At 36.6% G+C, this 57,671-nt stretch carries 55 protein-coding genes and 1 tRNA gene (2 of these 56 only partly in view); 27 read left to right on the top strand and 29 right to left on the bottom strand.

The window, feature by feature from the left end:
• The 3 genes in view from FHR29_RS26400 to FHR29_RS26915 are tightly spaced (at most 32 nt apart) and all read left to right on the top strand, a layout consistent with a single transcriptional unit that may run on beyond the window.
• Nucleotides 1-238, top strand: the 3' end of a protein-coding gene (locus FHR29_RS26400) for an RNA polymerase sigma factor (protein WP_183918372.1). The gene continues 263 nt to the left of window position 1, outside the view; 238 of the gene's 501 nt are visible here — the last part of the coding sequence; its start codon lies off the left edge, out of view; the stop codon is at nucleotides 236-238.
• Entirely contained in the window at nucleotides 238-852 is a 615-nt protein-coding gene (locus FHR29_RS26395; protein ID WP_183918370.1) for a hypothetical protein, read from the top strand. The genes FHR29_RS26400 and FHR29_RS26395 overlap by 1 nt, the downstream gene beginning before the upstream one ends.
• Before the next feature lie 32 nt (nucleotides 853-884).
• Nucleotides 885-1,163, top strand: coding sequence for a DUF1294 domain-containing protein (locus tag FHR29_RS26915; RefSeq protein WP_183918368.1), 279 nt, complete (start codon nucleotides 885-887; stop codon nucleotides 1,161-1,163).
• Here the strand turns inward: FHR29_RS26915 and FHR29_RS26385 are convergent.
• Together FHR29_RS26385 and FHR29_RS26380 are read right to left on the bottom strand one after the other, a co-directional pair.
• Nucleotides 1,160-2,317 carry a dipeptidase gene (locus FHR29_RS26385; protein ID WP_183918366.1) on the bottom strand — a complete coding sequence of 386 codons (1,158 nt, stop codon included), beginning with the start codon at nucleotides 2,315-2,317 and terminating at the stop codon, nucleotides 1,160-1,162. The two genes, FHR29_RS26915 and FHR29_RS26385, sit on opposite strands and share 4 nt — an antisense overlap.
• A 5-nt stretch (nucleotides 2,318-2,322) precedes the next feature.
• Nucleotides 2,323-4,092: a serine hydrolase gene (locus tag FHR29_RS26380; protein ID WP_260293161.1), complete on the bottom strand. Its 1,770-nt coding sequence runs from the start codon at nucleotides 4,090-4,092 to the stop codon at nucleotides 2,323-2,325.
• Between the two features lie 105 nt (nucleotides 4,093-4,197).
• Between FHR29_RS26380 and xseA the strand changes: the two genes are divergently transcribed.
• The gene (gene xseA / locus FHR29_RS26375) at nucleotides 4,198-5,466 is read left to right on the top strand and encodes an exodeoxyribonuclease VII large subunit (protein ID WP_183918364.1); all 1,269 of its coding nucleotides are present in this window, start codon (nucleotides 4,198-4,200) and stop codon (nucleotides 5,464-5,466) included.
• Nucleotides 5,456-5,671 (top strand): exodeoxyribonuclease VII small subunit, encoded by a 216-nt coding sequence (gene xseB / locus FHR29_RS26370; RefSeq protein ID WP_132771700.1) that lies wholly within the window; start codon nucleotides 5,456-5,458, stop codon nucleotides 5,669-5,671. The genes xseA and xseB overlap by 11 nt, the downstream gene beginning before the upstream one ends.
• Here xseB and FHR29_RS26365 read toward each other — a convergent pair whose 3' ends face one another.
• On the bottom strand, nucleotides 5,672-6,367 hold the full coding sequence (locus FHR29_RS26365) for a FadR/GntR family transcriptional regulator (protein WP_183918362.1): 696 nt from the start codon (nucleotides 6,365-6,367) through the stop codon (nucleotides 5,672-5,674).
• A gap of 302 nt (nucleotides 6,368-6,669) precedes the next feature.
• Here FHR29_RS26365 and FHR29_RS26360 point away from each other — a divergent pair, with 302 nt between their 5' ends.
• The 7 genes from FHR29_RS26360 to FHR29_RS26330 are packed head-to-tail and all read left to right on the top strand — an operon-like array spanning nucleotide 6,670 to nucleotide 16,331.
• Nucleotides 6,670-7,593 (top strand): dihydrodipicolinate synthase family protein, encoded by a 924-nt coding sequence (locus FHR29_RS26360; RefSeq protein WP_183918360.1) that lies wholly within the window; start codon nucleotides 6,670-6,672, stop codon nucleotides 7,591-7,593.
• A 1-nt stretch (nucleotide 7,594) separates the two neighbouring features.
• Entirely contained in the window at nucleotides 7,595-8,710 is a 1,116-nt protein-coding gene (locus FHR29_RS26355) for a kelch repeat-containing protein (protein ID WP_183918358.1), read from the top strand.
• Between the two features lie 21 nt (nucleotides 8,711-8,731).
• Nucleotides 8,732-9,961: an MFS transporter gene (locus tag FHR29_RS26350; protein ID WP_221197955.1), complete on the top strand. Its 1,230-nt coding sequence runs from the start codon at nucleotides 8,732-8,734 to the stop codon at nucleotides 9,959-9,961.
• Nucleotides 9,945-12,017 carry a GDSL-type esterase/lipase family protein gene (locus FHR29_RS26345; RefSeq protein ID WP_183918356.1) on the top strand — a complete coding sequence of 691 codons (2,073 nt, stop codon included), beginning with the start codon at nucleotides 9,945-9,947 and terminating at the stop codon, nucleotides 12,015-12,017. Before FHR29_RS26350 ends, FHR29_RS26345 begins: the two co-directional genes overlap by 17 nt.
• Before the next feature lie 5 nt (nucleotides 12,018-12,022).
• Nucleotides 12,023-13,216, top strand: coding sequence for an AGE family epimerase/isomerase (locus tag FHR29_RS26340; RefSeq protein ID WP_183918354.1), 1,194 nt, complete (start codon nucleotides 12,023-12,025; stop codon nucleotides 13,214-13,216).
• Nucleotides 13,206-15,155: a family 20 glycosylhydrolase gene (locus FHR29_RS26335; protein WP_183918351.1), complete on the top strand. Its 1,950-nt coding sequence runs from the start codon at nucleotides 13,206-13,208 to the stop codon at nucleotides 15,153-15,155. Before FHR29_RS26340 ends, FHR29_RS26335 begins: the two co-directional genes overlap by 11 nt.
• Nucleotides 15,156-15,173: 18 nt before the next feature.
• A complete protein-coding gene (locus FHR29_RS26330; protein WP_183918349.1) occupies nucleotides 15,174-16,331 on the top strand; it encodes an exo-alpha-sialidase in 1,158 nt (385 codons plus the stop codon).
• 78 nt (nucleotides 16,332-16,409) lie between these two features.
• On the opposite strand, the gene FHR29_RS26325 is transcribed toward FHR29_RS26330, so the two are convergent.
• The 4 genes from FHR29_RS26325 to purD all read right to left on the bottom strand — a co-directional run bounded on the left by FHR29_RS26325 (nucleotide 16,410) and on the right by purD (nucleotide 19,891).
• The gene (locus tag FHR29_RS26325) at nucleotides 16,410-17,123 is read right to left on the bottom strand and encodes a pirin family protein (RefSeq protein WP_183918347.1); all 714 of its coding nucleotides are present in this window, start codon (nucleotides 17,121-17,123) and stop codon (nucleotides 16,410-16,412) included.
• Nucleotides 17,124-17,276: 153 nt separating this feature from the next.
• Nucleotides 17,277-18,017, bottom strand: coding sequence for an aspartate/glutamate racemase family protein (locus tag FHR29_RS26320; RefSeq protein WP_021189373.1), 741 nt, complete (start codon nucleotides 18,015-18,017; stop codon nucleotides 17,277-17,279).
• Nucleotides 18,018-18,455: 438 nt separating this feature from the next.
• Nucleotides 18,456-18,527, bottom strand: a tRNA-Glu gene (locus FHR29_RS26315).
• Nucleotides 18,528-18,616: 89 nt separating this feature from the next.
• A complete protein-coding gene (gene purD, locus FHR29_RS26310) occupies nucleotides 18,617-19,891 on the bottom strand; it encodes a phosphoribosylamine--glycine ligase (RefSeq protein ID WP_183918345.1) in 1,275 nt (424 codons plus the stop codon).
• A gap of 174 nt (nucleotides 19,892-20,065) precedes the next feature.
• Here purD and FHR29_RS26305 point away from each other — a divergent pair, with 174 nt between their 5' ends.
• The 6 genes from FHR29_RS26305 (at nucleotide 20,066) to FHR29_RS26280 (ending at nucleotide 28,175) form a co-directional block, all read left to right on the top strand.
• A complete protein-coding gene (locus FHR29_RS26305; protein WP_183918343.1) occupies nucleotides 20,066-22,681 on the top strand; it encodes a carboxypeptidase-like regulatory domain-containing protein in 2,616 nt (871 codons plus the stop codon).
• Nucleotides 22,682-22,792: 111 nt separating this feature from the next.
• Complete coding sequence (locus FHR29_RS26300) at nucleotides 22,793-23,560, top strand: enoyl-CoA hydratase/isomerase family protein (RefSeq protein WP_183918341.1); 768 nt, start codon at nucleotides 22,793-22,795, stop codon at nucleotides 23,558-23,560.
• A gap of 110 nt (nucleotides 23,561-23,670) precedes the next feature.
• Nucleotides 23,671-24,354 carry a hypothetical protein gene (locus FHR29_RS26295; RefSeq protein WP_183918339.1) on the top strand — a complete coding sequence of 228 codons (684 nt, stop codon included), beginning with the start codon at nucleotides 23,671-23,673 and terminating at the stop codon, nucleotides 24,352-24,354.
• 78 nt (nucleotides 24,355-24,432) lie between these two features.
• Nucleotides 24,433-26,166 carry a phospho-sugar mutase gene (locus FHR29_RS26290; protein ID WP_183918337.1) on the top strand — a complete coding sequence of 578 codons (1,734 nt, stop codon included), beginning with the start codon at nucleotides 24,433-24,435 and terminating at the stop codon, nucleotides 26,164-26,166.
• Between the two features lie 8 nt (nucleotides 26,167-26,174).
• On the top strand, nucleotides 26,175-26,717 hold the full coding sequence (locus tag FHR29_RS26285; protein ID WP_021189368.1) for an NUDIX hydrolase: 543 nt from the start codon (nucleotides 26,175-26,177) through the stop codon (nucleotides 26,715-26,717).
• Between the two features lie 144 nt (nucleotides 26,718-26,861).
• The gene (locus tag FHR29_RS26280) at nucleotides 26,862-28,175 is read left to right on the top strand and encodes a hypothetical protein (RefSeq protein ID WP_021189151.1); all 1,314 of its coding nucleotides are present in this window, start codon (nucleotides 26,862-26,864) and stop codon (nucleotides 28,173-28,175) included.
• A 47-nt stretch (nucleotides 28,176-28,222) separates the two neighbouring features.
• Here the strand turns inward: FHR29_RS26280 and FHR29_RS26275 are convergent, their stop codons facing one another.
• The 9 genes from FHR29_RS26275 to rpmB form a co-directional block, all read right to left on the bottom strand.
• Nucleotides 28,223-29,053, bottom strand: a complete 831-nt coding sequence (locus FHR29_RS26275; RefSeq protein WP_021189152.1) for an N-acetylmuramoyl-L-alanine amidase — start codon at nucleotides 29,051-29,053, stop codon at nucleotides 28,223-28,225.
• Nucleotides 29,054-29,475: 422 nt separating this feature from the next.
• Nucleotides 29,476-32,349 carry an aminomethyl-transferring glycine dehydrogenase gene (gene gcvP / locus FHR29_RS26270; RefSeq protein ID WP_183918335.1) on the bottom strand — a complete coding sequence of 958 codons (2,874 nt, stop codon included), beginning with the start codon at nucleotides 32,347-32,349 and terminating at the stop codon, nucleotides 29,476-29,478.
• A gap of 365 nt (nucleotides 32,350-32,714) precedes the next feature.
• Nucleotides 32,715-35,897, bottom strand: a complete 3,183-nt coding sequence (locus FHR29_RS26265; protein ID WP_183918333.1) for a TonB-dependent receptor — start codon at nucleotides 35,895-35,897, stop codon at nucleotides 32,715-32,717.
• Between the two features lie 110 nt (nucleotides 35,898-36,007).
• Entirely contained in the window at nucleotides 36,008-37,597 is a 1,590-nt protein-coding gene (bshC, locus tag FHR29_RS26260) for a bacillithiol biosynthesis cysteine-adding enzyme BshC (protein ID WP_183918330.1), read from the bottom strand.
• 122 nt (nucleotides 37,598-37,719) lie between these two features.
• Nucleotides 37,720-39,054 (bottom strand): 30S ribosomal protein S12 methylthiotransferase RimO, encoded by a 1,335-nt coding sequence (rimO, locus tag FHR29_RS26255; protein WP_021189157.1) that lies wholly within the window; start codon nucleotides 39,052-39,054, stop codon nucleotides 37,720-37,722.
• Between the two features lie 14 nt (nucleotides 39,055-39,068).
• A complete protein-coding gene (gene ftsY / locus FHR29_RS26250; protein WP_021189158.1) occupies nucleotides 39,069-40,031 on the bottom strand; it encodes a signal recognition particle-docking protein FtsY in 963 nt (320 codons plus the stop codon).
• Between the two features lie 170 nt (nucleotides 40,032-40,201).
• Nucleotides 40,202-40,369 (bottom strand): DUF4295 domain-containing protein, encoded by a 168-nt coding sequence (locus FHR29_RS26245; RefSeq protein WP_021189159.1) that lies wholly within the window; start codon nucleotides 40,367-40,369, stop codon nucleotides 40,202-40,204.
• 47 nt (nucleotides 40,370-40,416) lie between these two features.
• The gene (gene rpmG / locus FHR29_RS26240) at nucleotides 40,417-40,599 is read right to left on the bottom strand and encodes a 50S ribosomal protein L33 (protein ID WP_002998409.1); all 183 of its coding nucleotides are present in this window, start codon (nucleotides 40,597-40,599) and stop codon (nucleotides 40,417-40,419) included.
• A gap of 81 nt (nucleotides 40,600-40,680) precedes the next feature.
• Nucleotides 40,681-40,914: a 50S ribosomal protein L28 gene (gene rpmB / locus FHR29_RS26235; protein WP_021189160.1), complete on the bottom strand. Its 234-nt coding sequence runs from the start codon at nucleotides 40,912-40,914 to the stop codon at nucleotides 40,681-40,683.
• 216 nt (nucleotides 40,915-41,130) lie between these two features.
• Between rpmB and FHR29_RS26230 the strand changes: the two genes are divergently transcribed.
• The gene (locus FHR29_RS26230) at nucleotides 41,131-41,355 is read left to right on the top strand and encodes a signal peptidase (protein ID WP_183918328.1); all 225 of its coding nucleotides are present in this window, start codon (nucleotides 41,131-41,133) and stop codon (nucleotides 41,353-41,355) included.
• Nucleotides 41,356-41,357: 2 nt separating this feature from the next.
• Nucleotides 41,358-42,080: a DNA repair protein RecO gene (gene recO, locus FHR29_RS26225; protein WP_183918326.1), complete on the top strand. Its 723-nt coding sequence runs from the start codon at nucleotides 41,358-41,360 to the stop codon at nucleotides 42,078-42,080.
• Between the two features lie 33 nt (nucleotides 42,081-42,113).
• On the opposite strand, the gene FHR29_RS26220 is transcribed toward recO, so the two are convergent.
• The 3 genes from FHR29_RS26220 to FHR29_RS26210 all read right to left on the bottom strand — a co-directional run bounded on the left by FHR29_RS26220 (nucleotide 42,114) and on the right by FHR29_RS26210 (nucleotide 42,941).
• On the bottom strand, nucleotides 42,114-42,362 hold the full coding sequence (locus FHR29_RS26220; RefSeq protein ID WP_132771720.1) for a hypothetical protein: 249 nt from the start codon (nucleotides 42,360-42,362) through the stop codon (nucleotides 42,114-42,116).
• On the bottom strand, nucleotides 42,359-42,673 hold the full coding sequence (locus FHR29_RS26215) for a DUF2752 domain-containing protein (RefSeq protein WP_132771721.1): 315 nt from the start codon (nucleotides 42,671-42,673) through the stop codon (nucleotides 42,359-42,361). The genes FHR29_RS26220 and FHR29_RS26215 overlap by 4 nt, the downstream gene beginning before the upstream one ends.
• A gap of 76 nt (nucleotides 42,674-42,749) precedes the next feature.
• Nucleotides 42,750-42,941 (bottom strand): cold-shock protein, encoded by a 192-nt coding sequence (locus FHR29_RS26210; RefSeq protein WP_038695072.1) that lies wholly within the window; start codon nucleotides 42,939-42,941, stop codon nucleotides 42,750-42,752.
• A 161-nt stretch (nucleotides 42,942-43,102) separates the two neighbouring features.
• Here FHR29_RS26210 and FHR29_RS26205 point away from each other — a divergent pair, with 161 nt between their 5' ends.
• The 6 genes from FHR29_RS26205 to gcvT all read left to right on the top strand — a co-directional run bounded on the left by FHR29_RS26205 (nucleotide 43,103) and on the right by gcvT (nucleotide 47,413).
• Nucleotides 43,103-43,807 (top strand): SIMPL domain-containing protein, encoded by a 705-nt coding sequence (locus FHR29_RS26205; RefSeq protein ID WP_021189166.1) that lies wholly within the window; start codon nucleotides 43,103-43,105, stop codon nucleotides 43,805-43,807.
• On the top strand, nucleotides 43,807-44,292 hold the full coding sequence (locus FHR29_RS26200) for a DUF4112 domain-containing protein (protein ID WP_021189167.1): 486 nt from the start codon (nucleotides 43,807-43,809) through the stop codon (nucleotides 44,290-44,292). Before FHR29_RS26205 ends, FHR29_RS26200 begins: the two co-directional genes overlap by 1 nt.
• Before the next feature lie 77 nt (nucleotides 44,293-44,369).
• Nucleotides 44,370-44,738 carry a DUF4359 domain-containing protein gene (locus tag FHR29_RS26195; protein ID WP_021189168.1) on the top strand — a complete coding sequence of 123 codons (369 nt, stop codon included), beginning with the start codon at nucleotides 44,370-44,372 and terminating at the stop codon, nucleotides 44,736-44,738.
• Between the two features lie 6 nt (nucleotides 44,739-44,744).
• Nucleotides 44,745-45,434 carry a pseudouridine synthase gene (locus FHR29_RS26190; RefSeq protein ID WP_183918324.1) on the top strand — a complete coding sequence of 230 codons (690 nt, stop codon included), beginning with the start codon at nucleotides 44,745-44,747 and terminating at the stop codon, nucleotides 45,432-45,434.
• Nucleotides 45,431-46,249, top strand: a complete 819-nt coding sequence (locus FHR29_RS26185) for a DUF6929 family protein (protein WP_132771723.1) — start codon at nucleotides 45,431-45,433, stop codon at nucleotides 46,247-46,249. The genes FHR29_RS26190 and FHR29_RS26185 overlap by 4 nt, the downstream gene beginning before the upstream one ends.
• Before the next feature lie 84 nt (nucleotides 46,250-46,333).
• Nucleotides 46,334-47,413 (top strand): glycine cleavage system aminomethyltransferase GcvT, encoded by a 1,080-nt coding sequence (gene gcvT / locus FHR29_RS26180; RefSeq protein WP_183918386.1) that lies wholly within the window; start codon nucleotides 46,334-46,336, stop codon nucleotides 47,411-47,413.
• Between the two features lie 37 nt (nucleotides 47,414-47,450).
• On the opposite strand, the gene FHR29_RS26175 is transcribed toward gcvT, so the two are convergent.
• The 10 genes from FHR29_RS26175 to surE form a co-directional block, all read right to left on the bottom strand.
• Complete coding sequence (locus tag FHR29_RS26175; protein WP_132771725.1) at nucleotides 47,451-47,672, bottom strand: DUF6358 family protein; 222 nt, start codon at nucleotides 47,670-47,672, stop codon at nucleotides 47,451-47,453.
• 371 nt (nucleotides 47,673-48,043) lie between these two features.
• Entirely contained in the window at nucleotides 48,044-48,358 is a 315-nt protein-coding gene (locus tag FHR29_RS26170) for a rhodanese-like domain-containing protein (protein ID WP_021189171.1), read from the bottom strand.
• 50 nt (nucleotides 48,359-48,408) lie between these two features.
• On the bottom strand, nucleotides 48,409-48,906 hold the full coding sequence (locus FHR29_RS26165) for a GNAT family N-acetyltransferase (protein ID WP_183918322.1): 498 nt from the start codon (nucleotides 48,904-48,906) through the stop codon (nucleotides 48,409-48,411).
• A complete protein-coding gene (locus tag FHR29_RS26160) occupies nucleotides 48,903-49,472 on the bottom strand; it encodes a thiamine diphosphokinase (protein ID WP_132771727.1) in 570 nt (189 codons plus the stop codon). The genes FHR29_RS26165 and FHR29_RS26160 overlap by 4 nt, the downstream gene beginning before the upstream one ends.
• Nucleotides 49,473-49,477: 5 nt before the next feature.
• Nucleotides 49,478-50,668 carry a M20 family metallopeptidase gene (locus tag FHR29_RS26155; protein ID WP_183918320.1) on the bottom strand — a complete coding sequence of 397 codons (1,191 nt, stop codon included), beginning with the start codon at nucleotides 50,666-50,668 and terminating at the stop codon, nucleotides 49,478-49,480.
• Nucleotides 50,669-50,678: 10 nt separating this feature from the next.
• The gene (locus FHR29_RS26150; protein WP_021189175.1) at nucleotides 50,679-51,137 is read right to left on the bottom strand and encodes an SPOR domain-containing protein; all 459 of its coding nucleotides are present in this window, start codon (nucleotides 51,135-51,137) and stop codon (nucleotides 50,679-50,681) included.
• Between the two features lie 24 nt (nucleotides 51,138-51,161).
• Nucleotides 51,162-54,458, bottom strand: a complete 3,297-nt coding sequence (gene secA, locus FHR29_RS26145; protein WP_132771729.1) for a preprotein translocase subunit SecA — start codon at nucleotides 54,456-54,458, stop codon at nucleotides 51,162-51,164.
• A gap of 141 nt (nucleotides 54,459-54,599) precedes the next feature.
• Complete coding sequence (locus FHR29_RS26140) at nucleotides 54,600-55,472, bottom strand: menaquinone biosynthesis family protein (protein WP_183918318.1); 873 nt, start codon at nucleotides 55,470-55,472, stop codon at nucleotides 54,600-54,602.
• Nucleotides 55,469-55,729 (bottom strand): hypothetical protein, encoded by a 261-nt coding sequence (locus FHR29_RS26135; RefSeq protein ID WP_132771731.1) that lies wholly within the window; start codon nucleotides 55,727-55,729, stop codon nucleotides 55,469-55,471. Before FHR29_RS26135 ends, FHR29_RS26140 begins: the two co-directional genes overlap by 4 nt.
• A gap of 1 nt (nucleotide 55,730) precedes the next feature.
• Nucleotides 55,731-56,501: a 5'/3'-nucleotidase SurE gene (gene surE, locus FHR29_RS26130; RefSeq protein ID WP_021189178.1), complete on the bottom strand. Its 771-nt coding sequence runs from the start codon at nucleotides 56,499-56,501 to the stop codon at nucleotides 55,731-55,733.
• A 396-nt stretch (nucleotides 56,502-56,897) separates the two neighbouring features.
• Between surE and FHR29_RS26125 the strand changes: the two genes are divergently transcribed.
• Nucleotides 56,898-57,671, top strand: partial view of an AEC family transporter gene (locus FHR29_RS26125; protein WP_183918316.1) — the 5' portion only. The gene runs 138 nt beyond the window's last position; only the first 774 of its 912 coding nucleotides appear in the window; the start codon lies at nucleotides 56,898-56,900; its stop codon lies beyond the right edge, outside the window.

Below are 57,671 nucleotides of genomic sequence, written 5' to 3'. Positions count from 1 at the left end.
AGAAAAAATATCATACGAGGAATACGATCCAGAAAAAGATGATCAGCTCCAATATTTATATGAAGCGATCCACCATTTGAATGATATTGAAAAAGCACTCATATACCTTTATCTGGAAGATAGGGATTATACAGAAATCGCTGAAACACTTGGCATCAGCGAAGTGAATGCTCGCGTGAAAATGAACAGAACAAAAACAAAATTGAAAGAGATTTTAAAAAAGAAAGGGGCTTTGTAATGGATGAGTTAGATCAATTTAAAAAACAGTGGAAGGAAAACGAAAATTTCATGAAACTCAATCAATCTGAAATCAAAGCTATTCTACATAAGAGTTCTACATCCATTGTTAAATGGATATTTATTATCTGTTGTCTCGAACTCTTACTGGGAATCTCACTTTCATTTATACTTCCATCTGAAAAGGAAGAGTTTCTTGCTTTCGAATTATTGAACTGGACATATGAGATTATATCCTATATCGCCATCTTCTACTTTATATATATCTTTTTCAAACTTTTAAAAAAAATCAAAAATACCAATAATACAAAATCCTTAATGGAAGCAATATTGGCCGTTCGAAAAAATGCAGATCACTACATTAAGTTTAATTTATGGTGTATAAATTATGTTATCATAATTTCTCTACTACATAATATAGTAGCTGAATTTTATGAAAGTCATAGTTGGTCCATGGTATTATTTATTCTAATATTGGGATCAATTCTATCTTTTACATTTGGTTATGTCTTCATAAAATTAGCAAAAGGCTATTATCATCTCATCTATGGCAAATTGCTCAAAAAATTGAATCATAACTACGAAGAGTTAACACGCTTAGAAGAGGAATCTTAGAAAAAAGAAATCTATTATTACCTTTACAAACTATGCAGCAGAGTATTATTTTCTATCTTGTATTCGTTAATCTTCTTACTTTTTTACTTTTTTATCTAGATAAACGAAAAGCGATAAATAAAACCAATAGAATCTCGGAGAAAACACTGCTAAGTTTTTGTGCCATTGGGGGTAGTTTAGGAGGATTTCTCGGCATGCAGTTATTTCGCCATAAAACAAAAAAGAGAAGCTTTCTGCTTCCCTTTTTTATTATTGTTATTCTACAGGTAGGGAGTGTCTATGGATATGCAAACTACCATCATGTCATCTAGTTTTCATTTTCTTTTAGAATTCTTAAAAAATTTAATCCCATAAGCTTTTCAAGGTCCGACTGATTATAGCCCCTTTTCAGTAAAGCCTTTGTCAAATTCGGTAATTTACTTACATCTTCTAATCCTCGAGGGGCCGACTCTATACCGTCATAGTCAGATCCGATGGCAACATGATCAATACCAATTTTTTGCACCAGATAATCAATATGATCCAAGAGTAAAGACAACGGCACATCAGCAATATGTTTATTTTCCACAGACAATATCCCATATTGATCAGAAGCAGAGAGGGTATAATCGCCTTGAAGACCAAATTGCTTCTTGTACAATTTTTTGACACGCTTTTCATAATTTTTATCCAGAAAACCAGAGTAAAAATTAACACCTACCACTCCCCCATTTTTCTTCAGAGCTTCCAACTGGGCATCTTTTAAATTTCGGAAATGAGGAGTTAATTTGTAAGCATTACTGTGCGACACCAGTACCGGTTTGGTCGCGACATCCAATACATCATAAAAAGTCTTTTCACCAGCATGAGATAAATCTACCATCATGCCCAGTTTATTCATTTTTCTAACAATATCCTTACCTAAGGATGATAAACCTTTACCATCCTGTGATATCTTTTTGGACTCTTGAGCGGCCGCAGTAGCCCAAGATAAATTATAATTCCAAGTGAGTGTCATGTACCGGGCCCCTCGATGATAAAGAGCTTCTAAATAATCAATATTAGCCTCTATCATATTTCCACCTTCTATACCGATAAGCGCTGCTACTTTTTCATTTTTTGTAATACGCTCAATGTCATCACTATTTTTAGCAAGCTCAATCTTATCGGGGTTTCTGTTCAGCACTTTTTCAAGAGCATCAATTTGATCATTAGCATGTTTAAATGCTCCCGATTTCCATTTTTTATCATCCGACCATACCGCAAAAACCTGTACATCGATACCACCTTCAATCAATCTTGGAATATCAGTATGGTTTACCGTTAACCGCTGACTGATATCAAGACCGGGTAAGACCGATGTAATAATCACATCATTATGGCCGTCAACAACGATCATCTTTCGATGAATAGTTTCATAATCCTGTGCCTTCACAATTTCAATCCCTGATAACACGATTGCCAATGGTAAAATGTAATTTTTCATTAGAACTATTTTTTACCTGCTGCTATAGCTTCATAAATAGCGTCTTGAATCCTGCTTCTGATATTGAGGTTAAGTAATTTAGTCGAAACCTGAGGGTGAACACGATTTGACAGAAATATATAGACCAGCTGATTAGCAGGATCAATCCAAATACAAGTACCTGTATAGCCCGTATGTCCATAAACAGTTGCATTTGAAAGTTTTGACGGATACTCATTTTTCAGATTCGGATCCCAACGGTCAAAACCTAAACCTCTCCGACTTGTTAAGGATTGTTTTGATGTGAACAGATCCACTGTCTTTGTCTCAAAATAACGTTCTCCGCCATATTCACCTCTATTTAATAGCAGCTGTCCGTAAATCGCCAAATCATTTGCAGTAGCAAATAGACCAGCATGCCCCGCCACTCCCCCGGCCATTGCCGCTCCTTGATCATGAACATATCCCTCCAAAAGCACTTTTCTAAAGGAAGTATCCTGCTCCGTCGGAATAATGTCCTGTTTTGCAAAACGATCCCTTGGGTTATAACCAGCTGTCTTCATACCTAATGGGCGATAGAAATTATCCTGCACATACTTTTGCATCGGTATAGCAGTTTGATGCTCCGCAACCTCTTTCATCACGTACATACTGATATCACTATAAACATAATTTCCTACAGGTTTCACCTCTGAATGTAACATCTCAGGCCACATGACATCCTGGTAATAATTATTGACCAGATAACAGCTATCAGCCACTTTTACATGATGAGTCGGTGAATCATAAGATTGTAAATCGCCAGGTTTCAAATTTCTATAAAAAGGAATAAAAGGCGTAAATCCGGCTTCATGTAACATCACACTCTTTAATCGGATATCCTTTTTATTTGTAGCCTTAGCCTGCCAAAGGTAGTCCCCGATAGGCTTATCTAAGTCAACAATCCCCTGTTCGGTCAAACGCATAATTACAGGAGTAGTACCTGCAATTTTACTTACTGAAGCCAAGTCAAAGATATTATGAATAGTTGTTGGTTCTTTTTTACTATAAGTATGATATCCGTAGCCTTTTTCAAATATTACCTGACCATTCTTAATGACCATGACCACAGCACCAGGTGTTGCCTTTTCAGCGATTGCTTCCGCTGCTATTTCATCAATTTTTTTACTTAATCGATCGATGTTGATCTCATCATTAGCGTGCACTCCATATTGGATACGAGTCTGACTAGTCGCTTCACCCATACCTTTCATAAAACTGCTGGAATAAGTTTTCTGTAGTTTATTAAAAGCAGATAGCCCCCCGAAAATTGTCATAGCTGCATTATTCTGCGTTTCGCGAGAAAAATGATCATTCCACAAAATTGGGACTTTCACATTATTCAGCAAAGACAATACATCCCCCTTTCCAAACACAGCAAGAATAATCTTCTTATTATTCATTTTTGCTTGAACAAGCTCTTCTATAAATGGAAATGTTAATGCTTCAGACTTAACAGCCACAATAACAAGGTTGCTATATTTAACTTGTTCATCAAAACTCCCCAAACCTGCATAAGTTACAGCAGCATAACGGGATATCTGATCATTAAAATCACGGAATAAGTTAGAATCCTGTGTACAAACAGTAATCGTATACTTGTCCAATTTACCTAAAGGAAGTACAGCGTCGATATTATTAAAAAGAACGGTTTCATTTTTAATAGTCGATTTATATTGTGCACTTACACGATTCATTTGGAGAAATCCTACCGCAAAAATCCCTGCAATTAGAAGTTTTATTCTACTTATCATCATCTGTTTAAAAAGGGTTTATATGTAAATGTACAAATAAAAGAAATACAATCATGCACAAAAACGCATGATCAAAATATTTACATTTAATAATCTTATCTTTGATATATGCCGGAGGTAGTAGAAAATAGAACCATTTTTTCATTGTTAGAGGTAACGCGTAGCATCCAAAAAACTATTGCTGAGCGTTATAAGAGTTTGTATTGGATCAAAGCAGAAATGAATAAACTCAATCATTACTCTCATTCTGGACACTGCTACCCGGAGCTTGTCGAAAAGACAGAAGGAAAGATTGTGGCCGAGATCCGATCCATTTTATGGAAAGCAGACTACCAAAGAATCAACACGCAGTTTCTCAAAATTGCGCAGGAACCTTTGCGAGAAGGAATTACCATGTTATTTCAAGCTAGTATTTCTTATGATCCGATGTATGGTTTAAGTTTACGAATTGTCGATATCGATCCCACTTTCACTTTAGGAGAACTAGAAAAAGAAAGAATAAATAGTATCAATAAACTAAAAGAAGATGGGGTTTTTGATTTAAATAGAAATCTACCTTTTCCCACTTTACCCAAGCGGCTAGCAATTATTTCTGTCGAAACTAGTAAGGGTTTATCCGATTTCTATAAAATTATCAATCAAAACCCTTGGGGATATAAAATAGAACAAACCCTTTATCCCGCCTTATTACAGGGGGACAAGTCCGTTCCGTCAATCATCAAACAATTATCAGTCATTGCAGAGCGCTCCGATGCTTACGATGCGGTTGCCATTATTCGTGGTGGCGGAGGGGAAGTTGGCCTTTCCAGCTACAATAACTATCTATTGGCTAAAGCGATTGCAATCTTTCCACTTCCCGTTTTAACTGGCATCGGCCATTCTACCAATCTAACTGTGAGCGAGATGGTTGCTTATAAAAACGCCATCACACCAAGTGAATTAGCTGATTTTCTAATTCAAAAATTTCATAATTTCGCCATTCCTTTAGATCAACTGACAACGCGGATACTGCAAAACACCACAACGATTTTTAAAGGTGAAAATGAAAAATTAAAATCGCTTGCATCAGATATTAAATGGTCTTCACAGCGATCAATTCAGCAATCGAAAGTCGATTTAAACTCATTTGAAAAGGATTTAAAAATAAATATTGCCTACATCTTCCGTCAAAAATTTACCACCCTGGATCATCTTGAAAAAATGATCCAATTGGCAGATCCAGTCAGACTTCTAAAAAAAGGATATTCCATTACACAGGTGAATGGAGAACTTCTTGTATCAGTCGATCAGATTAAAGATAACGATATATTGACAACGCAGGTTTGGGATGGTGAGATTATCAGTGTAACTCAAAAAATTAACAAAAATGGAAAATAAATATACATATACCGACGCATTTGAAGAATTAGAAAAAATCGTCCAGGAAATTGAAACAGGTAATACAAATATTGATGCGCTTTCCGAAAAAATTAAAAGAGCATCAATATTGATTCAAATTTGTAGAGCACAGTTAACATCCACTGAAGAAGAGGTCAATCTTTTATTAAAGAACCTGACGCCTATCGAAAATGAAGAAGAATAACTAGTGTTTCAATAAGCGATGATAATGATTATCGAGATGTTTTCGCATCCCATCTCTAAAGGAGGAAACATCTCCTTCTTTCAGCAATACAATCAATTGCTTATGCGAAATAAAATCATTGGAAAAAAATTGTTGATTCAATAAACCACCATCGTGCACGTATTGAAAAATTGGCAGTAACATCTCCTGGAATTCCATGAGCATCTTATTGCCTGAAATCTTATACAGCTTTCCATGAAAAGCGACTTCTTCCTGTATAAGGAATGATCGTCCGTCACTATTTTTCATCTCCATTTCAACAATTTCTTCCAGCTCAGCAATATCAGTTGCCGTTACTCTGTCAAAAATTAATTCCGCCATTCCGACCTCCAAAGCGAGCCGCATTTCAAAAATATCTTTCAACGTATCATCATCCAGCATAGCCGGATGAAAAACTTTTTTTAAAGGAGTCAATAAGTTAGGATTCGTCAAAACTGCTCCCTTATTTTTTCGTGACTCAATTAACCCCATCATACGTAACCGTAAAAGAGCCTCTCTAATAACAGTTCTAGATACACCAAAACTTTCAGAAAGCTCCAATTCCTTTGGCAATGACTCTCCAATCTGAATATTACGAGCTCTAATTAAATCAATAATATGATTTTCTACTTTGTCTACTAAACTTGAAGTATCAATGCTCTCAAATTTCTCTAACATCGGACTTTTTATTATAATTTCTCACCATCTATCTTAGTCTGTACAAATGTTACACTTTTTTTTATCATTTACTTGCTATAGTAGAGATAAAAGAATAATTTTAATCATTCAAATGTATGACATAATGCTTTATGATGTTTTTAATCAAAATAGTATATGTTGCTAACAACATCAAGAGTAACAATATCGTGCGCAAACTCATAAATAAATTAAAATACGTTATTAATTGAGCCTATGGAATATGTCACACAAATGATAAAAGGAAATAATTTAAAGACCAATTATAAAAAATATTTACACTCATGAATAATCACAAATTACAGGGCTTAATTGCGGCGCCTTTCACACCAATGCTGGCAAATGGTGATTTAAATCTTGAATCTATCCCTGCTTATTATCAGTTACTGAAACAAAATCAGGTAGCTGGTGCATTTATCTGTGGGTCAACGGGCGAAGGTGTTTCATTAACCTTTGATGAAAGGGTAGCTATTATGCAAGCTTGGGCAAAAGCAACTGCCAGTGATAAAGAGTTTAAAGTAATTACACTAGTAGGTGGAACAAATATTAGAGAATGTTGTTTACTTGCCACAAAAGCTGAACAGATCGGTTTGTTTGGCATTTCATTTACTTCACCTTTCTATTTTAAACCTGCCAATGTAGAACAGTTAGCGAAATGCTGTGAGGAAATTGCAGCAGCTGCACCTAAAACAGCATTCTATTATTATCATATTCCAGTATTAACAGGTGGAAATTTTGCAATGATCGATTTATTGAAAGCAATTGATGGTAAAATTCCCAATTTTGTAGGAATAAAATATACACATGAGGACTTTATGGATTATCTCTCATGTCTAAATTTTGCCAATCGCAAATATGATATGCTATGGGGCAGAGATGAAAACATGTTATCAGCACTAGTCCTTGGTGCCAAAGGAGCTGTGGGAAGCACCTATAATTATGCTGCTCCTCTTTATCGAGCATTAATTGATGCATTTGATCAGGGAGATTTTGAAAAAGCAAATGCTTTACAGCAACAGTCAATTGATATGATCACTTTAATAGGAAAGTATGGTGGTATTGCTGTCGGAAAATCTTACATGAAACTCATAGGTTTAGATTGTGGAGCGTTTAGATTACCTGTCCGCAATATGACAGAAAAAGATTTTGAAAGATTTAAAGCCGATGTTGCATCGCTAAATTTTTCAAGTTTCAAATCAACTTTATAACATGATGAAAACTATTCCTCTTATCTTAAGCACACTCTTATTTATGCAATGTAGCACAACAAAAAATGTAGAAGAGATCACTTGGTCTGTTTCGGACTCTCTACCCAAAACGATTACCGGTCAAGTGCAACTTGGTGTTGCAGGACCTGTTATAGGAATCCACAGCGATCATTTACTGATCGCTGGTGGCGCAAACTTTCCAGAAAAGATGCCTTGGGAAGGAGGAATAAAAAAATACCAGCATACAGCATATATTTATGCCATAAAGGATCATAATTTAGAGTTGACAAACACATACTCACTTAATACTTCCACTGCATATGCCGCAAATTGCAGTCAAGAAGAGGGAATTTATACCGCAGGTGGAGAAAATGAAATGGGAGCTTCGTCACAATTTCAGATCTATGCCTGGAACGCACAACAGAATAGCTTCCAAGTAAATCAACTCCCCGATCTTCCAGTTCCTTTAAGCAACGCAAGTCTGGTGGCAAACGACAACAAACTCTATTTAATAGGTGGAGAAAATGCAACGCTTGTTTCAGATAAAATATACCTATACGATCAAAAATGGCAGGAATATATGCAACTTCCATATCCATTAACACATACGGTAGCCCTTGTTAAAGATCACTTTCTTTATCTATTTGGAGGGCGTACCAGACAGCTTAATGCGATCAGTACATTATATAAAACCTGTTATAAAATTAACTTAAAAACAAAAGAGATTATCCAGATCGCCGATTTGCCAGAAGCTCTTTCCGCAGGAACAGGATTCGCAGATAATAAAGGTAACCTATTCCTAATTGGCGGTGATAATGGTTCAACGTTTCACAAAGTTGAACAGTTAATTCTAGATATAGCACAAGAAACAGCTCCAGATCGAAAAGAAAAATTAATACAAGATAAAGCAATCGTACAATCCAATCATCCAGGTTTTACCAAAAATGTTTTGCAATATGATGACCAACTAAACAAATGGCATGTCGCCAGCACTTTACCGACAGGATCACCTGTTACCACAACTGCTGTCTTTCATGACCAACAAGTTTATATTCCATCGGGGGAAATTAAAGCAGGTATTCGATCTGCAGGAATATTAACAGGTACCATTAGATAACATCTAAATATAAACCAAATCATGATACAAAATAAAAAATATTATCCTTGGATTGTTGTTGGCCTACTTTGGGTGGTCGCATTACTCAATTACATGGACAGGCAGATTCTATCGACCATGCGTCCGACGATGCAGGTCGATATCACTGAATTACAGTCAGCAACTGTCTTTGGACAATTAATGGCCATTTTCTTATGGATCTATGGACTGATGAGCCCTGTTTCAGGGATACTGGCCGATAGACTTAATCGCAAATGGCTTATCGTAGGCTCTTTATTTGTTTGGTCATTAGTCACCTCATTAATGGGATATGCTACAACCTATCCAGAATTAATGATACTTCGTGGTATTATGGGCGTTTCGGAAGCCATCTATATTCCAGCAGGACTATCACTCATCTCGGATTTTCATTCTGATAAATCGCGTTCATTAGCAATTGGTATTCACATGACTGGTTTATATACAGGCCAGGCATTAGGCGGATTCGGGGCAACATTAGCAAGTTCTTATTCTTGGCACAGTACATTCAAAATATTTGGTTTAATAGGAGTATTATATGCTATTGTCCTCATGTTCTTTCTAGCAGAAGCTCCGGTAAGAACGAAAAAATCAGAACAAACAGAAAAACCCATCAATAGTTTCAAAGCTATAGGTATGCTCCTGAGCAATATCTCGTTTTGGGTCATCTTGTTTTATTTTGCGATACCAAGCTTACCAGGCTGGGCGACAAAAAACTGGTTACCGACTTTATTTTCAGAGAACCTCAATATATCGATGTCGCAAGCGGGTCCATTATCAACAATCACAATCGCGATATCCTCTTTCTTAGGGGTTATTTTTGGAGGTATATTATCTGACCGTTGGATACAAAAGAATGTAAAGGGCCGTATTTATACATCTGCAATTGGTTTATTGTTAACAATTCCGGCTATGTTCTTAATCGGATATGGGCAACATATCTACCATGTTGTAGGCGCAGGATTAATGTTCGGTTTTGGCTTCGGCATGTTCGACGCTAATAATATGCCTATTCTTTGCCAATTTGTTCCGAGTAAATTCCGTGCAACAGCATATGGGATCATGAATATGCTTGGTGTTATGGCCGGTGCATTTATTACTAAAGTATTGGGGGCGTCAGCTGATGAAGGTAAACTAGGAAAAGATTTTGCGCTTTTGGCTGTCATTGTATTTGTCGTTGTCATCATTCAACTTGTTGTATTAAAGCCAAAATCAAATGCTTCGCTGGACTAAAAAAATAATTTTAATCACATCTATTACGGTGTATTCCTCCATCGCATTGTATTCTCAGAAAAGAGTGGCATGCATTGGCGATTCAATCACCAAAGGATTAGGTTTAAAAAAGGAGAATAAAACATATCCCCAACAACTTCAAGAGTTATTAGGATCAAATTTTATCGTCCAAAATTTCGGGTTTAGTGGTGCCACATTATTGAGCAAGGGACATAAGCCCTATGTCGAAACCCAGGAATATAAACAAGCACTGGCATTTCATCCTGACATTGCGATTATAGCATTGGGCGTAAATGACACTGATCCTCGAAATTGGCCCAACTATGGCGATGAATTTGAACAGGATTACAGTACACTTATCAGTAATCTGAGAAAATCAAATCCCGATGTCTCCATATATATTTGTACCCTTACCCCTATTTTCAGCGGTCATACACGTTTCTTGTCCGGTACAAGGGATTGGCATCAAGCCATCACTGCGTTGATACCAAAAATTGCCAAAAATAATCAAGTTAAACTGATCAACATCAATGAACAATTAAAGAGCAGAATCGATTTATTCGAAGATAACATACATCCAAATGTTGAGGGAGCGACCATAATTGCCAAACAGGTAAAACAAGCGATACAGGGAATCGTGCAGCCACTTTCGGTTAAGGCTAACTTTGGAGATCATATGGTTTTACAACGAAACCGGGAAAATCCAATTATAGGAAAAGTATCATCCAACAAAAAGGTAATGTTAACATTCAATGACAAAACCTATCAAACTCAGTCCGATGAAAATGGTGATTGGTCAATTCTTCTTCCCAAAAGAAGTGCCGGAGGTCCATATGATATTCAGATCCAAACGGAACACGAAGAGTTAAAAATTAAAGATATACTTTTTGGCGATGTATATCTAGCATCTGGACAGTCCAATATGGCATTTGAGCTAAAAAATGCACGCGGAGGAGACAGTTTAATTCAAATGAATGCACCAAAAGTAAGGTTGTTTAAAAATAACAATTTCGTTCAGACCAATCCGACATCCTGGGACTTAAATACACTTGAAAAGATTAATAAATTAGACTTTTTCAGTGGAAACTGGACTTTACCAACACAAGAAAATAAGGCAAATTTTTCTGCAATAGCTTATGCTTTTGCGCTCCAAGTATCCTCTAGAACCAATATTCCAATTGGTATAGTCGAACTGGATGTTCCTGGATCCAATACCGAATCATGGATAGACCGTACAACATTAGAGCAAAATAATCTACTAGCAAGCTACATCCATAGTTGGAGGAAATCCGATTTTATACAGGATTTTTGCCGCAATAGATCTGATCAAAATCTGGCACTGTCCTCCACAAAATATCAACGCCACCCCTATGAACCCGCGTACAATTTTGAAGCCGGTATATCGCATTGGTTACATACGCAATTCACAGCTGTTTTGTGGTATCAAGGAGAAAGCAATGCCCATAACATTGAACTACACGAGCTATTATTTAAAACACTTGTCAGTTCATGGCGCCAAAATTTTAAGCAAGACCTTCCTTTCTATTATGTGCAACTGTCAAGTATTGAACGTCCTTCATGGCCGAGATTCAGAGACAGTCAGCGCAAATTAAATACAGAACTTGAAAACACCTATATGGCTGTTTCATCAGATGTCGGTGATCTTTCGGATGTCCATCCTAAAAATAAGATCATTATCGGAAATCGATTGGCAAATCTAGCCCTTGCTCACGAATACAAATTCAAAATCAATGCAGATTATCCAACATTCGACCACTATACTATAAAAAACAGTAAGATCAAGGTCTATTTTAAAAACTGTAAATCACTCAAAACGAATAATAATCAACCTTTACAAGGATTTACCCTGATCGATGAAAAAGGATATACCTTGCAGCCTGGAAAAATATCAATTCAAAAAAATTGTGTATCGATTGATATGCCAAGCGATAAAATCATAACTGAAATCCGATACGCATATTCACCCTATAGCACTGCAAATTTGCAAAATGAGGCAGAAGTACCCGCTTCAACATGCAGTTTTAAAATTGACTAAAAACGATGTATACTTTAACACAACTCGAAGAACTCGAAAAATTTTATAAAACACAGCTTCTAGAAGATACTGTTCCATTTTGGTTTCCAAAATCATTTGACCATGAAGACGGTGGATTTTTACTCATGCGCGATCAGGACGGAAGTTTAATTGATGATGACAAGGCTGTCTGGATTCAAGGAAGAGCAACCTGGTTACTGGCAACACTCTACAACACAGTAGAACCCAAACAAGAATGGCTAGATGGGGCTAAGTTAGGCTATGATTTTATCCAAAAACATTGCTTTGATACTGACGGACAAATGTTTTTCCATGTCACGAAAGATGGTCAAGCGATCCGTAAAAGAAGGTATTATTTCTCAGAGACTTTTGCGGTTATTGCCTTTGCTGCCTATGCAAAAGCCTCAGGCAGTCAAGAAGCAGCCGAACAGGCACGTTCTATTTTTGGTAAATGTATCGAATACGCTTCCGGAGAAATCAAATTAGTTCCTAAGTTTACAGATACAAGGCCTTCAAAAGGTATTGGAACGCCGATGATTATGATCAATACGGCACAGCAACTACGTGACACAATCGGTGACCCCCGCTGTGATGAAGCCATCGCTAATTGGATAAAAGAAATTGAAACCAATTTCGTAAAGTACGACCTCAAGGTAGTCATGGAACAAGTGTCGCCGGCAGGAGAAATCATCGACCATATTGATGGCAGAACCTTAAATCCGGGTCATGCCATAGAAGGAGCTTGGTTTATTCTACATGAAGCCCAATACCGCAACAACGATCCAAAGCTTATCGAATTAGGTTGTAAAATGCTTGACTATATGTGGGAAAGAGGTTGGGATAAAGAATTTGGAGGTATTTTATACTTTAGAGATCTATACAATAAGCCTATACAAGAATATTGGCAGGACATGAAATTCTGGTGGCCTCAAAACGAAACCATCATTGCCACCCTACTCGCTTATTTATTGACCGGAAACGAGAAATATGCAGAGATGCATCAAAAGATCCATCAATATGGCTATGAAAAATTTCACGATCAGAAGCATGGCGAATGGTTTGGATATCTCCATCGAGATGGTTCTATCGCACAGACTGCGAAAGGAAATCTATTCAAAGGACCATTCCACCTACCTCGTCAAGAATGGTATTGCTGGACAATTCTTAAAAACTTCTTAACGGATAGAAATGAATCTTAAGCTCAAATATCTTAGCATTTTACTTGTTAGCATCGGTTTTTTTTCAATCTCGTCTGCACAAGAAAACTTAATTCCATTACCGATCAACATGGAATTGGGGGAAGGTAGGCTTGATCTGAAGAAGGGAATTATTGTAAATGAAAATAATCCAGCACTAACGAATGAATATCAACTGGCCAAAACCATTCTTGCAGATTGGGAAATAGGAACTAAAAAAGCTGGTCATAACAACAGCCTGCCACTCCTAACACTTGAGCTATTAAGTGGTTTATCCGAAAATAAGGAAGCTTATCATTTGAAAATTGATGAGAAAGGAATCCACATAAAAGCACACAATAGTGCAGGCATTTATTACGGACTACAAACATTAAGACAATTTTCAATTCAGCAAAAAAAGCTTTCATTTTTTGAGATCAATGACAAACCGGCATTCTCATGGCGCTCCTTCCTCGTTGATGTCGGACGTAATTATCAACCTCTTGCTATGCTAAAAGAACAGGTTGATATCATGGCACGTTATAAATTAAATGTTTTACACTTTCATTTTACAGAAGATATTGCTTGGCGTTTAGCCAGTAAAAAATACCCGGATCTTACCGATCCCTCTTACATTACCAGAGGTAAAGGTGAGCATTATACGGAACAAGAGTTCAAAGAACTAATAAATTATTGCAAACTACGCCATATCTTGCTTTTACCTGAAATTGATATGCCAGGACACAGTGATGCTTTCAAAAGATATTTTGGAGTAGGCATGCAAACAGACTCTGGTATGTTATATATTAAGGAACTTTTAAAAGAATTCTCACAAACCTATACCGATCTTCCCTATCTGCACATTGGAGGTGATGAAGTAAAAATCAGCAACAAAAACTTCATGCCTGAAATCACAAAATACGTTGAAGAATTAGGTTATAAAACAATTGGCTGGGATCCGGGCAGTAACCTTATGCCACAGACCATTCGACAACTGTGGATGGGTGGTCCCAAAAAAATTCTAGAACAAGGGGACCATGTATTTATCGATTCCAAACATCTCTATATAAATCATATGGACCCTTTGGAAACTGTAACGACCCTATTTCATAGAAAAATTGGCGAACAAGATAAGGAACATAAAAATCTGATCGGAGCAACCTTGTGCTCATGGCCAGATCGTGCAGTAGCCGAACCCCAGGATATGTTTGTCCAAAACGCCATATATCCCGCTCTTGTCACATTTGCAGAACGCAGTTGGCGAGGTGGTGGTTTAGCAGGCTGGACATGTAATATTGTGCAAGAAAGTCTTCCTGCTTATCAAGAATTTAAAGCCTTTGAAACTAGACTCCTCCATCATAAAAACAATTATTTCTCTGATAAACCATTTCCCTATGTCAAACAAATAGGATTAAAATGGGAACTGATCGGACCCTTTCAAAATGAGGGCAATCTTGCAAAAACATTTCCAATAGAAACGAAACCATTTGCACCTGATATAACAGTTAAAAAAACAATAGAAGGTGGTACCGTGATACTGAGACATTGGTGGGCAGATATTATACCAGGTGCCATTAATGATCCACAAGAGAACACAACTTGGTACGCACGTACCAAGATATGGAGTGAAAAAATCGAGCATAAATTATTCTGGATCGGATTCAACAATCTATCCCGATCGTATGCAAGCAATACACCCCAATTACACACTTGGGATGATCTTGGAAGCCAAGTCTGGGTCAATAATAAAACGATCGAACCGCCTATTTGGAAGCATGCCGGTACAAAAGGAGATTTAGAGACTCCTCTAGTAGATGAAGGTTACACCTATAGAGCGCCAACAAAGATTTTATTGAAAAAAGGATGGAATGAAGTTTTAATCAAATTACCGGTCAGCGATTTTAAAGGAGCCGATTGGCAGAATCCAGTAAAATGGATGTTTACATTTATACAGAGCAACTAATAAACAAAACATTATATCATGCAAAAATTATTTTTAACGCTTTCTATCCTGCTATCAGCGACGATGATCCAAGCACAAGAAACGACTGTTTTTAAATCGGGAGATGACGGTTACAGAAGTTACCGTATTCCAGCGATTGTCAAAGATAAAAGTAACAATCTGATTGCATTCTCCGAAGGGCGTGTTGAACATGCCGGAGACTATGGAAATGTGGATATCGTTTACAAAATCAGTTCTGACAATGGAAAAACATGGGGACCTTTGCAGATAGCAGTAGATCAAGATAAATTACAAGCTGGAAACCCTGCCCCTATAGTTGATCTATTAGATCCACAATATCCAAAAGGACGAATTTTCTTATTCTACAATACAGGAAATAATCACGAAGGAGATGTCAGAAAAGGAAATGGAATTCGCGAATGCTGGTACATCACTTCTACAGATGGAGGAAAAACATGGGCTGCACCGACAAACATTACAACTGCAGTGCACCGTCCAAATCAACCCGCGTTCAATCCTAATTATACTTTTAAAGAGGATTGGAGAACCTACGCGAATACTCCTGGCCATGCCTTACAATTTGATTCCGGGAAATATAAAGGCCGTATATACATTCCTGCAAACCATTCTGAGGGAGATCCAAAACCTACAGGAAAAGATTATTTTGCCCATAGTTATTATTCCGACGACCATGGTAAAACTTTCAAAATCGGAAATAAAATAAGCTTTGAAGGTGGAAATGAAACGATGGCGGCACAGATCTCTGAAACAGGATTGTATATGAATACTAGAAATCAACAGGGAAATGTACGAAACCGTATTGTTTCTTACTCCAATGATGGTGGAGCAACATGGGATACCACTTTCTATGATAAAAACCTACCGGATCCTGTTAACCAAGGTTCTACCCTATCTTGGAAAAAAGGTAAAAATTACACTCTTGCTGTTTGCAATGCTGCTTCTCAAAAAGACCGAGATAATTTAACATTACGTATCAGTAAAGATCAAGGAAAAACCTGGTATTTTAACCATGTAGTAGCAAAAGCACCTATAGGTTATAAAGATTCTTACGCTGCCTATTCGGATATCGTTCTGATCAATAATAAGAAAATTGGCGTGCTTTATGAAAAGGATAATTATGAAACGATTGTTTTTGATTTGGTGTCAATCAAATAGCAACATTCTGAATTCAAATATAAAAAGAGAGTCTGTATCTACAGATACAGACTCTCTTTTTATTATGCATCTGGAAATTTAAAACATGGGTACTTCAATCAATAAAACTTGAGCATCAGCAGTAGCACGCATATCAATTTCGCTTATTTCCCAAATTCCAACCGCATCTCTGCGATTTAACTTTTCTCCTGCTATTTCGATAGCACCCTCTAAAACAAATACGTAAACACCATTTGCTTCACTATGCAATTGATAATTAACGGTAGTACCTACCTCAATATCTGCTAAATTAAAATAAGCATCTTGATTAATAAATACCGCTTGAGTATCTGCTTTATTAGGAGAAACGATCGTCGCAAACTTATTTTTTCGATCTAAATCCAAGTACGACTTCTGATCATAACTTGGAGTCAATTGTCTTTCATTCGGAATAACCCAAATTTGAAGAAATTTAACCGGATCTACTTTGCTACCATTAAACTCAGAATGCGTAACACCAGTTCCTGCGGACATAATCTGCACATCACCGGTCTGGATATCACGACTAGTTCCCATACTGTCCTGATGTGCCAAAACACCCGATAATGGAATACTGACAATCTCCATATTATCATGGGGATGACGTCCAAAACCATTTCCTGCTTCAACAAAATCATCATTCAAAACACGTAATGCTCCGAAATTAACCTTATCCTGATCGAAATAATTTCCGAAACTAAAAGAGTGGGCACTTTTCAACCATCCAAAGTCAACATGACCACGTTTTTCTGATTTATGTATTATCTTTTGCATTTGATTATAATTATATGTTCAAACATACAAATAACATACCAAGCTATAAATCAATAAAATAATGGACTATTTAACATGACAGATTGACAAGTCTGCTCCTAGAATTTCTTTAAAAGACACGGGGAAAACTTTCATACTCAAAACAATGAAGCATTATTTCAATTTATCCGGTGAAAAAGCATAAATAAGTGCTCTCGCTAATATCCGATTAGGATCAATTAAGGTCATGCCATTATGATCATTTTCTGGAAGAGCGAGTGGCAGTTCAGTACATCCTAAGACAATAATTTCTGCTCCTCCTTTTTTTAACTCGTCCATCGCGCTATGCAATTCCAGACGGACTTTGTTGGTCACAGGAGTTGACTGCGCTTTAATTCCATATTCCTTATCATATATAGCAGCATGTATCCGGTCTTGCCAATCTTCACTTGGTTCTACAATTTCGAAACCTTCTTTCAGTAACAAATCTCGATAAAGCCCACTGTTACGTGTACCTGTAGTAGAAAGGATACCAACTTTTGCTTTTGAATATAATGCCTTCATGTAAGAAATCGTCTCATTAACGAGATGCAGTATTTTAATCTTTTGGTTCGTTTTAGCTAGTTCCTGTTCATATACCCCATAAATAGGATCTGCATGAGCAGTATTACAAGGAATACCTACAATAGTAACACCCGCACTTTCCATCTGTCGTGTGATTTCTGCTAAAGCTATAGCCGGATTAACAGTTGAATGTCCCTTTAAATATTCTGAGCGATCACCAATTAAGTTCGGAAACGAATAAAGCATAACGGGTAAATGTTCCTGATCTGACAGCGCTATAGTTTCCTCAATAATTTTTTTATACAAGTCAAGCCCTCCTAAAGGACCAACACCTCCTACAATACCTATCATATTTCCTCCTTATCTAATCTAACTCTCCTTTCGCCATTTGCATGACCAGAAAGTTTGATTTTATTCCAAAAATAATTCCACTAAATATTTCATACCATCGATTCCCGAATACGAATTATAAAATGCTACGACACTTTCTCTTGACGCCTCATTATGGCTCTAAATCCAGGATTTGAACCTGTAGACCATAGCACATTCACACTTTTAAATACGCAAACCAAGTGCCAAATGAAAATGTCGATCTATCACCTGAACATCAGCATCATTTCTTGTTAATGCACACTCTTTGAACATTAATTTATGTGTTGATTTATTAAGCTTTTGCTATTCATTTTGCGCTTAGTAAAAATGCATTTATACAGATAAAAAAAATTATATAGGCTTATTTAGAAAATCATTGACATAAAAAAAGCGACTTAATTTCTTAAGTCGCTTTCGTAGCCCGTAGGGGAATCGAACCCCTGTTTCTAGAATGAAAATCTAACGTCCTAACCCCTAGACGAACGGGCCATTTGGCATCTCCAATAGGATATTTCCCTGTTTGGAGATGCAAATATAGATATTTTTATTAATCTTCCAAAAAAGAATTGAAAAATTTTTTAAATCAAATCGAAACCGATGTCTCTGCGAAAATATTTACCATCGAAATAGATTCTTCCAGCATCAGCAGTTGCCTGTTGCAAAGCATCAAACAACGTATCCTGCAATGTCGTTACTGCGATAACACGACCTCCTGCAGTCACAACATTCCCGTCTTGCATGCTGGTACCTGCGTGAAATACAATCGACTCTTTTACATTTTCAATATTTGAAATCACCTTACCAGACTCATAGTTTCCAGGATATCCTCCAGCAACCAGCATAACAGTTACTGCCGTTTTTGGAGTAACAGTATAAGAGCGTGTTTCTAGATTACCTTGAGCAACACCTTCTAATAAATCAATTAAATCTGACTCAATACGTGGCAAAACTGATTCTGTTTCCGGATCACCCATACGCACATTATATTCGATCACTAATGGTTCGCCGTCAACATTCATCAAGCCAATGAAAATAAATCCTTTATATGGAATACTATCTTTCTTTAATCCTTCAACAGTTGGCTTAATAATACGCTCCTCAACCTTACTTATAAAAGCCTCATCAGCAAAAGGAACTGGAGATATTGATCCCATTCCCCCTGTATTTAAGCCAGTATCCCCTTCTCCAATACGCTTATAATCTTTAGCTGAAGGCAATACTTTGTACGAGTTACCATCTGTTAAAACAAAAACAGACAATTCAATACCTTTCAAAAACTCTTCTACAACAACAACATCACTCGCTGCACCAAATTTAGAATCAGCGATCATCGCCTTCAGTTCCAACTTGGCATCTTCCAATGTTTCACAGATCAGCACCCCTTTTCCAGCAGCTAAACCATCAGCTTTCAATACAATTGGTAACTTTTGAGTTTCCAGATATGCAAGACCCTCCTCCAAATTTGTTTTATCAAAAGAACGTGAAGCGGCAGTAGGAATACCATGACGGTCCATAAATTGCTTAGAAAAATCTTTCGATCCTTCTAGTTGCGCACCTTCTTGCTGTGGACCGATAACAGGTATATGTTTTAAATCGGCACGGTTCAAGAAATAATCATGAATACCTTTTACTAGAGGCTCCTCAGGGCCTACCAAAACCATGTTGACATCATTTTCAAGAACAAAACTTGCGATACCGTCAAAGTCAGTCACTTTTAATGCTACATTTTTACCATACGCACCTGTACCTGCATTTCCAGGAGCAATAAACAAATTTTGAAGACGCTTACTTTGCGAAAGTTTGTAGGCGAAGGCTGATTCACGACCGCCAGAACCAATGATTAGGATATTCATAGCACAAAGATATTTGTTTTAGGCTAATATTGGTAGAAAATTTCGAATTGCATTGATATCAAATTCGAAACAACGGATTATTTAATAATTTTTCGTAATTTATTCCAAATTATTGACCCTCAATGTATGAATCTTAAGGCAAGCTTGTTTAGTTTATTATTCATAATTCCTTTTATGTCATTCGGACAAACGGATATCCGACAGTTCATCGATAAATTAGGAAATTATGCCGCAAGAAATCCAAAAGAAAAAATCCATGTTCATATGGACAAAGAAAGCTATTCCGCAGGCGAAAATATTTGGATGAAGCTTTACTGCACACTTACACCAGACAACCTGTTATCCGGAGTAAGCCAAGTTGCCTACATTGATTTAATATCTCCAGATAACAAAACAGTGAATACCTTAAAAATTCCCTTAACCGCTGGTTTAGGAATTGCTGACCTGGCCTTATCAGACACCCTCATAGAGGGCTCCTATCGTATCCGCGCTTATACACAATGGATGAGAAATGATAGTTCAGCCTACTTCTTTGACAAAACAGTGCCCATCTATAACGGTCGTTCGGATAATATTATGACCGGTGATGAAATCATCTACGATGGAGAGAAAAAATACTATGCAATAAAACTAAAAACATTATCAGGAGTTCCCCTGCCAGAAATTAATATTAACTACAAAACCCATCTCAAGAATGGAAAACAAAGAGCATCACGCGAAAAAACAGATCAGCAGGGTCAGCTATTGATTGATCTTAAAGATATACCTGCAGGTGAAATCATCAATTTGTCTTTTAAATCAATAGACGGAATAATAATTCGTAAAACATTTACCGTTCCAGCAGATAAATCAAGTAACAGCCTGCAAATACTACCCGAATCAGGCAACATTATAAACCAACTACACACTAAAATAGGCTTTAAAGCTCTTAATAGTAAAGGCCTGGGAGAAAAGTGCACCATTATCATTATGGACAGCAACAAGGAAAAGATAGTCGAGATGGAAACCAGTCCGCTCGGTATGGTCAGCTATCCTTTTGTTTTGGATGCAAAATTAAAATATACAGCCATAGCGACATTTACAGACGGCACTAAAACAGAAACACCTTTTCCGTCAATCAGCATGTCAGGACTAAACATGAATGTGGGCAATCTTACTGATGACAGGGTCTTTGTACAGGTTAATGCTAGCCCTGATCAAATCAATCAGCAAGAAATCTATCTTATCGCCCAATATAATGGAAACACCTTTCATGTTTCCAAGCAAAAATTGAATAAAAACGAAGTCCTTTTTTCCATCCCCAGACAAAATCTGCCTCAAGGAGTTATACAGTTATCCATATTGGATGCAACCCTAAAGCCTTTACTAGAACGAATGATTTTCAACTATCGGTCTGATAAGATTCTTCCTATCGAAGCAACTGCTGATAAACCCACCTATGGAACCCGTCAAAAAGTAAACATTAGCGTTTTAAGCGGAAACACCACAGACTCCATTCGGGTTGGTTCATTATCAGCATCAGTTGTTAATAGCAATAAAACCCAGATTGATACTCCCTATAGATCCAGCATATATACGTCCTTGCTCTTAAGTTCGGAAATAAATGGATTCATAGAAAACCCCAACTATTATTTTTCAGATAGTAAAAACATCAAAAAAAGTGATCTGGATAATCTGATGCTGATACAAGGGTGGAGAAAATTAGACTGGGCAAAAATAGATGAAGTGTCTGATCCAAAATATAATTTTGAAAAAAATATATCCATATCAGGAACAATAAAAAAACTTGGTAGAAAAGCGGTTGTGCCAAAAGCAACAGTTACTCTGATCCCTACAACCAACATGACTGCCGCTATTGATACGCTAACAAACGAAGCTGGAAAATTTTCTTTTGATGACCTGTTATTTACCGACAGTATCAAATTCATTATGACGGCAAAATCCGATAAAGATAAAAATAGACTGGACATTGAGCTTGATGAAATCGAGGAACCAGCAACAGGTATCAATAAAAATTTACCTGAAGTACTGAACAATATAAACACCAAATACTTAGGAAATATAAAAAATGCACAAGCCTACTTTGCACAGCTAGAAGCCGCTGGACTCAAACAGCGTTCCATACAACTCGAAGAAGTTAAAATTACCCGCACAGCAATAAAAAAGGCCGTTGCCAATTCAAGTAACTTAAATGGACCAGGCAATGCCGATCAAGTACTTACAGAAGAGGATCTGTCAAACTGCAGTACATTAGAACAATGTCTAGTCGGACGACTCACAGGTGTGATGTGGAGGAACGGCGTACCTTACAATACCCGAGGCAACGGACCTATGCAGGTTGTCCTCGACGGCATGTACATCGAAGGTGATCAGATCTCGATGTTAAGTGCCGCGGATGTAGGGAGTATTGAGGTCCTGAGAAACATTAATCATACTGCAATCTATGGTTCATATGGAGGCAATGGTTTAATTGTAATTACAACAAAAAGAGGCAATGGCGCTACAACTGCATTTAAACCAACAGGCATTCGTACCATTATACCGAAAGGCTTTAACCTGAGTCGAACATTTTATAAACCGAGCTATGAAGCAAAAGATGTATCAAAAATAGTTTCAGATTTAAGAACGACAATACACTGGGAACCCAACATCATTACCGATCAAGTTGGAAAAGCAAGCTTCGATTTTTATACTTCGGACGAAAAAGGTCCATATACAATAATTTTGGAAGGTATAGACTTCAATGGAAAGATAGGCAGGAAAGAAATTAATATAAATGTGGTTGAATAAATTTACAAGAACAGAAATCTTATGAAATATCCATGTAGTACAAACTGCACAAACACCAATGAAAATACGTTGGATATTCCATATGGCCTTTTTAAAAAAAAATAATTACATATGAAACATATACAAATCAAAACGGAAGACCGTATCGCGAACATATTTTTAGACCGAGGAAAATCCAATGCAATGGATACGGTGCTGCTTGAAGAACTAAATGCTTGTATACACGATTTAAAATCAGATGTGGCTATTGAAGGTGTTATCATTCATGGCAAAGAAGGTTTTTTCAGCGCCGGTTTAGATCTGATCACATTATATGAATACAATGAAACCGAAATCAGAGACTTCTGGTCACTCTTTTTCAAAACAACACGTGATCTGGCTTCGTTTCCAAAACCAATTGTATCCGCAATTTCCGGCCATAGCCCCGCAGGAGGATGTGTTATCGCAATCTGTTGTGATTATAGGATCATGGCAGAAGGAAATTTTATTATCGGCCTAAACGAAATTCCAGTTGGATTAATTGTACCAGAAAGTATATTTCACCTTTATAGCTTTTGGCTAGGGAAAGGGAATGCCTATCGCTTTTTACTTGAGGGAAAATTACTGTCACCACAAGAAGCCCTTACAGTAGGTCTTGTTGATGAAGTCGTGCCAGCAAATGCAATTCACACCGCCGCTTTACGCAGGATCAAATCAGTAACCCAGTTTGATAAAGAAACATGGAAAACCTGCAAATTGAACTTCAGAAAAGAACTTCTAGAAAACCTCGGCGCAAAAAAGGAAGAAACGATTGAAAAAATATTAGAGCAATGGTGGAAGCCCTCAACTCGTAGTATTCTAAAAACAATCATACACAATTTAACGAACAAAACTAAATAAGTCAATTAATTTAAGATTAACGTACAACGTATTTGAATAAAGCAACCGTTGTTCTATTTTTGTAATTAACTCGGATTAATAAAAATCCGCTCAAGTAGATGATAATAACCATGGTGAAAAAAATATTGGGAGTCTGGCTCATTGCAGTTTTTCTTTTCAGCAGTTGCAATAGAACTGCTGAGAAAAAGGAAAGTCAACTGGATTCTATCGATACGATAGCAAAAGATACACTGCCGATCCCATCAGATTCAACAGATACGATCCAAGAACAAGCACCACAGGGCGAATCATTAGACGCGGCCATAATGAATATTATTCAAGCATTTAACAAACAAGATTCCAAGGCGTTAAACAATTATGTTGACAAAACGGTCGGTTATTACACCATCTATAGACCTGGAGTGCAAGCCATCTATACACATGCTGTGGCTTTTGATTTCAATCATCCAATACCCGATTATTACCCTTATCCGAATACCAATTTCTTAGGAAAGGTTACTATAGGGCAATTGCCGGTATATGACTGCGGAAAAGAGGCCTGGAATAAAAAGGGGTTATTTTGTAATAACAAACAACATCCAACAGAACTATCGCATACCGCAAAATTCATGAACGAGATCTCGGATGCTAAAATATCAAATGCTGAAATTCAAAAACTAAAAGCTTTAGAAGCTAAAAGTTACCGCGTCATACTAACCGATAAAAACGCTCCACTTATCTTCCACATCACAAATAAAAATGGTAAGTGGATATTTACGGTACTTGATCGTGCTTATGGTGGATGTGATGCCTAACAATAATGATTTATTTCACATTAAAAGCATTACATTCCTAAAAAATATTTAATTTGACAGTTTAAATTCACAATAACAATGAATAGTCTGGATCAGGAATTACAAGCAAAAGTCAACCAATGGCTTAGCTCAGAATACGATGAAGCAACAAGAGCTGCTTTACAAATTTTAATTGATAACAACGAAGTAACTGAACTAACAGATTCATTCTATAAAGATTTAGAATTTGGTACAGGAGGTTTACGTGGCATCATGGGTGTAGGATCCAATAGGATAAATAAGTATACCATCGGTAAAGCAACTCAGGGGTTGGCAAACTATCTAAAAAAGCAATTTCCAAATCAGGTCATTAAAGTAGCTGTAGCTTACGACAGCCGCAACAACTCGCAAAGCCTAGGAACGCTGGTGGCTGATGTATTTGCGGCAAATGGAATCCAAGTATATTTATTTAATGAACTGCGTCCAACACCTGTACTATCATTTGCAATCCGTCACTTTGGCTGCCAAAGCGGTGTCATGCTTACTGCCTCACATAATCCAAAAGAATATAATGGCTACAAGGCCTATTGGAACGACGGATGCCAATTAACAGCTCCGCACGATACAAATGTCATTACAGAAGTTAATGCTATCCATAGCGTTTCGCAAATATCATTTCAGCCAATTCCAGAAAATATTATACCAGTAGGAGATGAAATTGATGAAATTTACATTAATGAAAATAAAAAATTAAGTATCCACCCGGAGGCTGTAGAAGCTCAAAAAGATCTTAAAATCGTATTTTCTCCTATTCATGGAACAGGAATTACAATTGTTCCAAAATTATTGGAAGCGTGGGGATTTAACAATGTTTCCATTGTAGAAGAACAAGCCACTCCAGATGGTAATTTTCCAACAGTTATATATCCTAATCCAGAAGAAGAAGATGCTATGGCATTGGCCAAAAGAAAAGGTGAAGAGCTGGATGCTGATCTCGTACTCGCAACAGATCCCGATGCTGATCGCGTTGGAATCGCAGTTAAAAACAATAAAGGTAGTTTTCAATTACTGAACGGTAACCAGATCGGTAGTCTACTTTTTTATTATGTATTAAGTTCTAAAAAAGAACAAAATCAACTTAATAACAATCCCTATGTTGTAAAAACAATCGTCACAACAAATCTTCAAGCTGAAATTGCCAACCATTTTAATGTACCTTACTATGAGACCTTAACTGGATTCAAATATATTGGCGAACTAATGACCAAATTAGGCGATTCAGCGACATATTTAGTTGGCGGAGAAGAAAGCTATGGTTACTTAGTCGGAAGTCTTGTACGTGATAAGGATGCTCCAAATGCATGCGCATTCTTAGCAGAGATGACAGCCTATTACAAATCGAAAGGCAAATCTTTATATGAAGTTCTCCTTGACCTGTATCAAGAATTTGGATGCTACCAAGAAAAATTAGTTTCATTAACTAAAAAAGGTAAAGCTGGTGCAGAAGAAATCAAAGCAATGATGAGTAACCTGCGTGCCAATTTGCCTAAATCTTTAGGAGGCATAGCTGTTGTAGAAGTTCGTGATTATGAAAATTCGGTCGCCATAGATATAGCCACCGGTACTAAAAAAGTCATTGATCTCCCGAAATCGGACGTCTTACAATTTATCACTGTAGATGGTGATGTTATTTCTGCGAGACCATCAGGAACAGAACCTAAAATAAAATTTTATTGTTCAGCAAAAGCACCATTAACAGCTAAATCACACTATGAACAGCTCCAAAAAGAGTTAGCCACAAAAGTGGACCGAATGATGGCCGATATTATTTAATCGTACGAATGGAAAAGTGGAAATTACTATCATCAGAATATATCTCGAAAGCGCCTTGGGCTACCTTACGAAGGGATACCTGTGAGTTGCCTAACGGCAGTATTAATGATCATTACTATGTGCTAGAATATCCAAACTGGGTCAATATGGTCGGTATAACGGAAGACAATAAGTTGATCGTCATCAAACAATATAGACACGCTGCCGGCGAGGTTATTCTTGAAATACCGGCAGGAACGATGGAAGAAGGAGAAGATCCACAATTTACAGCGGAGCGAGAAATGCTTGAAGAGACAGGTTATTCTTTTACCAAGATTGAAAAAATTGCGGAACTTTATGCCAACCCTGCTACAAGTAAAAATATTACACATACTTACCTCATGCAGGGAGGAAAGAAGATCCAGGAGCAAGACCTAGATGAAAGTGAGCAAATAGATGTTTATTTGATTTCTATCGAAGAAGCAAAAGAATTGCTGTTGCAAAATAAATTTGGTCAGGCACTTCAAAGTTCAGCCTTATTTTATGCCTTTCACAAATTGAAAATATTTTAAGCATATTTAAATTAAAATTTCATATAGACCAGTTACAAAAGGGTTATTTTGATATCAAAATAACCCTTTTGTTATAAATTGATCAAATATCATCTTCCCTCCCATTCCTTTTCTGCAGGCTATCATTTTTTGTACCTTTGTACCATGGTAAGAGAAATATTTGAAACCAAAAGAAAAGCACTGAAAATAAATCTGAATCCGGAGATTTACGGCACCTTTGCTGAAATTGGAGCGGGTCAAGAAGTTGCACGTAACTTTTTCAATGCAGGGGCGGCATCTGGAACAATCGCCAAAACAATGTCGGCTTACGACATGACTTTTAGCGATGCCATCTACGGAGAAGAAGAGGATGGCAGATATGTAAGCCGCACGCGTTTAACGAAAATGCTAAAACACGAATTCGATTTATTAACCAAGCGCTTACATGGTGAAAAATACTGTAACAAAAAGTTCTTCGCTTTTGCCGACACCGTTACTACGCTAAACTTTACAAAAACAAATGAACCTCATGGTTGGATTGGTGTCAGATTTCAACACGAAGTCGACGGCCCTACCAACGATATCATTATACACGTAAGACTGCTAGATAGCGACAATCAGCTACAACAAAAAGTATTGGGTATCATTGGAGTCAACCTCCTTTTCGCAGCCTATTATTATACCGATAACGTGCAGACCATGATTGAGTCATTAGTCGACAATCTATCTGTAGGCTCTGTAGAAATTGATCTTGTAAAAGTAACTGGCCCGTTGTTTGAAAATGTCAATGAAAGATTGATCAATTTATACCTCATTGCTAAAGGTTTTGCAAAGGCCGCAATCTTTAAACCAGATGGCAAAGCCGCACAGATCAAAGATTACCTTTACAAAAAGAATATCATTCTTCTAAGAACAAAATATAGACAAAAATCTCTTCCTAACTTTGATCTATTCAATCTTGCTGTAGATCAATTTAAGAAAAACACAGGCGCAACATCAGAAAACACAGTAGTCCTGATAGAGGTATTAATGGGCAATGTACTTGAAGAGGATCATATCATTACGGATAAAGATCTCGAAGAATTTGCACACCGTGCCGAAGAGCTATGTTCAACAGGCAATAATATCATCGTCAGCAATTTCAGAAGAAATAATCATCTTGCTGAGTTTATCAATAATTTCAAACCAAAGAATATTGGTATTGCGACCAACGTTTCCAATTTAAGAAATATCTTTAATTCGGATAATTACAACAAGGAGCATTACACCAATGAACTTCTTTCCTATATTTCGGGAATGTTCAATAAGAATATCAAGCTATATGCATACCCATACTTATTGAAAAAAGAAAATAAGATCATAACCACAAAAAATATGGCCGTTTCTGAAGAAGCCAAACCATTATTTGATTTCTTAATTAAAAATGGCTACATCATAGACATTGAGAATTACGATATCAAATATGTTAAGACGGTATAGATGTCACAATAACAATAAAGAGCTCCAAAATTTGGAGCTCTTTATTGTTATAAGAACTTTTTATAGATCGAATATAATATCTTCAGATCATTTTCCTTCAGCGTAGCGACATTTGCATTCGTCTGGATGTAATGCTGTTTAAAAGCCTTAATAGCTGCATCCAAATTCTTTACATCGTAACCAATAATTCTCAAAGCCAGTTTTGGATTAAAATCAATTGGTGGAGTTTCCAGATATTCTTCGTACCAGTAACCGAAACCCTTATCTGCTAATACCTTCCAGGGAAATCGTGATGGATCATTTTTACGAGTTGGAGCTAAGTCCATATGACCAATGAAGTTTGCTTGAGGGATGTTATATTTCACTTTAAGATACGAAAGTAACTCGGTCAGCGCATTAATCTGTGCATCTGTCCAAGGATCTGTTGTTCCATTATTATCTAATTCAATTCCAATAGAAGAAGAATTTAGATCCGTATCATTACCCCATTTACCAATTCCTGCATGATGTGCACGATAATAATCATTGACCATCTGCACCACTTTACCAGTACGGCCAACAACATAATGAGCACTTACACCCGCCTTTTCAGAATGAAAGGTACGTATGGTCTGTCCCAGTGAATCCTGAGCAGTATGATGAATCACAACATAGTTTGGTTTGCGAATCCCAAAGTTTATCGATGCGATCCATTCTTTTTCAACCGATAGCGGTAATTTACCGATAGCTTGGTTGATAACAGGACTTGTAGCATATTCTTTGGCAAGTAACTTTGCTTTTTTCTTATAGACTTTCTCAGTTGCGGCATACTTACCTGTCGAACAGGAAGCAAATAGCGCTGTCATCACTAAAAAAGTTATTGTTGATTTTACTTTCATTATTAATATAATTACTTCAGAAGCACTTCGTCTCATTTATGCCTGATAAATATGTATTCCAACATCTTGCTTTTCCGTCCAGTAAATATTCCGTCAGCAAGCTATTCACAAAAATGATATCATCATTATTGATGCTGCACAAAAAAGACAATCCGCGTCGTTAGTTAAGTCATGTAAACTTGAACTTGGATTTTCATTAAAACACAAAACAAACTTAGATAAATTTGTTTTATTTACAATTATAAATGCATCATATATAAGACATCTTCTTTCTTTTACCTTTTTTGAGATTCATCATTTAGCTATGACAATCCTCTCTCTACTGCCGCTACACCTAAAGATGACATGCTCAATATTATCTTTTACAAAAAAAGCCTTCATCTGTATTAGATGAAGGCCTTTTTATTTTATTATATTTTTGATTAAGCTTCTGCGTACTCTTCAATAGAAGGACATGAACAAATTAATGTTCTATCTCCTTGTGAATCGTTTACACGACCAACAGAAGGCCAGAACTTACGATCTTTTAAATAAGCTAAAGGATACGCAGCTGTTTGGCGAGAATAAGATCTAGTCCATTCGTCAGCAGTTACAACAGATGCAGTATGAGGCGCATTTTTCAATACGTTATCAGCCTGATCTACATCACCCGCTTCAACCGCAGCAACTTCTTGACGAATAGCGATCAAAGCATCACAGAAACGATCTAATTCAGCTTTAGACTCAGACTCAGTAGGCTCAACCATCAAAGTACCCGCTACAGGGAAAGAAACTGTTGGAGCATGGAAACTATAATCCATCAAACGTTTTGCGATATCAGCAACTTCAACACCCACATTTTTATATGCACGGCAATCTAAGATCATCTCGTGTGCACAACGTCCATTTACACCAGAATATAATACTGGATAGTGGTTTTCCAAACGAGCTTTAATATAATTTGCATTTAAAATTGCAGTTTTTGTAGCGTTCGTTAATCCATCTCCACCCATCATTGCGATATAAGCATGCGAGATAATTAAGATAGAAGCAGAACCAAATGGCGCCGCAGATACTGCAGTGATACCCTCTTGACCAGAAACTTCAACCACTTCGTGATTAGGTAAGAAAGGTACTAAGTGTGCTGCAACACCGATTGGACCCATACCAGGACCACCACCACCGTGAGGGATACAGAACGTTTTATGTAAGTTCAGGTGACAAACGTCAGCACCGATACGACCAGGGCTTGTTAAACCAACCTGCGCATTCATATTTGCTCCATCCATATAAACCTGTCCACCATTTGCATGGATAATTTCACAGATTTCAATAATAGGTTCTTCAAATACCCCATGCGTAGATGGGTAAGTCACCATAAATGAGTTTAAATTCGCGGCATGCTCTGCTGCTTTTACTTTTAAATCCTCAACATCAATGTTACCACGATCATCACATTTAACAACCACAACTTTCAATCCAGCCATAGAAGCGGAAGCAGGGTTTGTACCGTGAGCGGAAGCAGGAATTAAACAGATGTTACGGTTATGGTCTCCACGACTTTCATGGTAAGCACGAATAACCATTAAACCGGCATACTCTCCTTGAGCACCAGAGTTTGGTTGGAAACTCATCTTAGCAAAACCTGTAATTTCAGATAACCAATCATTCAACTCACCGATCAACTGCATATAACCAGAAGTTTGATCTGCAGGAGCGAATGGATGTAAACCGCCGAAGTTAGCCCATGTAACTGGAGTCATTTCAGCAGTAGCATTCAATTTCATTGTACATGATCCCAATGGAATCATAGAATGACATAATGATAAATCTTTTGCTTCCAAAGATTTGATGTAACGTAACATCTCACTCTCTGAGTGGTAGCTATTGAAAACTGGGTGTGTTAAGTAATCAGAAGTACGAACCAAATCAGCAGGAAGAGCTGATGTTAAAGATGCCTCGATAGATTCGAAATCAACATCAGCCAAATTTTTAGCTTTTACTTTAGCAAATACTTTTACAATCGTTAAAATGTCTTCATAAGTCGTTGACTCATCAATAGAGATCCCTACAACAGAACCTACATAATTGAAGTTCATTTCGTTATTTAAAGCCTCAGATTTTAATCCAGCAACTTCACCACCTAATTCAAAACGAACAGTATCAAAGTAGTTTTTGTTCAATTGCGTATAACCCAACTGTTGAACAGCTTGGTCTAACAATTGAGCCAAATCGTGAATACGGCTAGCAATATTCTTGATTCCCTGAGGACCATGATATACGGCATAGAATGACGCCATAATTGCTAATAAAGCCTGTGCAGTACAGATATTAGATGATGCTTTATCACGACGGATATGCTGCTCACGAGTCTGTAATGCCATACGCAATGCGTAATTGCCATTAGAATCTGTCGTAACACCGATAATACGGCCTGGAATATTACGCTTAAAAGCGTCTTTAGTTGCGAAAAAAGCGGCGTGAGGACCACCGAAACCCATTGGTACACCGAAACGTTGTGAATTACCAACAACAACATCAGCACCCCATTCTCCCGGAGGAGTTAATAACGTTAAACTCATTAAGTCTGCAGCGGCACAAACAGTAATGTTTTTGGCATGCGCAGCAGCAGTAAAAGCTTTATAATCTATAATTGAACCATCTGCAGCAGGATATTGAACAAATGCAGCGAATACATCATCCGTTAAACTGTCTTCAGAAATAGCTTCAATACGAAGTTCAATTCCAAAAGATAATGCACGAGTTCTTAATACATCGATCGTTTGTGGATAAGCATTTTCAGAAACCAAGAAAACATTAGCCGCTTTGTTTTTACGAGCCGAATAAAGCATAAACATACCTTCAGCAGCAGCAGTAGCTTCATCTAATAAAGACGCATTCGCGATCTCTAATCCTGTTAAATCACAAATAACCGTTTGAAAATTTAACAAAGCCTGAAGACGACCTTGTGCAATCTCTGCCTGATAAGGTGTATACTGTGTATACCATCCTGGATTCTCAAAGACGTTTCTTTGAATAACACCTGGTAAAATCACATCAAAATAACCTTGTCCGATATAAGACTTGAAAACTTTATTTTTTTCTGCAATTTGTTTTACCCTTTTCAAATAAGCGACTTCGCTTAAAGCAGCAGGCAATTGTAAAGCTTGTTTTGCACGAATCTGTGCAGGAACAGTTTGCTCAATAAGTTGGTCAAGCGAGTCAACGCCTAAAAATTCCAACATTTCTCTCGTTTCAACCGATCTTGGTCCGTTGTGACGATCTTCAAATTTTTCTTGAAAATGTATGTTACTCATGTGTGCAAAAAATTAGTGCCTTTCGCTAGATTCTTACCTTTTTTGGTTTTATTAAAAATAATAGCAAAACAGCTGCTTTTTGGATGTGCAAAGATACATTTTTTCAAGTCCTAAAAAAAGCAGATTATGTCTGTAAAAATAATTATTAGAATACCCATACAAAACAATCGTTTGCGATCTCATCTGCACACAAAATTTAAGCTCAATTTCATCATCTAGAACAAGATTCTATGTTACACGACATAAATCCTGATAACAAGTGCTCGATATGCACGATGTCAGTTCGCTTATCACTCACACCAAAATAAAATCATAAAAAAAGGGCCTTTTCTCGTTTTGAAAAGACCCTCGTATAAGTTGAAATATTAGAAAGAGTAACGTAAACCTAATTGAAATTGATATGGGTTTCCAGAAGGGTTTACAACCCCTGTATTGTTAAGATTATAATTAAACTGTTGCTTCGCCGCATCAAATGCAGGTAAAGCAGGATTTCCGTTTGCTGCTTTAACACCCAAAGAATACAACGCTTGATTCCCTAAAGATTCATTGATTCCCCATGTTTTCTTAAATAAATTGGCAACGTTAAATAAATCCGCAGATACTTCCAAGGCATGAGATTTATATAGGTTAAACTTCTTTGCAATACGTAAATCAATTAGACCATAAAAACCATTAATTCCCCCGTTTCGTTGAGCCATTGCTCCTTCATATTTTTTAATGTAATCCTTTAAACTCTGGCTCGCATTCGGGTTATTCAATAATGCCTGTAAACCATCAACCAGATTCGTCGGAGTCTTCGTGTTATTAGGATCAAAAATATACGCTAGATCATTATCACCTGCAACAAAATCGCCATTGATATTACCCCCCGCAAGCAAACTATAACGTGTTCCACCGATACCTGAATAACGTACGCCTACACTGACTCCATAAAAAGTAGGCAATGTACCATAAATAACCACCTTATTACGGAATTGATTGTTCGAGTACGTCATATTGCTCAAATCTCTTGGATCATCTTTCACGGCCAAAGATAGTGTCGCAGTATTCGCCACATTACCATTGTAAGATGTGTTATCTTTTGCATCGTTCCATGTATAGCTTACCGAAATAGAACCATCCTTATAGTATTGGTAACTTGCGTCTAAAACCACTGCAAACTGATTCACCTTACCCTCCGAATTTAACTCCAGAACACGACCAAATTTATTAGATATACGTCCCTGCTTCCAGTCCGATTCTCCATTTACAATAGCCGATACCGGCACAAAAACTCCTCGGTTATCTTCATTCGCTAATCTAAAGAATGGATCCTTCACCATATTACGATCCACATACATATAATTATTACGGCCGAGGTTCATGTAGGCCGAAATTCCTGCTTTCAATTTTTCAGTAAAGAAATGCGTGTAAGAAGCATTTGCTTTATAAACTACGGGTATTTTTGCATCAGGTCCATAGGTATTAATAGTTGGGACTTGAAATTGTGCTAAAGTGGGAGTCGAAGAAGGATCTTTACGGTATTGTACAAAATCCGGGGTAGGTACATCATTTCCACGGACATCAACAGTAGCAAAGTGCTTACCGTCAAATGTTAGGTTATTGATCGTCATGTAATTGTTGATGTCCGATGCGAATATACCCGCTCCGATTCGGAAGAAATCCTTATGCCCCTCATTCACATCCCATGTCATCTGAAAACGCGGTTGTATCACAAGAGACTTTAGTTTATGATCTGTACGTACACCAACCTCTTTCAATAGTTCTTCATTTAAAGGTGATGTCGGATAGTGACCGTAATCAAAACGTAAACCTGCAACCAAATCTAAACCTGCCGCCAACTTGGATTGCATCTGTCCATACAATCCAGCATTGAAGATCTTGCCAACGACCGTAGGATCCGAAACTAACGGCACCTCTCTATAAAAGTTATAAGCTTTCTTGTCTTGAAAATTTTGTAGTGCCGTTCTAGTATCACTTGCTCCAAAATGAAAACGGCCATTTACTTCACTTCCGTAAACAGAACTAGCATGCGTATACATCAGGTCAACACCGAATGTATAATTGATCTTATCCGTGTTGTAATATAAATTATTGACTAACTGGAAGACATTATTTTTAAAAGATTCCTGTGCAAAACGATGTCCCCCTAACTGAACGGTTGTTTTGAGATCATTATTTCCAACTTTAGAAACAATATTCTCCACAATCGCTCTTGGAATATTCTGGCTAGGCAACTGATCTCCAGGACTACTGTTCTGATACGTATATAAGTGTTGTAATTTCAGTTCATTAGTAATATTTGACGAAACAGACGTTCTTAGCGTAGCCAGAAAACTATTATCAATATTCTTGTCATTCCCATAAGACTCGTACAGCGTAATCGGTTTATTATCCTGTAGACCCAGTTTATTGATATCGCTGGTAAAGTTATTACGGATCGTTAACAAATTACTATTATTAATCTGCCAATCAATCCGACCAAATACCGCGTCTGAATTTCTTTTCTTATCAAAAGAGCCAAACTGACGGTCATTACTCAATCCATATTTTTCACGTCCGATATCAACAAATGCATTTAAATTATCTTGGGTGATTTTAAATCGCTCCTCATCAAGAGTCGAAGTAATATCTGCAATAATTAAAGGTCGTGCATCCTTTTGATGATCCCAAGCAACAAAATAATGTAATTTATCTTTTATGATAGGCCCACCTAATGTAAAGCCATACTGATAAGTCGAAAAATCATTGGTCCGTTTTTTACCGTCAATCGTGTAGGGGCTGGACAACCAATCAGCTCGAGAATAAATCCAGGCGCTACCCTGTGTTTTATTGGTTCCCTGCTTCGTAACAGCACTAACTGTACCGCCGCCAGCTCTACCATAAGTGACATCATATTGATTGGTCACCACCTTAAACTCACGAACTGCCTCTATAGAAATCGAAAATGGTGCGCCACTTCTGCTTGTTGTCGAGCCTGCAGATGTCGGATTCTTTGCATTCATACCATCTATCGTAAAGTTTGTGGAGGAGCCCAGTTGACCACCAATATTATCACCTTTACTTAAGGGGGAAAGATCCATTAATGACGTGAAATTCCGCCCGTTAACCGGTAGCTTCGCGATATCTTTTGCCGTAACCGAGGTCGCTGCACCCAAATTTTCAATTTGATTTTTTAATGTGTTTGTGCCTTTAATCTCGACTGTCTCCAGAACATTTGAAGAATTTTGAATGGGAATATTAACTCGGATAAGATCTCCCTGATTTAAATTATATCCGGTCCGAACCTGTTCACCATATCCAACATAGGAAACTTTCAATATATAAGGACCGCCCAATGGCAGCTCTTTAAAATTATAATCGCCATTTGCATTGGTAGATGTTTTTGTGGTGAAGCCTGTCGATTCATTTCGCACCTCTACAGACGCGCCTTGAACACCTTTAGCGTGCTCGTCTGTAATCTTTCCAGCAAAACCAGCCTGAGTTGTCTGCGCATACAAACCAGTACCAATGACAGTTAAACATGTTGTGAGTAGAAATTCTTTCATCTAGTATTTTGTTACATTGTTATGCAACAAATCTAACCACCCCCTGTTAACTAGAACTGAACTGTGTGTTATCAAATTATAAATGAAAAAAGTCAGCTTTGAGCTGACTTTTAATAGAGTATCGTAAACTTAAAATCCAATGGATTAAAATGCTTATAAAGTTCATCGAATAAGGTATCTCCATATTTAACATAGAGAAGACCAAAATTCTCAGACCGTTCCTGCAATCCACCACCGGGAAACAGACGTTCTTTGATATGGTCGATATTAGACAATGCATCTTTATGATTCCGCTTTTCGGCACGCATTAATTTCTTTTCCAGATTATTAATAGCTTTTTTTAACCGTGCTTTAATCGCTTCCGTACTTGGTGATAAACTAGGATCTATCTTGTGCGTACGAAGCTTTATTTTTCCGAATATGGCATTTAACTCCATCCATTCATCATTTAGATTTAAACGATGTTTCGTTTGCCGACGCACAAATTCCTTCTTTAGAATTTCACTATCCCGGAATATACTTTTAAAAGTAAGATCCTGTCTAAAAATCTTAGACACCACATTATCTTCAGTAATCATGGCAGAATTACGTGGTATTAAAATTGGAAAATCAATTCCATATTGATCAAAATTTGCTTTTAGCTGCATCCAATAAACCATTTCTGCCCCACCACCAATATAAGCTAAATTAGGTAAGATGATTTCCTGGTACATAGGACGCATAACCACATTCGGACTGAATCTTTCTGGGTATGTATCTATTTCCTTTTCAAGCTCCGCTTTTGTAAAGTAAATATCCTGATGTAAAACCTCATAACGACCATCAGCATTTAAAACAATACGTTCGCGAAATTCATCTGTCAGATAGAAAAAATTGATTTCACGAGCATGCACCTGTGTGGCAAAACCGGCTTTTTCCAAAGACTCAGATGTCTCTTCTATTGCTTTAAAGCTTTTTTCAGTTAAAATATCTTCTGTTATGATCGGTTTAAAAACGGTTTTTAGCGCTTTGTCATCAGCATCAATAATAAGCAGGCCAAATTTCTTAAACAATTCATGTACAAGATATCGGGTAGCATCGGCTAAATTATCATGCTTGAGATAAGCATTCTCAACAATACAGGCAAGTTTACAAGAATGTTCAGAAAGCCCTAAAACACCGGTATACTGCTTCACCGCCTGAACAATAGAATCCGTATCCATTCTTCCTGTAGCTGAAACAGCGGGAGTATCCCAAACGATTTTTTTACCTGACAATTTCGTGTGGTTTATTTCCGCAAAATCATGATCTTCCGTAGCCATCCAATAAACAGGAACAAATTCTTTCTCTGGAAACTTGACTTTAAGATCATCTGCTAAACGAATAGCTGTTATGATTTTAAAGATAAAATATAATGGACCAGTAAAAATATTGAGTTGATGTCCCGTTGTAATGGTATATGCGTTATCAGCAAGTAATTTATCAATGTTTGCTGCAACGTGAGGAGCGGATTCTAGTAAATCGCCATATTGTGCTTTTAATCGATCAACTAAAAGCGTACGCGAAAGAAAAGGTTTTTTTTCATTAATTTGCTTTTCAAAACCAGCGAAAGTTGGCCAATTCCCGATAAAGGGAACTAAAGCTTCATCCTGATTTAAATAAGCAATAAGTGTCTTAGAAAAGCTGTTGGTTTCGCTGTAGTCTATATAAGTTGCTTTCATTCGTGATTACATTTGCACTAAAAACAGAGTAATATACATAATTGCTATACAAAATAAGCAATTAATATTTTCTCTGCGCACAAATGTAGTGTTTACGAATAAAAGCAACGATTGGATCGCTATTATTTGACAATAGATCCATATAAATCAAAGTCTTCAGCGCGGTCCACTTTAACATTTACAAAATCACCGATTCGGGCATAGTTTGTTTTTGCATCAAGTATAACCTCATTATCAACTTCTGGAGAGTCATATTCTGTTCTGCCAATAAAGTAATCGCCGTCCACACGGTCAATTAATACTTTATAGGTATTTCCTATTTTATCTTGATTGATCTCAAAAGAAATTCCTTGTTGTACTTCCATGATCGCTTCTACACGCTCCTGTTTTACTTCTTCAGGGACATTATCTTCCAATGAATGCGCATGTGTTTTCTCTTCATGCGAATAAGTAAAACATCCTAAGCGGTCAAAACGTGTTTCCTCAACCCATTCCAACATCTCTTGAAAATCTTGCTCAGTTTCATCAGGATAACCACAGATTAACGTTGTACGCAAAGCAATATTAGGAACTTTATCACGGATCTTATTAACCAAATCAATCTGTTTTTGCTTACTTGTACCGCGACGCATTGAAGTCAACATACGATCAGAAATATGCTGCAATGGCATATCTAAGTAATTACAGATATTTGAACGTTCATTCATCGCATCAAGAATATCCATTGGGAATCCAGAAGGATAAGCATATTGCAAACGGATCCAATCGATACCATCAACATCAGATAAATGACGCATCAAGTCAGAAAGGTTACGCTTTCCATAAATATCTAATCCGTAATAGGTTAAATCTTGTGCGATCAATATCAATTCTTTCGTTCCATTAGAAGCTAAGAATTTGGCTTCTTTCACTAAATCATCAATTGATTTTGAAACATGCTTACCACGCATTAACGGAATCGCACAGAATGAACATGGACGGTTACAACCTTCGGCGATCTTAAAGTAAGAATAGTGCGAAGGTGTGGTCAGCATACGCTCACCCAAAAGTTCATGGCGATAATCTGCACCAATAGATTTTAATAAATCAGGTAAGTCATTTGTACCAAAATAACCGTCTACGTTTGTAATCTCAGATTGTAGCTCAGGTTTATAGCGCTCAGAAAGACAGCCTGTAACAATGACCTTATTGATCTTGCCCTCATCTTTCAATTCTGAAAACTGTAAGATCGTATCAATAGACTCCTGTTTGGCATTATCGATAAAACCACAGGTATTGATAACAACAATATCGTTCTCCTGAATATTAGTAGCCTCGTGTACAACTTCTATTTGATTACCTTTTAATTGTCCCATCAATACTTCACTATCATGAATATTTTTAGAACAACCCAATGTAACCACATTCACACGGGGTTTTGACTTTGGCTCTACAGCCTTACTATATTTTGTTTTCATATAATGGATGTGGATTACTTGAACAGCGAATCCACAAACTCTTTTTTGTTGAATAACTGTAAATCGCCGATTTTCTCACCGACACCAATATATTTTACAGGTATTTTAAATTGATCAGATATACCGATAACTACCCCACCCTTTGCGGTACCATCCAGTTTAGTCAATGCTAAGGCATTGACATCAGTTGCTTGTGTAAATTGAGTACATTGTTCTATGGCATTTTGTCCTGTAGAGGCATCAAGAACCAATAGAATTTCATGTGGAGCACCAGGAATAACCTTTTGCATGACATTTTTTATTTTCCCCAACTCATTCATCAAGCCAACCTTGTTATGAAGACGACCTGCTGTATCAATAATACAGACATCATCACCGTTAGATAAGGCCGATTGGACTGCATCATAAGCAACAGAAGCAGGGTCAGATCCCATCGCCTGTGCAACAACACGAACACCTACACGTTCACCCCAAAGCTTGATTTGTTCTACGGCAGCAGCACGAAAAGTATCAGCAGCACCCAAAACAACTTTATTGCCAGCTGCTTTCAACTGATGTGCCAGTTTTCCAATTGTTGTTGTTTTTCCAACTCCGTTTACACCGACCACCATGATAACATATGGTTTGTGATTACCGTACTCAAAGTTTTCAAAATCAGAACTGTTGTTTTCCGCTAATAATTCCTGAATCTCTTCCTTCAATAACGTATTTAACTCTGAGGTTGAAACATATTTATCACGTGCAACACGCGCCTGAATACGGTCAACAATTTTCAGTGTTGTTGTCACACCCACATCCGAGGTCACCAATATTTCTTCCAAATTATCTAAAACATCATCATCGATAGTTGATTTACCAACAACTGCTTTTGTAATTTTAGAAAAGAAACCCTCTTTAGTCTTTTCCAAACTTTTATCTAAAGCTTCTTGGGCTTCAGGAGTTTCTTGTTTCTTCTTGAAAAAATCGAATAATCCCATTGATATATGTTCCGCTTATGAATTCATTATTATTTATCTTCCGACCAGTATAAAATACCGATTGCCAAAGATAGATATTTGAAACCAACAAAAAAAGCCCTTTCGGTGTATACCAAAACGGCTATTTTTTTGAATTCTTTTTAAAGAAAAACTTTAAAAAAGGAAAATTACTAGTTATTTTTTGCAGCCTCTGCTAAAGTATCTTTTACTTTATCATTGTGAATCATCGCCTCTTTGAAAGTATAAGCTCCCGTTTTAGTCGATTTAGTAGTAATAATAACCTTTGTATATTCTTTACCGCCACCTTTTTGTAACGATGCAACAGATTTCTTTGCCATGGTATTAATATTTTAACTTAGTGCTTACACAGCAACTAAGATGTGAATTACTTAATTTCTTTGTGAACAGTAACTTTTCTCAATACTGGGTTGAATTTTTTCAATTCTAAACGCTCAGTTGTATTTTTCTTGTTCTTAGTAGTGATGTAACGAGACATTCCCGGAAGACCACTTTCTTTGTGTTCAGTACATTCTAAGATAACTTGTACTCTATTTCCTTTTTTAGCCATTGTTTTACTTTATTTTGAATCCTATAAAATGCTAGGATTGAAATTCATGAATGATATTTTATGCAACAGGCGAAAAATCAATTAAATTGATCCTTTTTTTATGAACTTACCGATAGCATTAGTGATACCGATTTTGTTGATAGTTTTAATCGCCGAAGTCGAAACTTTTAATGTAATCCAACGATCTTCTTCTGGAATGAAGAAACGTTTTGTTTGCAAATTTGGGTAAAATTTACGTTTTGTTTTAGCGTTAGAATTAGATACATTATATCCATTCATTGCTGTTTTGCCTGTTAAATCACAAATTCTTGACATGATATTATGTTATTTTGTTGTCTTAATTTAAATATATCTTTTCGCAAAGAGTGTGCAAATATCTATATTTATTTTGTTAAATGCAACAATTTTAAGGATTTATTTTTAAAAAAATAAATCTCCAGGCCTTGGTAAAGGCAAAAATAATGTATTTAATTATATTATATTTGCTTAAACATAGAAAATAGTTTTCAACAATTCACACTTGTAAACATCATGAATAAATATTTACGCAGAGGACTATTAGAAATTATACTTGCTGTTATACTCATCCTGGTCAGTTATTATCTAATGAAATTACAAAATAATTGGTATAAACCTATTATGATTTTAGGGGTAATTTCTTTTGGAGTCGGGTTTCTTCGTATTATTTATCGCCTGATACGCAAGATTGATAGAAATGCATTGATAGAAATGCGAAAAGAGAAAAAAGATAAATAAATATGCTTCATAAAACTAGAGGTATTGTATTAAAAACCACCAATTATTCTGAAAGTAGCGTCGTATCTCAAATTTATACGGAACACTTTGGCTTGCAATCATACCTTGTGAATGGCGCCCGCAAACCCAAAGCTAAAATTAGATCGGGGTTCTTACAGGCCTTACATCCTTTAGATATGGTTGTAACCTTTAAAGATAACAATTCCCTGCATCGCATAAATGAAGCAAGGCAGGTACCTCCTTTAAAAAGTATACCTTACGATATTGTCAAAAGCTCATTAGCAATATTTCTCAATGAAGTGCTCTATAAAATCTTAAGGGAGCAATCTGGAGATCCATTTCTATTCGAATATTTGTATCAAGCGATACTATGGCTTGATAACTCTGAAACAAATCTTGCAAATTTTCATTTGGTATTTCTTATTAACTTAAGTCGTTTTCTGGGTTTTTACCCTGTTGAAGCTTCGAAAAACTATCCCTATTTCAATTTGGAATCTGCCACTTTCTCCAATCAGCTTCCCGAACATCCCTATGTATTACAGGAACCTCACACCACGCTTTTTAGAAAATTGATGGCAACAAAATTCAACTCCTCCGAAGATATCAAAATGAGTACTAAAGACCGTCAGATACTCTTAGAAAAAATAATCGACTACTACAGACTACATCTCACGAATTTCAGAGAAATAAAATCGCTCTATATCTTAGAAGAAATCTTTCATTAAAGGGCTGTTTGAACAATCATAAATGTGTATCTCTTAAAAAATACCACCACCAACAGCCAAACGAAACCCACCAAGTACAATTGCAATGACACATAAAATAATGCCAGTCTTTGGCTGGTTATTTGGTTGCACATTGACATCATTGTAAGCAATCAAACTAACGATCAAACCTACTACAGCAAAAGGAATATTAAGCCAGTTTAACCAACCTAAACAAGGGATAAATGCCACTAACATCCCGATTAAGGATAGAATACCCAATAGTAATCCTGCTATTCTCATAGTTTCTTATGGTTTATAATTTTTTCACTTATAAAGATAATAGAATTTACGATAATCAATGAAAACAAAATTATGCTTCCACGATTAAACTGATGAGCCAGTGAGAAATCACCTTCTTTAATTTTTAAAAATGCCCTTGTCATACCACATAGCATACATTCCGTCCCTTTTAGCTTTGATGGACAAATCGGCGCAGCTACAAGTAATAAAGAACTATCTAAAACAAACAGTACTACTAAAAAAAGAAGCATACAAATGGAAATTAGATTCCATACAATATAAAAAGGCTCCCGAAACTCATTAAATTTCATAATTAGAAGTGTATAAAAAAGCCCGATTTCGTTCTGAAATCGGGCTTTTCTACAATAAATATATCTTAAAATCTGATTAGATAACTTTTACATTTACCGCATTAAGACCTTTACGACCTTGTTCTACTTCGTAAGAAACGTTGTCATTTTCACGAATTTTGTCTACTAAACCAGAAACGTGAACGAAGATTTCGCTCTCGCCTGAATTTGGAATGATGAAACCGAAACCTTTGGTTTCATTAAAGAATTTTACTACTCCTTCTTGCATTGTTTTATTGTATTAAATTTCTTAAAGATATTTAAAAAAAATTAAAATCCTTTATCTTTTTAATTTTTTTTCCATTAAACTACTTGGCTCAAACTGCGTCTACATCAATAGAAACAAACAATGGTTCGATTTTTGAAAACAAGTATTAAAATAGAAAAAGTATGAAAAATTTATTGTTAGGAATAATGCTATTTGCATCTGTACACACTTTACAAGCACAACAAATGACAAATAAAGATATGGTAACAACCATCGGAAGAGCGGAAGAAGAAGTAACACCCGATATTATTTATATAAACGTTACTTTAAAGGAATTTTATCAAGACGGAAACACAAAGAAAAAGGTTTCAATCGAAACTCTTGAAAAGCAATTATTTCAAGCAGCAACAAATGTAGGGGTTGAAAAAAAGGATTTTACAATTCAAAATATCTACAGTACGAACTATGCTACAAAGAAGAAAAAAGAAACTGAAATCTTACTTTCTCGTCAATACCGTATTAAAGTAACGCAATTGAATAAATTAAATGATTTGTTCGACGGTGTTGATGCTGCCGGAATACAGAATACAGCAATCAGCGAACTTGATTATTCAAAAAAGAAAGAACTTGAAAAAACATTAAAAGTTAAAGCGGTTAAAGATGCGATGGAAAATGCGAAAATTTTAGCTGAAGCTGCTGGTCAAAAAGTTGGAAAAGCAATTCTATTGTCTGAAAGTCCACAAATGATTTATTTCAATTCACCACGTGCCATGGCTTCATTCAAATCAAGTAACATGGAAGCTGCAGATGTAGCTGATGATCTGGACTTGGATATTAAACCGATCAAAATTACAAGTGAGGTAAATGCATCCTTTGAAATATTATAATGAAAAGAGATTTATCTTTAGCTGACAAAGAAAAAAGAAGAGATCATGATTTCGGTTGGGTTGAAAGACTCTCCTGGCTGATGGATAATAATTTCCAGATAGCTGGTTTCCGCTTTGGTCTTGATCCACTTCTTAATTTTGTTCCTTTTGCAGGAACAATTGCCAGCTTTGGAACGTCATTCGTTTTGGTAATGGTCATGTGGAGAAATGGAGCGAGCTCTAAATTAGTCGTCAAAATGCTGATTAATATTTCAATTGATGCAATTTTAGGAGCAATTCCACTTTTTGGAAATGTATTTGATTTCTTTAACAAGGCAAATACCAAGAATATCAAATTGATGAAAGAGCATTACTACGAAAACAAACATCAAGGTTCTGCGATTTGGTTATTACTGGGTATTCTATCGATCATTGTCCTCTTTTTTGTCGGCACCATCTATCTTTTATGGATTGCCGGAGAATGGGTTTGGCAATTACTTTTTTAACCGAATGTATATAAAATCATAAAATAGCGTTTATATGGATGTATAAACGCTATTTTTGTATACACAATTTCTTAAAAATGAATAAAAAAAGAATTTTTGCTTTAGTAATCATTTTCATTGTTATTGCAGCAATATGGACAAATCCGAAAAAGGAACAACATGAACTTGTTGTGAAGGAAAAAGCTGAATATTTATTAAAAAATCAATTAGGTAAAAAAGAACAGAGCTTATTTGATATCGGCATGCAGTTATTCGGAAATAATGCAGTCGAAGATTTTGTTTCGAAGAACGTTCTCGTTGAAAACTTCTATCTTTTTTCATTAACAAAAATTAAATGGCAAGGTAAGGAGAACCCCATAGGTGTCGGTGCTTTTGGAAAAATATGGTTAAGCCCTAAGATTGACGAAAAAGCGACCGAAATAATCGATGCTATAAAGAACAATTAATCCAACATGTTAGAAATATTATATCAAGACGAAGATATCATTGCGATTAATAAACCACATGGTTTACTTGTACACCGTTCATCTATCGCGCGCGATGCTTCCGAATTTGCCCTTCAGCTCTTGCGTGATCAAATTAATCAAACGGTATACCCTGCACATCGCCTTGATCGAAAAACAGCTGGAATCCTCTTATTCTCTTTAAATAAGGATATGGATAAGGAATTGCAGCAGTTATTTCAGAACCAACAGGTCGATAAAAAATATCTAGCGATATTACGTGGCCATGCGCCCGAAGAGATGCACATTGACTATCCCCTGAAAAAAGATAACGGGGTAATACAGGAAGCACAGACCGATTTCAAAACAATCGCTCATACAGAACTTCCTTTTCCTTCAGGAAAATTTCCAACATCCCGCTATAGCTTAGTTGAAGCAAATCCTACAACAGGAAGGATGCATCAGTTAAGAAAGCACTTTGCACACATCTTCCACCCGATTATAGGTGATCGTCCTCATGGTTGTAATAAACAAAACAAGTTTTGGAAAGAGCATTTTGAAATGGACACCATGATGTTGCATGCCTCGGGAATAACATTTAAGCATCCCAAAACACAAAATAATATCATCATCAACGCAGGAATACAACCGGAATTTAAACGTGTCCTCGAGATCTTAAACATGGAGAACTCAATATGAAGAACATCATACTGGATTTTTTCCTAACCATCACCGGTATCAGTGCCGCGTCAGGGTTAGTACATCAAAATAATCACCTTTTTCTAATCGCTGATAACAGTCAATACTTGTACGACTTTGGACTAAATGACCGACTTCTAACAAGAATTCAACTTGACAAAAACACATCAGATCTAGAGAATATAGCGAAAGCTAGAAAACCAGATTTTGAATCCATAACTTTCGATCAGGATAAATATTATATTTATGGTTCAGGATCAACGCCAAACCGTAACCTTCGCATTACATACCAAAAAGAGGTTCTAACCGAAGATTTTTCCAAAATATATCATCGCTTACAGCAGAAATTTCTAGTCGATCAGGACAATTTTAATATTGAAGGTGTTATTCATACGGAAGATGAGATTTGGTTATTCAATAGAGGTAATGGTCAAAAAGCTCAAAACGGAATCTTCAAAATCAACAAGTTCAACACTGAAAAATCCAGTTTTGATGCGATCAAATTACCGCTCATAGATCAAGTACAAGCAGGTTTTACCGATGCCATTCTGGTTGGTGACTTCGTTTATTTCATTGCTGCGGCCGAAGCATCAAACTCAACTTATTTAGATGGGGAAATTGCGGGCACAATACTTGGAAAATTTAATCGTAAAAATTCTCAAAGTATTGAAACTATCCGTATTCCGGGAAAGCACAAATTTGAAGGCATTACCTTAAAAGAGCAATCAGAAGATCAGATCACTTTTTTTCTTTGCGAAGATAAAGATGATGATAAAATGGAAACCACGATTTATTCTTTGACAATCGATCAGTAAATCGATTGCATAAATGCTAATCTTTAGGCTAAAATCCATGTTTATTTTGTAAATTTGTAAATAAATAAAACTTATCGTATTATGATCAAAAATACTGCCCTTACGGATACGCATATCGCTTTAGGAGCGAAAATGGTACCTTTTGCAGGTTTCAATATGCCTGTTCAATATTCGGGCATCAATGATGAACACGAAACTGTTCGTACAGGTGTAGGTGTGTTTGACGTTAGTCACATGGGCGAATTCATTCTAAAAGGAGAAAAAGCGCTAGACCTTATTCAGATGGTGTCTTCAAATGACGCATCTAAATTATATGATGGTAAAATACAGTATGGTTATCTTCCAAATGAAACTGGAGGGATAGTAGATGACTTTTTAACTTACCGCATCGACGAAAACACATATTTCTTAGTTGTCAATGCTTCTAATATAGAGAAGGATTGGAACTGGATTTCCAAATACAATAGTTTTGGCGTTGATATGAAAAATATTTCAGACGAAACTTCACTATTTGCGGTACAAGGGCCTAAAGCTGCTGATGCTTTACAATCTTTGACAGATATTGAACTTGCATCTATGGAATACTACTCTTTTGCTAAAGGTACCTTTGCTGGAGTAGAAAATGTGCTGGTATCAGCTACAGGTTATACTGGTGCTGGTGGTTTTGAAATCTATGTTGCTAACGAAGATGCTCAAAAAGTTTGGGATGCTATATTTGAAGCTGGAGCAGCTTACGGTATTAAACCAATCGGTTTAGGCGCGCGTGATACGCTTCGTTTAGAAATGGGCTTCTGCTTATATGGCAATGATATTGATGATACAACTTCTCCTTTAGAAGGCGGTTTAGGATGGGTAACAAAATTCACGAAGGAATTTGTTAACTCGGCGAATCTAAAAGCGGAAAAAGAAGCTGGTATCAAGAAAAAACTAGTAGGATTTGAAATGATTGACCGTGGTATTGCACGTCATGATTACGAAATCGTAGATGCTGAAGGAAACAAAATTGGTCGTGTAACTTCAGGAACACAATCTCCAACATTGAAAAAATCAATCGGTTTAGGCTATGTAGATAATGCTTTCGCTAAAGAAGGCACTGAAATCTTCATCAGTATCCGTAACCAAAGTATAAAAGCAAAAGTGGTAAAACCACCATTTGTTAAGTAATAATAAAAAGGGGGCAATTGAAAAATTAGCCCCCTTTTTATTGCTTGTTCTTTTCTAATCTTCTTCGCTCTTCCTCTTTCTTTAAATCAATCCTAACTTTCTTAATAAGTACACGTTTAAAGAAAATAAAGACGACCAATAGCGCGATCGAAATACCACAGACCAAAATGTTTCCTGCTTCATAAGACTTATAGCCATAATAAACTGCACCTACTATCAGTAAGTTGATTAGAATATTTAAAATAAAATTTTTTGTCATAAGATTACTTTTTACCAATTACCTTCTCCCTAAATTTGAAGAAATAAAATAGACCCGCTACTATATTGAAAAATATAATAAATAAAGCCAAGAGCATCCGCTCTGTATTTGAAATTCGACCAGAAAAAATGATTTCTCTCAGTACCAATACGACCCAGATTAAAGAGAGTAACAAAGATATACTAAAGAGAATAGGAAAAATTTCAAAATAAAAGAATTTTGATATTATTGAAATGCAATAAAAAGCAAGACTAAACAAAAAAGCTTGTTTAGTCTGATGCTCTAAGTTTTTCATTAAATACGATTGTTTATTGTAAACCTATTCGGTTATTGATTATCGATATGAAAAGTATAACCTTGATGGATGTATATTAATAAACATCAATCTCAGGATCGATCTCCTCTTTCCAAGCAAGGATTCCGCCTTTTAAATTTGCTAAATTATCAAAACCTTGTTGCTCTAACATCATTACTGCTTGCGCAGAACGTTTTCCTGAACGGCATTGTACCACGACAGGTTTATCTTTAGCGATTTTATCTACTTCAATTAAGATTCCAGATAAAGGAATATTTAATCCTCCTAAATTAGAAACCTCATATTCAAATGATTCACGAACATCAATTAATTGAAAATCTTCGCCATTATCAATTTTTGATTTAAGCTCTTCTACTGTTACTTCTTTCATGATGATTACTATTTATATCAAATATACTACTTAATTACGAAAATAAACCGTTAAAGCGTGAGGTCTTTTTGCATAACATAATCATCCAAAATATAACCATAATAAGGGATGTCAACTACTTCCGTTACAACAAAACTCTGCTTTAAATAAAAATGATAAGCCGGATTACCCCGATTTACATTTAGCTCTAAAAGCTTTAGATCTCTTGATTTAGCCAGATCAGCTACAAAATTTAAGAACTTCGTTCCATAACCTTTTCCCTTATCTTCAGCTAACAGATAAAGTTTTTCTATTCTCAAAATCGATTGTTCCTTATTTTGAACAGCAACAAATCCTTTGGGCACAGCATCTTCATACAATAAATAAAAATCTTGACCACTGTCCATTAAAGCCTGAATAGCATCAACAGTGTAATTTTTATTCAACATAAAATCAATTTGTTCTTGCGTTAAAATAGCAGGATAAGTTTCATTATAACTTTGCTGTCCAATTTTACTAATAAATGCCGCTTCATCTTTTCCTGCGGATTTAATAATTACTGCGCTCATAATTTTTCTGTCAATAAACAATATTTTGGTGATGAAAATTCTAACCTAAAAAAACCATCTTGAATTGTTCTAAAGTGATTTTCTCCAATCGCTTGCAAACCACTTGTCTCCAAGTCATTCAGTACAGACCCTATAAAAAGCTCATCCCCAGCAGGCATCCATTTCTCAAATCCCGATTGAACAAAGATAGTTCTCGTTTCGTGATGCAACCATACAATATCAATCATTGGTGCAAAATATTCCAATACTGTCTGATCAAATCCAGATCCTAATATATTTACAGCTTTGTACCCCTCCTCAATAAGATAACTCAAAGCACTGGCTATAAAATTTTTTTCATAAATAACAGCCTTTACATGCTCCTGCGGGAAATCCATGAGCCCCGGAGTGAAGATGATATCGACCTTATAGGCTTGAGAAGTAACCGCTTCATAAGAGTTGACATCCGTAACGATCGTTGGAGACCATTCTAAAAGCTGTCCAACCAACTCTTTGTCAATACTATAAATATCCGTTATCAGTAGTGCCGGCTCTTGCCTTTCTCGAACAATATGATGTGACGACATAGACTTTACTGACCTAAACGTCTTAATGTCATATAAGCCATAAGACCAATGCTCAATTGTAATGCATCCTCATCAATATCAAAAGATGACGTATGAACAGCAGACTGGATATCCTTCGACTTATTTCCTGTCCCTAAACGGTAGAAGCAGGCATTTACTTCCTGCGAGTAATAGGAAAAATCTTCTGCCGCAGGCCAAAGATCTAAATCTAAAACATTTTCTTTACCGAGATATTCTTCAGCATAACCTCTTGCTGCTTTTGTCAGTTCAGGATTGTTAATTAAGAACGGGTATCCTTTACGTACATCAAAATCACAAACCGCACCCATACTCTCTGCAATACCTGTTGCCATTTTAACCATCTTTTCATGAGCCTCAGCGCGCCAATCTTCATCAAACGTACGAAAGGTTCCTTCAAGATAAACTTCGTCAGGAACGATGTTTGTAGCTCCATTTGCAATGATCTTTCCGAAAGAAAGAACTGTAGGGGTTCTTGGGTCGGCAAATCGGCTCGCAATCTGTTGCAGTGCCGTTATGATATGCGCTGTGATAACAATTGGATCAATATTTTGATGCGGATGGGCACCGTGACCTCCTTTACCTTTTACTGTCACAAAAAGTTCATCACAAGAAGCCATATACTTCCCCTCTCTAAAGCCAACTTTACCTGCCTCAATAAAAGGCATAACATGTTGACCTATAATGGCTGAAGGAATAGGATTTTCTAAAACTCCTTCTTTAATCATGAGGGATGCTCCACCCGGAAGACGTTCTTCTCCTGGTTGGAAAATCAATTTTACAACTCCTCCAAATTCCGATTTCAATGCGTGCAGTATTTTGGCCACACCTAACAAAGATGAGGTATGCACATCATGTCCACAGGCATGCATGACACCTGGATTTTGAGAACCGTAAGTCCTGCCTTCCACTTCTTGGATAGGCAAAGCGTCCATATCAGCGCGTAAAGCAATCACTTCATCAGAAACGATGTCACCCGTTAAATAGGCAACTACACCCGTATCAGCCATTTCTTCAAAGGGAATTCCAATAGCATTCAAAACAGACTTGACATATGCCGAAGTATTGTACTCTTCAAAAGAAAGTTCAGGGTGCTGATGAAGATGTCTCCTCATTTGAACTGTTTCTTGAAAAAACTGTTGGGCTAAGGCATTAACTTTATCTTTAATACTTGCCATTTTAATAAGATTATTGGTAAACAAAAACGTTTTCAGAGAATACGAAGACGTTCTTAAATTGTTGACGCAGCAAATTCATAAAATTATTTGCTTCAGATCGACTCCTAAAATCTCCTACTTTAACCCTATAATTAGGTTCATCGTAATTAATATAGGTATCAATATCTTTATACATATTTCTAAATCGCGCCTGCTCTGAGAAAGCACTGTTACGATCACTGCCTGCAAATATCTGAACCCTAAAACCACGAACCGTAGTACGCGTAGCCGCGCTTCTTACAGTCGGTTTAGTTGGTACAGCAACAGGTTTGCTTTCGACAGGATTGATACCCATATTTGCCCTAACGTGTTGTAATAGCGTAATTAATGTATCTTTTACGACAACTACATTTTCATTTTGTTGCGCCTTTACTTTCGAAAAAGTAAAAGCAACTAAAGCAAAAACAACTATCAATCCTCTCTTAAGCATTATTATATTTTTTTAAAACACTGCCTAGCTATTAACGCCGTGACAGTTTTTGTATTTCTTACCAGAACCACAAGGACAGTCATCATTGCGGCCAATTGCATTTTCATTGCGGATAGGCTGTGTAGGGCCCAAATCACGGGTATCTACATCCTCAGCACTTACTCCAATTGGAGATTCCAGCTCTGCTTTTGTCGCTTTAACCTGTACCGGAGCAGCTTGAACAGAACGTTCTGGAACACTTTGCATATTTTGTCCAGGGATCTCACCTTTAAAGATAAAGCTTACAATATCCTTATTCATGGTCGCCAGCATCGACTTAAATAAGTTGAATGCTTCCATTTTATAGATAATGATCGGATCCTTTTGTTCGTAAACAGCATTCTGAACAGATTGTTTTAAGTCATCCATTTCACGTAAATGCTCTTTCCAAGCTTCATCAATTAATGCTAAAACAATACCTTTTTCAAAAGATTTGAAAACTTCTCTTCCTTCTGTTTCTATTGCTTTCTTCAAATTTGTAGCAACTTGAATGCCACGAAGACCATCGGAGAAAGGAATAACAACATTTTCGACAACATTACCACGCTCTTCAAATACATTTTGCAATACTGGCATCGTATGTGCCGCTACCGTATTTAATTTAGTGTGGTACGCATTGATTATCTGATCAAACAAACGATCTGTTAACGCTTCGATCTTTAGACTTGTGAATTCTTCTTCCGAAATCTCTGGATTTACAGCAAATATACGGATTACTTCAATTTGAAAATCTTCATATGAACCGCCTTCTTTAGCATCAACAACAATTTCTTCAACAACATCAAAAATCATATTGTTCAAATCGACGTCTAAACGTTCTCCGAACAATGCATTCTTACGCTTTGTGTATATAACTGTACGCTGTGAGTTCATCACATCATCATACTCCAATAAACGCTTACGAATACCAAAGTTGTTTTCTTCTACTTTACGCTGTGCTCTTTCGATTGACTTTGTCAACATACTATGTTGCATCACTTCACCTTCTTCAACACCCATTTTAACCATGATGTTAGAGATACGCTCAGAAGCGAAAAGACGCATTAAGTTGTCTTCCAAAGAAACAAAGAACTGCGATGATCCCGGATCCCCTTGTCGACCAGCACGACCACGTAACTGACGGTCAACACGACGAGATTCGTGACGTTCTGTACCGATGATCGCTAAACCACCTGCAGCTTTCACCTCATCTGTTAATTTAATATCCGTACCACGACCAGCCATGTTTGTCGCAATAGTTACCTGTCCAGGTTGACCTGCTTCCGCAACAATATCGGCCTCTTTTTGGTGTAATTTTGCGTTTAAGACATTATGCTTTACTTTACGTAATTGAAGCATACGGCTTAATAATTCAGAGATCTCAACAGAAGTTGTACCGACCAACACAGGTCTTCCCGCTTCAGTTAACTTTTGGATTTCTTCCGCAACGGCATTATATTTTTCACGAGCAGTACGGTAAATAAAATCTTGACGGTCATCACGTAAAGCAACGCGGTTTGTAGGAATTTCTACAACGTCCAATTTATATATTTCCCAAAGCTCACCAGCCTCAGTAGAAGCTGTACCCGTCATACCCGCAAGTTTGTGGTACATACGGAAGTAATTTTGTAAGGTAATCGTCGCATAAGTCTGTGTAGCATCTTCTACTTTCACATTCTCTTTTGCTTCGATTGCCTGGTGTAATCCATCTGAGTAACGGCGACCATCCATGATACGTCCCGTTTGTTCATCTACTATTTTAACTTTGCCTTCGTCAACAATATATTCAACATCATTTTCAAATAAAGTATATGCCTTTAACAATTGATTGATTGAATGAATACGTTCAGCTTTGATAGAATAATCACGTAATAATTCCTCTTTACGAGCAGCTTTCTCCTCTAAAGGAATATCTGCTTTTTCGATATCCGCAATTTCAGAACCTACATCTGGCAAGATAAAGAATGAAGGATCTTCTCCCGAAGCAGTAATAAGCTCAATACCTTTTTCCGTTAATTCTACTTGATTATTTTTTTCATCAATTACAAAAAACAATTCAGCATCAGCTTTAGGCATATTTTTATTCTGCTCTTGCATATAGTAGTTTTCCACTTTTTGCAAAATCTGACGGTGATTATCTTCACTTAAGTATTTGATCAAAGCTTTATTTTTCGGCAAACCGCGATAAGCTCTAAATAATGCTAAACCACCTTTTTCTGGATCGATATCTCCAGCTTTTACAGCTTTCTTAGCTTCATTCAATACCGTATTGATATATGCTTTTTGTGCATTTACCAAACGTTCGATACGTGGTTTTAATTGGTAGAACTCATGTTGATCACCACGTGGGATAGGACCTGAAATAATCAATGGCGTACGCGCATCATCAATCAAAACTGAATCGACCTCATCCACCATTGCAAAATGTAACTTACCCTGTACCAAAGCATCGGGTGTCTGCGTCATGTTATCACGCAAATAATCGAAACCAAATTCATTATTCGTTCCGTAAACAATATCAGAAGCATAAGCTTTACGTCTTTGCGGCGAGTTTGGTTGGTGTTTATCAATACAATCTACGCTCAATCCATGAAATTCAAAGAGTGGTGCATTCCACTCCGAGTCACGACGTGCCAAATAATCATTCACTGTAACAATATGCACACCATTACCAGCTAATGCATTTAAATAAGTAGGAAGCGTTCCAACTAATGTTTTACCCTCACCAGTTGCCATTTGTGCAATTTTACCCTGATGCAAGACAACACCACCAATTAATTGCACATCATAATGCACCATGTTCCAAGTTACTTCAGTTCCTGCAGCTAACCATACATTTTTCCAAGTTGCCTGATTTCCTTCAATAACCACATTTTGCTTTTGCGCAGCAAGTTCTCTATCAAAATCTGTCGCAGTAACGACTAATTGTTTATTTTCTGCCAAACGTCTTGATGTTTCTTTTACCACAGCAAATGCTTCTGGTAAAATATCCATTAAAACCTCTTCTAATTTTTTATCACGGTCTTTCGATAATTTATCTACACTTTCGTATATCGCTGTCTTTTGTGACATGTCCAAATTATCATCTTCAGCTTCAGCCTTTAGAGTAGAAATCTCTTTATCAATATCTGCTAAATATCCTTTTATTCTATTTTTGAAATCAGCGGTTTTGCCACGCAATTCATCATCACTTAACGGCGAAAGTTGTTCGTACTCCGATTTGATTTTTTCTACAATTGGCTGGACCGCCTTAATATCTCGCTCGGATTTACTTCCAAATAATTTACTTAAAAATTTTAACATAATATTCTTTTCTATCTCAATTTATGACTTTCATTCAATAATGACTCCAAACTAAAATTGCAGACAAATTGACACTAATCGGGCAAATTTAGTTATTAGATATCATATCTAACACACTATATCTATATTTTTTACTATTTTTTATGACAAAAATAAATTCTTTTCCGTTTTAGGGATAAAGCCCATATCCTGAGCCTTCTTAAACATGATTTCAATCGCCGAACGCCCCTCTTTTCCAAGTTCTACAGAGTACTTATTGACATAAAGTTCAATGTGTTTATACATCACCTCGATGCTCATCTCCTGAGCATGCGATTTGATAAACTCGAGACCTGATGTCGGGTTTGCAAAAGCATATTCGACACTCGCTCTCAAAACGCGGTTCAATTTTTCTTTAATATCTTGAGGAATACTTCTTTTAACAACAATACCACCTAAAGGAATAGGACAATTTGTCGTTTTTTCCCAATAATCGCCCAAATCAACCACTTTAAATAAGCCCTTTTCCTGATAAGTAAAGCGGTTTTCATGGATGATCAATCCCAAATCTATATCGCCGGCTAACAAAGCACCTTCAATTTCTGAAAAAACAAGTTCCTTTTTATTTTTCAATTCAGGAAATGCCAAACCCAATAAAAAATTAGCTGTCGTATATTTCCCGGGATAACCGACCCGTAATTCTGCTAGTGCTTTCGTTAATACCGTTTTGGATGACAATATTTCTTGAAGCTCTTTAGCCAGCTCTTCATCTTTCGTAATTAACATGGGTCCTACTCCAAAACCTAATGCACTACCGGCGTCCAATAGCTCATAATCTTCAACAGCATAAGCAAAAGCGTGGTAACTTAATTTTGTGACGGCCAAGTCTCCCCTAAAGGCTTTTAAATTCAAGGTTTCGACATCTTCATATACAATGTCAAACTCTAGTCCTTCTGTATCTATTTTATGATGAATAAGTGCATCAAAAATAAACGTATCATTCGGGCATGGTGAAAAACCCAATGTCAATTTCATATGGATAATTTATGTGTAAGAATATAAAGTATGGTTGCTATAAATGTAGCGACCAAGACTCCTTTTGCTAAGGCACCTTTTTCTCCTTTAAACAAAAAACGTATAACCAATAAGTTGATAAATACCGCTATGGCATAAATTAACATCGGTTTTTCCGATATCGTTTTTTCAAAAAGCGTTGTATAGGTAGAAAGTAAATAAGCGATCATGGGTGCAATGGCACCCAACAAAATCCCTATGCCTAAATTGTTTTTCATATTAACTATCGAATCCCCAAGAATTTAATTCAGGAATAACATGATGGGCAGTCATATCAAACTGTGTGGGTACGATAGCAACATAACCTTTGCTTAATGCGTATGAATCAGTATCCTCTCCACGATCTTCCAACTCAAACCTGCCAGTCATCCAATAATAATCCCGATCTCTAGGATCGACACGCTCATCAAACTCTTCAACATAATGTCCACCTGCCTGACGACAGATCTTTATACCTTTGGCTTCATCTTTAGGAAAATTAACATTCAACAAAGAACCTTTTGGAAGACCATTTGCCAACACCTGCTTGGTGATTGATACCAGGTAGGATCTACAATGAGAAAAATCTGCATCGTAATCAAAATTATCTAAAGAAAATCCAATAGACGGAATTCCTTCTATTGCTCCCTCAACCGCAGCGGACATCGTTCCTGAATATAAAACATTGATCGAATGATTGAGCCCATGATTAATACCAGAGACACATACATCAGGCTTACGCCCCTTAAAGATCTTATTTACGGCCAATTTGACGCAATCTACCGGAGTTCCAGAACATTTATACATCTCAACCCCTTCATACAGATCAATACGGTCTAAACGCAAAGGTCGCCCGATCGTAATGGCATGTCCCATACCCGATTGCGGGCTATCGGGAGCAACGACCACCACATGGCCAATTTTTTGCATTTCTTCAATTAAAACTTTAATCCCTGGAGCTGTAATGCCATCATCATTCACAACCAAGATGGTTGGTTTCTTCTTTGTCATGATGCTAATTTAGGAAGAAAAAAAGAAAAGCGTTAGCTTTTAACCTATTGCTTTTTCTTTTTATACATTACAAAGACCTTAACTCATATTTTTTAAAGGACATCTGATGCAGATATAGGTATCTCATTAAATATTTTATGAGATTTATATCAGATATTATTTAGGTTTTATAAAGGGTTTCTATAGATTTACCTCTACGAACCCTCTAGAAACCCTCTATTACTCCTACAGTATCACTACATGAAATTATAATATGTTCAAAATATAATTGCCCTATATCTACCAGCAGAACTGCATTAAAAAAAGATGATTTTTATCCGATATATATTCTAAAAAATATAAAGTCAATTTCTCTTTTGAGTAACTTCGACCATTCATATCGTTTTCCAATTTAAAATGGTCAATTTTATACTTATTATATTCTGTGTCTGTGCTGGAATGCTATTTAAGCATTTTAGATTAATTCCTGAAAATGCTTCAAAAAGCATTAATATATGGGTTTTATATATCGCCTTACCTGCCGTATCTTTTAAATATATTCCCCAGATCACCTGGAGTACGCAACTTTTTTTCCCTGTCCTATCCCCTATACTTGTTGTTGCAGGGAGTTGGCTCTTTATGGAACTGTATTGTCGCTATAAAGGCTATAGTCAGCGATCAAGAAGTACGTTGGAATTGTCGTCGGCATACAGCAATACCTCTTTTATTGGTTTTCCTTTAATTATTGCCTATTATGGGGAGCAGAATCTAAGTATTGCTATTATTTGCGATCAGGTAAATTTCATGCTATTGTCTACCGTTGGGATTATTTGTGCCATCAAGGGAGACCGGAGCAATAATGAAGGGATTAAGGTTGGTGCCCTATTAATAAGACTTGTTACTTTTCCTCCTTTTATCGCCTGCATACTTGCCCTCGTATTGGCACAATACGTGGATTTGAGTATTACCGAACCATTTTTTGATAAGATCGCATCTACAGTAGCGCCCTTGGCATTATTTTCTGTGGGGTTGCAGTTGCAATTTAAAGGCATGAAGAGAGAGATTTCTCAAATTTCGATGACCTTATTGTATAAATTGATGTTAGCGCCTGCGATTGTTCTTATCGCCGCATTGTTACTCAATGTTAAGGGGGATATCGCCCGTGTGAGTATTATGGAAGCGGCTATGCCG

Origin of the sequence: Sphingobacterium sp. JUb56 (assembly GCF_014191365.1) — a bacterium.
GTDB classification, from domain to species: Bacteria; Bacteroidota; Bacteroidia; order Sphingobacteriales; family Sphingobacteriaceae; genus Sphingobacterium; species Sphingobacterium anhuiense.
This window is presented reverse-complemented; position numbering and strand designations above follow the sequence as displayed.

Bases quoted from the DNA above. Each gene is read 5' to 3' on its own strand.
- xseA (WP_183918364.1), top strand. From the start codon at position 4,198: ATGCCGGAGGTAGTAGAAAATAGAACCATTTTTTCATTGTTAGAGGTA.
- FHR29_RS26305 (WP_183918343.1), top strand. From the start codon at position 20,066: ATGTCATTCGGACAAACGGATATCCGACAGTTCATCGATAAATTAGGA.
- FHR29_RS26355 (WP_183918358.1), top strand. From the start codon at position 7,595: ATGATGAAAACTATTCCTCTTATCTTAAGCACACTCTTATTTATGCAA.
- secA (WP_132771729.1), bottom strand. From the start codon at position 54,458: ATGTTAAAATTTTTAAGTAAATTATTTGGAAGTAAATCCGAGCGAGAT.
- FHR29_RS26365 (WP_183918362.1), bottom strand. From the start codon at position 6,367: ATGTTAGAGAAATTTGAGAGCATTGATACTTCAAGTTTAGTAGACAAA.
- FHR29_RS26135 (WP_132771731.1), bottom strand. From the start codon at position 55,729: ATGAAAAACAATTTAGGCATAGGGATTTTGTTGGGTGCCATTGCACCC.
- FHR29_RS26170 (WP_021189171.1), bottom strand. From the start codon at position 48,358: ATGAAAGAAGTAACAGTAGAAGAGCTTAAATCAAAAATTGATAATGGC.
- FHR29_RS26345 (WP_183918356.1), top strand. From the start codon at position 9,945: ATGCTTCGCTGGACTAAAAAAATAATTTTAATCACATCTATTACGGTG.
- FHR29_RS26350 (WP_221197955.1), top strand. From the start codon at position 8,732: ATGATACAAAATAAAAAATATTATCCTTGGATTGTTGTTGGCCTACTT.
- FHR29_RS26155 (WP_183918320.1), bottom strand. From the start codon at position 50,668: ATGGCAAGTATTAAAGATAAAGTTAATGCCTTAGCCCAACAGTTTTTT.
- recO (WP_183918326.1), top strand. From the start codon at position 41,358: ATGCTTCATAAAACTAGAGGTATTGTATTAAAAACCACCAATTATTCT.
- FHR29_RS26220 (WP_132771720.1), bottom strand. From the start codon at position 42,362: ATGAGAATAGCAGGATTACTATTGGGTATTCTATCCTTAATCGGGATG.
- FHR29_RS26285 (WP_021189368.1), top strand. From the start codon at position 26,175: ATGGAAAAGTGGAAATTACTATCATCAGAATATATCTCGAAAGCGCCT.
- FHR29_RS26210 (WP_038695072.1), bottom strand. From the start codon at position 42,941: ATGCAAGAAGGAGTAGTAAAATTCTTTAATGAAACCAAAGGTTTCGGT.
- FHR29_RS26275 (WP_021189152.1), bottom strand. From the start codon at position 29,053: ATGAAAGTAAAATCAACAATAACTTTTTTAGTGATGACAGCGCTATTT.
- FHR29_RS26150 (WP_021189175.1), bottom strand. From the start codon at position 51,137: ATGCTTAAGAGAGGATTGATAGTTGTTTTTGCTTTAGTTGCTTTTACT.
- purD (WP_183918345.1), bottom strand. From the start codon at position 19,891: ATGAATATCCTAATCATTGGTTCTGGCGGTCGTGAATCAGCCTTCGCC.
- FHR29_RS26230 (WP_183918328.1), top strand. From the start codon at position 41,131: ATGAATAAATATTTACGCAGAGGACTATTAGAAATTATACTTGCTGTT.
- FHR29_RS26915 (WP_183918368.1), top strand. From the start codon at position 885: ATGCAGCAGAGTATTATTTTCTATCTTGTATTCGTTAATCTTCTTACT.
- FHR29_RS26205 (WP_021189166.1), top strand. From the start codon at position 43,103: ATGAAAAATTTATTGTTAGGAATAATGCTATTTGCATCTGTACACACT.
- FHR29_RS26300 (WP_183918341.1), top strand. From the start codon at position 22,793: ATGAAACATATACAAATCAAAACGGAAGACCGTATCGCGAACATATTT.
- FHR29_RS26190 (WP_183918324.1), top strand. From the start codon at position 44,745: ATGTTAGAAATATTATATCAAGACGAAGATATCATTGCGATTAATAAA.
- bshC (WP_183918330.1), bottom strand. From the start codon at position 37,597: ATGAAAGCAACTTATATAGACTACAGCGAAACCAACAGCTTTTCTAAG.
- FHR29_RS26140 (WP_183918318.1), bottom strand. From the start codon at position 55,472: ATGAAATTGACATTGGGTTTTTCACCATGCCCGAATGATACGTTTATT.
- FHR29_RS26160 (WP_132771727.1), bottom strand. From the start codon at position 49,472: ATGTCGTCACATCATATTGTTCGAGAAAGGCAAGAGCCGGCACTACTG.
- FHR29_RS26340 (WP_183918354.1), top strand. From the start codon at position 12,023: ATGTATACTTTAACACAACTCGAAGAACTCGAAAAATTTTATAAAACA.
- FHR29_RS26200 (WP_021189167.1), top strand. From the start codon at position 43,807: ATGAAAAGAGATTTATCTTTAGCTGACAAAGAAAAAAGAAGAGATCAT.
- surE (WP_021189178.1), bottom strand. From the start codon at position 56,501: ATGACAAAGAAGAAACCAACCATCTTGGTTGTGAATGATGATGGCATT.
- rpmG (WP_002998409.1), bottom strand. From the start codon at position 40,599: ATGGCTAAAAAAGGAAATAGAGTACAAGTTATCTTAGAATGTACTGAA.
- FHR29_RS26245 (WP_021189159.1), bottom strand. From the start codon at position 40,369: ATGGCAAAGAAATCTGTTGCATCGTTACAAAAAGGTGGCGGTAAAGAA.
- FHR29_RS26380 (WP_260293161.1), bottom strand. From the start codon at position 4,092: ATGATGATAAGTAGAATAAAACTTCTAATTGCAGGGATTTTTGCGGTA.
- FHR29_RS26280 (WP_021189151.1), top strand. From the start codon at position 26,862: ATGGTAAGAGAAATATTTGAAACCAAAAGAAAAGCACTGAAAATAAAT.
- FHR29_RS26195 (WP_021189168.1), top strand. From the start codon at position 44,370: ATGAATAAAAAAAGAATTTTTGCTTTAGTAATCATTTTCATTGTTATT.
- FHR29_RS26185 (WP_132771723.1), top strand. From the start codon at position 45,431: ATGAAGAACATCATACTGGATTTTTTCCTAACCATCACCGGTATCAGT.
- FHR29_RS26325 (WP_183918347.1), bottom strand. From the start codon at position 17,123: ATGCAAAAGATAATACATAAATCAGAAAAACGTGGTCATGTTGACTTT.
- FHR29_RS26385 (WP_183918366.1), bottom strand. From the start codon at position 2,317: ATGAAAAATTACATTTTACCATTGGCAATCGTGTTATCAGGGATTGAA.
- FHR29_RS26265 (WP_183918333.1), bottom strand. From the start codon at position 35,897: ATGAAAGAATTTCTACTCACAACATGTTTAACTGTCATTGGTACTGGT.
- gcvP (WP_183918335.1), bottom strand. From the start codon at position 32,349: ATGAGTAACATACATTTTCAAGAAAAATTTGAAGATCGTCACAACGGA.
- FHR29_RS26175 (WP_132771725.1), bottom strand. From the start codon at position 47,672: ATGACAAAAAATTTTATTTTAAATATTCTAATCAACTTACTGATAGTA.
- ftsY (WP_021189158.1), bottom strand. From the start codon at position 40,031: ATGGGATTATTCGATTTTTTCAAGAAGAAACAAGAAACTCCTGAAGCC.
- FHR29_RS26320 (WP_021189373.1), bottom strand. From the start codon at position 18,017: ATGATAGGTATTGTAGGAGGTGTTGGTCCTTTAGGAGGGCTTGACTTG.
- FHR29_RS26165 (WP_183918322.1), bottom strand. From the start codon at position 48,906: ATGAGCGCAGTAATTATTAAATCCGCAGGAAAAGATGAAGCGGCATTT.
- FHR29_RS26290 (WP_183918337.1), top strand. From the start codon at position 24,433: ATGAATAGTCTGGATCAGGAATTACAAGCAAAAGTCAACCAATGGCTT.
- rpmB (WP_021189160.1), bottom strand. From the start codon at position 40,914: ATGTCAAGAATTTGTGATTTAACAGGCAAAACAGCAATGAATGGATAT.
- rimO (WP_021189157.1), bottom strand. From the start codon at position 39,054: ATGAAAACAAAATATAGTAAGGCTGTAGAGCCAAAGTCAAAACCCCGT.
- FHR29_RS26215 (WP_132771721.1), bottom strand. From the start codon at position 42,673: ATGAAATTTAATGAGTTTCGGGAGCCTTTTTATATTGTATGGAATCTA.
- FHR29_RS26330 (WP_183918349.1), top strand. From the start codon at position 15,174: ATGCAAAAATTATTTTTAACGCTTTCTATCCTGCTATCAGCGACGATG.
- FHR29_RS26335 (WP_183918351.1), top strand. From the start codon at position 13,206: ATGAATCTTAAGCTCAAATATCTTAGCATTTTACTTGTTAGCATCGGT.
- FHR29_RS26360 (WP_183918360.1), top strand. From the start codon at position 6,670: ATGAATAATCACAAATTACAGGGCTTAATTGCGGCGCCTTTCACACCA.
- FHR29_RS26295 (WP_183918339.1), top strand. From the start codon at position 23,671: ATGGTGAAAAAAATATTGGGAGTCTGGCTCATTGCAGTTTTTCTTTTC.
- xseB (WP_132771700.1), top strand. From the start codon at position 5,456: ATGGAAAATAAATATACATATACCGACGCATTTGAAGAATTAGAAAAA.
- FHR29_RS26395 (WP_183918370.1), top strand. From the start codon at position 238: ATGGATGAGTTAGATCAATTTAAAAAACAGTGGAAGGAAAACGAAAAT.